This window comes from Cupriavidus sp. 01L45 (genome assembly GCF_056399885.1).
The window spans coordinates 1-53,426 of record NZ_JBFTSG010000001.1 but is presented as its reverse complement, the minus strand read 5'-3'; the positions used below and the strand labels follow the sequence as shown (position 1 = coordinate 53,426).

At 66.8% G+C, this 53,426-nt stretch carries 57 protein-coding genes and 1 tRNA gene (1 of these 58 running past the window's edge); 22 read left to right on the top strand and 36 right to left on the bottom strand.

The genetic code is table 11. The features are described from left to right. From ybgF to AC1DT6_RS00275, 4 genes are all read left to right on the top strand, one after another. Positions 1 to 254 carry the 3' portion of a tol-pal system protein YbgF gene (gene ybgF / locus AC1DT6_RS00290; protein ID WP_035863945.1) on the top strand. It extends 505 nt beyond the left edge of the window, so only the last 254 of its 759 coding nucleotides appear in the window; its start codon lies beyond the left edge, outside the window; its stop codon occupies positions 252 to 254. 139 nt (positions 255 to 393) lie between these two features. After that, positions 394 to 1,077: a 7-cyano-7-deazaguanine synthase QueC gene (gene queC / locus AC1DT6_RS00285; RefSeq protein ID WP_441624824.1), complete on the top strand. Its 684-nt coding sequence runs from the start codon at positions 394 to 396 to the stop codon at positions 1,075 to 1,077. Between the two features lie 83 nt (positions 1,078 to 1,160). After that, positions 1,161 to 2,276, top strand: coding sequence for a YeeE/YedE family protein (locus AC1DT6_RS00280; RefSeq protein WP_441624822.1), 1,116 nt, complete (start codon positions 1,161 to 1,163; stop codon positions 2,274 to 2,276). A gap of 71 nt (positions 2,277 to 2,347) precedes the next feature. Further along, positions 2,348 to 2,423: transfer RNA gene (locus AC1DT6_RS00275), tRNA-Lys, on the top strand. A gap of 109 nt (positions 2,424 to 2,532) precedes the next feature. Here AC1DT6_RS00275 and AC1DT6_RS00270 read toward each other — a convergent pair. From AC1DT6_RS00270 to AC1DT6_RS00250, 5 genes are all read right to left on the bottom strand, one after another. Then, positions 2,533 to 4,428 (bottom strand): S9 family peptidase, encoded by a 1,896-nt coding sequence (locus AC1DT6_RS00270; protein WP_441624820.1) that lies wholly within the window; start codon positions 4,426 to 4,428, stop codon positions 2,533 to 2,535. 46 nt (positions 4,429 to 4,474) lie between these two features. Further along, the gene (locus tag AC1DT6_RS00265) at positions 4,475 to 5,635 is read right to left on the bottom strand and encodes an AI-2E family transporter (RefSeq protein WP_441624818.1); all 1,161 of its coding nucleotides are present in this window, start codon (positions 5,633 to 5,635) and stop codon (positions 4,475 to 4,477) included. Positions 5,636 to 5,783: 148 nt separating this feature from the next. Then, positions 5,784 to 6,284: a DUF3318 domain-containing protein gene (locus AC1DT6_RS00260; protein ID WP_441624816.1), complete on the bottom strand. Its 501-nt coding sequence runs from the start codon at positions 6,282 to 6,284 to the stop codon at positions 5,784 to 5,786. Further along, the gene (locus AC1DT6_RS00255; protein WP_441624814.1) at positions 6,281 to 6,661 is read right to left on the bottom strand and encodes a phage holin family protein; all 381 of its coding nucleotides are present in this window, start codon (positions 6,659 to 6,661) and stop codon (positions 6,281 to 6,283) included. Before AC1DT6_RS00255 ends, AC1DT6_RS00260 begins: the two co-directional genes overlap by 4 nt. A 170-nt stretch (positions 6,662 to 6,831) precedes the next feature. Further along, the gene (locus AC1DT6_RS00250; RefSeq protein WP_324291756.1) at positions 6,832 to 7,149 is read right to left on the bottom strand and encodes an ElaB/YgaM/YqjD family protein; all 318 of its coding nucleotides are present in this window, start codon (positions 7,147 to 7,149) and stop codon (positions 6,832 to 6,834) included. A 229-nt stretch (positions 7,150 to 7,378) separates the two neighbouring features. Between AC1DT6_RS00250 and AC1DT6_RS00245 the strand changes: the two genes are divergently transcribed. After that, on the top strand, positions 7,379 to 8,017 hold the full coding sequence (locus AC1DT6_RS00245) for a peroxiredoxin (protein WP_441624812.1): 639 nt from the start codon (positions 7,379 to 7,381) through the stop codon (positions 8,015 to 8,017). A 162-nt stretch (positions 8,018 to 8,179) separates the two neighbouring features. On the opposite strand, the gene AC1DT6_RS00240 is transcribed toward AC1DT6_RS00245, so the two are convergent. Continuing rightward, on the bottom strand, positions 8,180 to 9,373 hold the full coding sequence (locus AC1DT6_RS00240) for an acyl-CoA dehydrogenase (protein WP_035863960.1): 1,194 nt from the start codon (positions 9,371 to 9,373) through the stop codon (positions 8,180 to 8,182). A gap of 212 nt (positions 9,374 to 9,585) precedes the next feature. Between AC1DT6_RS00240 and AC1DT6_RS00235 the strand changes: the two genes are divergently transcribed. Continuing rightward, positions 9,586 to 10,401, top strand: a complete 816-nt coding sequence (locus AC1DT6_RS00235; RefSeq protein WP_441624809.1) for an IclR family transcriptional regulator — start codon at positions 9,586 to 9,588, stop codon at positions 10,399 to 10,401. Between the two features lie 52 nt (positions 10,402 to 10,453). Here the strand turns inward: AC1DT6_RS00235 and kynA are convergent, their stop codons facing one another. From kynA to kynB, 3 genes are read right to left on the bottom strand one after another with little or no spacing between them, the layout of a single operon-like run. After that, positions 10,454 to 11,317, bottom strand: coding sequence for a tryptophan 2,3-dioxygenase (gene kynA / locus AC1DT6_RS00230; protein ID WP_441625010.1), 864 nt, complete (start codon positions 11,315 to 11,317; stop codon positions 10,454 to 10,456). 39 nt (positions 11,318 to 11,356) lie between these two features. Next, a complete protein-coding gene (kynU, locus tag AC1DT6_RS00225) occupies positions 11,357 to 12,613 on the bottom strand; it encodes a kynureninase (RefSeq protein WP_441624807.1) in 1,257 nt (418 codons plus the stop codon). A gap of 37 nt (positions 12,614 to 12,650) precedes the next feature. Further along, a complete protein-coding gene (gene kynB, locus AC1DT6_RS00220) occupies positions 12,651 to 13,307 on the bottom strand; it encodes an arylformamidase (protein WP_441624805.1) in 657 nt (218 codons plus the stop codon). Between the two features lie 163 nt (positions 13,308 to 13,470). Between kynB and AC1DT6_RS00215 the strand changes: the two genes are divergently transcribed. Beyond that, complete coding sequence (locus AC1DT6_RS00215; RefSeq protein ID WP_035863970.1) at positions 13,471 to 13,953, top strand: Lrp/AsnC family transcriptional regulator; 483 nt, start codon at positions 13,471 to 13,473, stop codon at positions 13,951 to 13,953. Positions 13,954 to 13,972: 19 nt separating this feature from the next. On the opposite strand, the gene AC1DT6_RS00210 is transcribed toward AC1DT6_RS00215, so the two are convergent. Both AC1DT6_RS00210 and AC1DT6_RS00205 read right to left on the bottom strand, forming a co-directional pair. Next, on the bottom strand, positions 13,973 to 14,419 hold the full coding sequence (locus AC1DT6_RS00210) for a MarR family winged helix-turn-helix transcriptional regulator (protein ID WP_441624803.1): 447 nt from the start codon (positions 14,417 to 14,419) through the stop codon (positions 13,973 to 13,975). Positions 14,420 to 14,447: 28 nt separating this feature from the next. Continuing rightward, positions 14,448 to 14,990 (bottom strand): flavin reductase family protein, encoded by a 543-nt coding sequence (locus AC1DT6_RS00205; protein ID WP_441625008.1) that lies wholly within the window; start codon positions 14,988 to 14,990, stop codon positions 14,448 to 14,450. Positions 14,991 to 15,158: 168 nt separating this feature from the next. Here AC1DT6_RS00205 and AC1DT6_RS00200 point away from each other — a divergent pair, with 168 nt between their 5' ends. From AC1DT6_RS00200 to AC1DT6_RS00185, 4 genes are all read left to right on the top strand, one after another. Then, entirely contained in the window at positions 15,159 to 16,247 is a 1,089-nt protein-coding gene (locus AC1DT6_RS00200; protein ID WP_441624801.1) for a 2,5-dihydroxypyridine 5,6-dioxygenase NicX family protein, read from the top strand. A 2-nt stretch (positions 16,248 to 16,249) separates the two neighbouring features. Further along, positions 16,250 to 17,071, top strand: coding sequence for an alpha/beta fold hydrolase (locus AC1DT6_RS00195; protein ID WP_441624799.1), 822 nt, complete (start codon positions 16,250 to 16,252; stop codon positions 17,069 to 17,071). Positions 17,072 to 17,154: 83 nt separating this feature from the next. Next, positions 17,155 to 18,399, top strand: a complete 1,245-nt coding sequence (locus AC1DT6_RS00190) for an acyl-CoA dehydrogenase family protein (RefSeq protein WP_441624797.1) — start codon at positions 17,155 to 17,157, stop codon at positions 18,397 to 18,399. Continuing rightward, positions 18,396 to 19,937 carry a class I adenylate-forming enzyme family protein gene (locus AC1DT6_RS00185; protein WP_441624796.1) on the top strand — a complete coding sequence of 514 codons (1,542 nt, stop codon included), beginning with the start codon at positions 18,396 to 18,398 and terminating at the stop codon, positions 19,935 to 19,937. The genes AC1DT6_RS00190 and AC1DT6_RS00185 overlap by 4 nt, the downstream gene beginning before the upstream one ends. A 24-nt stretch (positions 19,938 to 19,961) precedes the next feature. On the opposite strand, the gene AC1DT6_RS00180 is transcribed toward AC1DT6_RS00185, so the two are convergent. After that, positions 19,962 to 20,852, bottom strand: a complete 891-nt coding sequence (locus tag AC1DT6_RS00180) for a LysR family transcriptional regulator (RefSeq protein WP_441624794.1) — start codon at positions 20,850 to 20,852, stop codon at positions 19,962 to 19,964. A gap of 192 nt (positions 20,853 to 21,044) precedes the next feature. Between AC1DT6_RS00180 and AC1DT6_RS00175 the strand changes: the two genes are divergently transcribed. Both AC1DT6_RS00175 and msrA read left to right on the top strand, forming a co-directional pair. Continuing rightward, complete coding sequence (locus AC1DT6_RS00175) at positions 21,045 to 21,992, top strand: cyclase family protein (RefSeq protein ID WP_441625006.1); 948 nt, start codon at positions 21,045 to 21,047, stop codon at positions 21,990 to 21,992. 107 nt (positions 21,993 to 22,099) lie between these two features. Continuing rightward, a complete protein-coding gene (gene msrA, locus AC1DT6_RS00170) occupies positions 22,100 to 22,642 on the top strand; it encodes a peptide-methionine (S)-S-oxide reductase MsrA (protein ID WP_045236043.1) in 543 nt (180 codons plus the stop codon). 15 nt (positions 22,643 to 22,657) lie between these two features. Here msrA and AC1DT6_RS00165 read toward each other — a convergent pair whose 3' ends face one another. The 5 genes from AC1DT6_RS00165 to AC1DT6_RS00145 form a co-directional block, all read right to left on the bottom strand. Then, complete coding sequence (locus tag AC1DT6_RS00165) at positions 22,658 to 23,740, bottom strand: DUF72 domain-containing protein (protein ID WP_441624793.1); 1,083 nt, start codon at positions 23,738 to 23,740, stop codon at positions 22,658 to 22,660. A 6-nt stretch (positions 23,741 to 23,746) separates the two neighbouring features. Further along, positions 23,747 to 24,979: a class I SAM-dependent methyltransferase gene (locus AC1DT6_RS00160; protein ID WP_441624792.1), complete on the bottom strand. Its 1,233-nt coding sequence runs from the start codon at positions 24,977 to 24,979 to the stop codon at positions 23,747 to 23,749. Between the two features lie 162 nt (positions 24,980 to 25,141). Further along, entirely contained in the window at positions 25,142 to 25,780 is a 639-nt protein-coding gene (pdxH, locus tag AC1DT6_RS00155; RefSeq protein WP_441624790.1) for a pyridoxamine 5'-phosphate oxidase, read from the bottom strand. 136 nt (positions 25,781 to 25,916) lie between these two features. After that, positions 25,917 to 27,110, bottom strand: a complete 1,194-nt coding sequence (locus tag AC1DT6_RS00150) for an MFS transporter (RefSeq protein WP_441624788.1) — start codon at positions 27,108 to 27,110, stop codon at positions 25,917 to 25,919. A 283-nt stretch (positions 27,111 to 27,393) separates the two neighbouring features. Further along, on the bottom strand, positions 27,394 to 29,676 hold the full coding sequence (locus AC1DT6_RS00145) for an AsmA family protein (protein WP_441624786.1): 2,283 nt from the start codon (positions 29,674 to 29,676) through the stop codon (positions 27,394 to 27,396). Between the two features lie 188 nt (positions 29,677 to 29,864). On the opposite strand from AC1DT6_RS00145, the gene tcdA reads away from it, so the two are divergent. Next, a complete protein-coding gene (gene tcdA, locus AC1DT6_RS00140) occupies positions 29,865 to 30,752 on the top strand; it encodes a tRNA cyclic N6-threonylcarbamoyladenosine(37) synthase TcdA (protein ID WP_441624784.1) in 888 nt (295 codons plus the stop codon). Positions 30,753 to 30,761: 9 nt separating this feature from the next. On the opposite strand, the gene AC1DT6_RS00135 is transcribed toward tcdA, so the two are convergent. Next, positions 30,762 to 31,340: a P-loop nucleotide/nucleoside kinase family protein gene (locus AC1DT6_RS00135; protein ID WP_441624782.1), complete on the bottom strand. Its 579-nt coding sequence runs from the start codon at positions 31,338 to 31,340 to the stop codon at positions 30,762 to 30,764. A gap of 156 nt (positions 31,341 to 31,496) precedes the next feature. On the opposite strand from AC1DT6_RS00135, the gene AC1DT6_RS00130 reads away from it, so the two are divergent. Beyond that, on the top strand, positions 31,497 to 31,937 hold the full coding sequence (locus AC1DT6_RS00130) for a bacteriohemerythrin (protein WP_441624780.1): 441 nt from the start codon (positions 31,497 to 31,499) through the stop codon (positions 31,935 to 31,937). On the opposite strand, the gene AC1DT6_RS00125 is transcribed toward AC1DT6_RS00130, so the two are convergent. Both AC1DT6_RS00125 and trxA read right to left on the bottom strand, forming a co-directional pair. After that, positions 31,934 to 32,323: a cupin domain-containing protein gene (locus AC1DT6_RS00125; protein ID WP_045236051.1), complete on the bottom strand. Its 390-nt coding sequence runs from the start codon at positions 32,321 to 32,323 to the stop codon at positions 31,934 to 31,936. The genes AC1DT6_RS00130 and AC1DT6_RS00125 overlap by 4 nt on opposite strands. An 81-nt stretch (positions 32,324 to 32,404) precedes the next feature. Further along, positions 32,405 to 33,250, bottom strand: coding sequence for a thioredoxin (trxA, locus tag AC1DT6_RS00120; protein ID WP_441624778.1), 846 nt, complete (start codon positions 33,248 to 33,250; stop codon positions 32,405 to 32,407). A 247-nt stretch (positions 33,251 to 33,497) separates the two neighbouring features. Here trxA and AC1DT6_RS00115 point away from each other — a divergent pair, with 247 nt between their 5' ends. Beyond that, positions 33,498 to 35,216 (top strand): long-chain fatty acid--CoA ligase, encoded by a 1,719-nt coding sequence (locus AC1DT6_RS00115; RefSeq protein ID WP_441624776.1) that lies wholly within the window; start codon positions 33,498 to 33,500, stop codon positions 35,214 to 35,216. A 62-nt stretch (positions 35,217 to 35,278) separates the two neighbouring features. Here the strand turns inward: AC1DT6_RS00115 and AC1DT6_RS00110 are convergent, their stop codons facing one another. Further along, on the bottom strand, positions 35,279 to 36,079 hold the full coding sequence (locus AC1DT6_RS00110; protein WP_441624774.1) for an ankyrin repeat domain-containing protein: 801 nt from the start codon (positions 36,077 to 36,079) through the stop codon (positions 35,279 to 35,281). Positions 36,080 to 36,095: 16 nt separating this feature from the next. Further along, positions 36,096 to 36,800, bottom strand: a complete 705-nt coding sequence (locus AC1DT6_RS00105) for a gamma-glutamylcyclotransferase (protein ID WP_441624772.1) — start codon at positions 36,798 to 36,800, stop codon at positions 36,096 to 36,098. 208 nt (positions 36,801 to 37,008) lie between these two features. Here AC1DT6_RS00105 and AC1DT6_RS00100 point away from each other — a divergent pair, with 208 nt between their 5' ends. Continuing rightward, entirely contained in the window at positions 37,009 to 37,329 is a 321-nt protein-coding gene (locus AC1DT6_RS00100) for a hypothetical protein (RefSeq protein ID WP_035864014.1), read from the top strand. Between the two features lie 108 nt (positions 37,330 to 37,437). Here the strand turns inward: AC1DT6_RS00100 and AC1DT6_RS00095 are convergent, their stop codons facing one another. The 4 genes from AC1DT6_RS00095 to AC1DT6_RS00080 form a co-directional block, all read right to left on the bottom strand. Further along, positions 37,438 to 37,785, bottom strand: coding sequence for an FKBP-type peptidyl-prolyl cis-trans isomerase (locus AC1DT6_RS00095; RefSeq protein WP_035864016.1), 348 nt, complete (start codon positions 37,783 to 37,785; stop codon positions 37,438 to 37,440). Positions 37,786 to 37,918: 133 nt separating this feature from the next. Further along, entirely contained in the window at positions 37,919 to 38,467 is a 549-nt protein-coding gene (locus AC1DT6_RS00090) for a YaeQ family protein (RefSeq protein ID WP_441624769.1), read from the bottom strand. Between the two features lie 116 nt (positions 38,468 to 38,583). Next, positions 38,584 to 39,288 (bottom strand): alpha/beta hydrolase, encoded by a 705-nt coding sequence (locus AC1DT6_RS00085; protein WP_441624767.1) that lies wholly within the window; start codon positions 39,286 to 39,288, stop codon positions 38,584 to 38,586. A gap of 46 nt (positions 39,289 to 39,334) precedes the next feature. Next, positions 39,335 to 39,646 (bottom strand): hypothetical protein, encoded by a 312-nt coding sequence (locus AC1DT6_RS00080; RefSeq protein ID WP_441624765.1) that lies wholly within the window; start codon positions 39,644 to 39,646, stop codon positions 39,335 to 39,337. Here AC1DT6_RS00080 and AC1DT6_RS00075 point away from each other — a divergent pair. Beyond that, entirely contained in the window at positions 39,639 to 39,788 is a 150-nt protein-coding gene (locus tag AC1DT6_RS00075) for a hypothetical protein (RefSeq protein ID WP_441624763.1), read from the top strand. The genes AC1DT6_RS00080 and AC1DT6_RS00075 overlap by 8 nt on opposite strands. Positions 39,789 to 39,796: 8 nt before the next feature. Here AC1DT6_RS00075 and AC1DT6_RS00070 read toward each other — a convergent pair whose 3' ends face one another. The 4 genes from AC1DT6_RS00070 to AC1DT6_RS00055 all read right to left on the bottom strand — a co-directional run bounded on the left by AC1DT6_RS00070 (position 39,797) and on the right by AC1DT6_RS00055 (position 42,878). Next, on the bottom strand, positions 39,797 to 40,399 hold the full coding sequence (locus AC1DT6_RS00070) for a YceI family protein (RefSeq protein WP_441624761.1): 603 nt from the start codon (positions 40,397 to 40,399) through the stop codon (positions 39,797 to 39,799). 20 nt (positions 40,400 to 40,419) lie between these two features. Further along, positions 40,420 to 40,803, bottom strand: a complete 384-nt coding sequence (locus AC1DT6_RS00065; RefSeq protein WP_441624759.1) for an MAPEG family protein — start codon at positions 40,801 to 40,803, stop codon at positions 40,420 to 40,422. Positions 40,804 to 40,879: 76 nt separating this feature from the next. After that, positions 40,880 to 41,098, bottom strand: coding sequence for an RNA-binding S4 domain-containing protein (locus AC1DT6_RS00060; RefSeq protein ID WP_043348411.1), 219 nt, complete (start codon positions 41,096 to 41,098; stop codon positions 40,880 to 40,882). 4 nt (positions 41,099 to 41,102) lie between these two features. Then, entirely contained in the window at positions 41,103 to 42,878 is a 1,776-nt protein-coding gene (locus tag AC1DT6_RS00055) for a glutamine--tRNA ligase/YqeY domain fusion protein (RefSeq protein WP_441624756.1), read from the bottom strand. Positions 42,879 to 43,091: 213 nt separating this feature from the next. Here AC1DT6_RS00055 and AC1DT6_RS00050 point away from each other — a divergent pair, with 213 nt between their 5' ends. Beyond that, positions 43,092 to 44,543: a CoA transferase gene (locus AC1DT6_RS00050; protein ID WP_477102307.1), complete on the top strand. Its 1,452-nt coding sequence runs from the start codon at positions 43,092 to 43,094 to the stop codon at positions 44,541 to 44,543. A gap of 54 nt (positions 44,544 to 44,597) precedes the next feature. Here AC1DT6_RS00050 and AC1DT6_RS00045 read toward each other — a convergent pair whose 3' ends face one another. The 3 genes from AC1DT6_RS00045 to AC1DT6_RS00035 all read right to left on the bottom strand — a co-directional run bounded on the left by AC1DT6_RS00045 (position 44,598) and on the right by AC1DT6_RS00035 (position 46,830). Beyond that, positions 44,598 to 45,215, bottom strand: a complete 618-nt coding sequence (locus tag AC1DT6_RS00045) for an FMN-binding negative transcriptional regulator (RefSeq protein WP_441624752.1) — start codon at positions 45,213 to 45,215, stop codon at positions 44,598 to 44,600. Positions 45,216 to 45,224: 9 nt separating this feature from the next. Further along, positions 45,225 to 45,845, bottom strand: a complete 621-nt coding sequence (locus tag AC1DT6_RS00040) for a pyridoxamine 5'-phosphate oxidase family protein (RefSeq protein WP_441624750.1) — start codon at positions 45,843 to 45,845, stop codon at positions 45,225 to 45,227. Positions 45,846 to 45,969: 124 nt separating this feature from the next. Continuing rightward, positions 45,970 to 46,830 carry a PhzF family phenazine biosynthesis protein gene (locus AC1DT6_RS00035; protein WP_441624748.1) on the bottom strand — a complete coding sequence of 287 codons (861 nt, stop codon included), beginning with the start codon at positions 46,828 to 46,830 and terminating at the stop codon, positions 45,970 to 45,972. Between the two features lie 305 nt (positions 46,831 to 47,135). On the opposite strand from AC1DT6_RS00035, the gene AC1DT6_RS00030 reads away from it, so the two are divergent. Both AC1DT6_RS00030 and AC1DT6_RS00025 read left to right on the top strand, forming a co-directional pair. Then, on the top strand, positions 47,136 to 48,056 hold the full coding sequence (locus tag AC1DT6_RS00030) for a serine hydrolase domain-containing protein (RefSeq protein ID WP_441624746.1): 921 nt from the start codon (positions 47,136 to 47,138) through the stop codon (positions 48,054 to 48,056). Continuing rightward, positions 48,050 to 48,808 (top strand): hypothetical protein, encoded by a 759-nt coding sequence (locus AC1DT6_RS00025; protein ID WP_441624744.1) that lies wholly within the window; start codon positions 48,050 to 48,052, stop codon positions 48,806 to 48,808. The genes AC1DT6_RS00030 and AC1DT6_RS00025 overlap by 7 nt, the downstream gene beginning before the upstream one ends. An 87-nt stretch (positions 48,809 to 48,895) precedes the next feature. Here AC1DT6_RS00025 and ggt read toward each other — a convergent pair whose 3' ends face one another. Further along, the gene (gene ggt / locus AC1DT6_RS00020; RefSeq protein ID WP_441624742.1) at positions 48,896 to 50,521 is read right to left on the bottom strand and encodes a gamma-glutamyltransferase; all 1,626 of its coding nucleotides are present in this window, start codon (positions 50,519 to 50,521) and stop codon (positions 48,896 to 48,898) included. A 138-nt stretch (positions 50,522 to 50,659) separates the two neighbouring features. Beyond that, positions 50,660 to 51,637, bottom strand: a complete 978-nt coding sequence (locus AC1DT6_RS00015; RefSeq protein ID WP_441624740.1) for a Bug family tripartite tricarboxylate transporter substrate binding protein — start codon at positions 51,635 to 51,637, stop codon at positions 50,660 to 50,662. A gap of 223 nt (positions 51,638 to 51,860) precedes the next feature. Here AC1DT6_RS00015 and AC1DT6_RS00010 point away from each other — a divergent pair, with 223 nt between their 5' ends. Further along, positions 51,861 to 52,775 carry a LysR substrate-binding domain-containing protein gene (locus AC1DT6_RS00010; RefSeq protein WP_441624739.1) on the top strand — a complete coding sequence of 305 codons (915 nt, stop codon included), beginning with the start codon at positions 51,861 to 51,863 and terminating at the stop codon, positions 52,773 to 52,775. Between the two features lie 132 nt (positions 52,776 to 52,907). On the opposite strand, the gene AC1DT6_RS00005 is transcribed toward AC1DT6_RS00010, so the two are convergent. Further along, a partial coding sequence (locus AC1DT6_RS00005; RefSeq protein WP_477114412.1) for a tripartite tricarboxylate transporter permease occupies positions 52,908 to 53,426 on the bottom strand: 519 nt, incomplete at its 5' end.

Genomic DNA, 53,426 nt, shown 5'->3' with positions numbered 1-53,426 from the left:
TGGCGCAATACTGGCTAGGTAACTCGTTGTATGCGCAGCGGGATTACAGCCGTTCCACCACGGTGCTGCAAAACATGGTGCAGGCCTATCCGGATCACCCCAAGGTGCCGGATGCGCTGATCGCCATCGCCAACAACCAGATCGAATCGGGGCAGAAGCCCGCGGCCCGCAAGACCCTGGAGCAGGTGGTAGCCAAATACCCCGGCACCGAGGGCGCGCAGGCGGCGACCAATCGCCTCAAGACGCTGAAGTAAGCGCCGCGCTGGGCAGGGCGCCGGTGGCAGGCGAACGACGCAAGGCCCGCATCCGCGGGCCTTTTGTCGTGGTCGCGCTAAAATGCGCGATTCGCCTTGAATTTTGCGTGGCGCCGCCAGGCGCCGCCCCCCCGCCATCATGAAAAAACGCGCTATCGTCCTGCTTTCCGGCGGCCTGGACTCCGCCACCGTCCTTGCCATGGCCAATGCGCAGGATTTCGAGACCTATGCGCTGTCGATGCGCTATGGCCAGCGCCATTCCTCGGAACTGGAGGCAGCCAAGCGCGTGGCGGCGGCCCTGGGCGCGGTGCGCCACGAGATCATCGACCTCGACCTGCGCCGCTTCGGCGGCTCGGCGCTGACCGACGATAGCCTGGACGTGCCCACCGACGGCGCGGTCGGCGGGATTCCGGTCACCTATGTGCCGGCCCGCAATACCATCATGCTTTCGCTGGCCCTGGGCTGGGCCGAGGCCGTTGGCGGCCGCGACCTGTTCTTCGGCGCCAACGCGGTCGATTACTCAGGCTATCCGGATTGCCGGCCCGAGTATGTTTCTGCCTACGAGACGCTTGCCAACCTGGCCACCAAGGCCGGCGTGGAAGGCGAGCGCATCCGCGTGCACGCGCCCATCATCGACATGACCAAGGGCGAGATCATCCGCGCCGGCGTCGGGCTCGGGGTGGACTACGGCATGACGGTGTCGTGCTACAAGGCCGACGACGACGGCCGCGCCTGCGGGGTGTGCGACTCCTGCCGCATCCGCCGCGCGGGTTTCGAGGCCGCAGGCGTGCCCGATCCCACCCGCTACCAGGGCGCCGCCTGACGGTTGCGCAAGAAGAGCGCGCGTCCGCGCGCGCTCAACCCTGACGCCGCACACACCCGTTCCGATTCCCCCGCCGGACTCTCATGCCCGATATCGATCTCGCAGCGCTCAGCCGTACCATACTGGCGAGCACCTTCATCCTGACCTTCCTGTTTGGGGTGGTGCTCCAGCGCACGCACTTCTGCACCATGGGCGCGGTCTCCGACATCGTCAACATGGGCGACTGGAGCCGCATGCGCATGTGGGGCCTCGCCATCGGCGTGGCCATGATCGGCACCGCCGGGCTGGCGGCGGGCGGTTACATCGATCCCGCCAAGACCATCTATGCCGCAAGCAAGCTCAGCTGGCTTTCCGCGCTGGTGGGCGGGCTGATGTTCGGCTTCGGCATGGTGCTGGCCTCGGGCTGCGGCAGCAAGACCCTGGTGCGCATCGGCGCGGGCAACCTGAAATCGCTGGTGGTATTCGTCTTCCTCGGGCTGTCCGCCTATATGACGTTGCGCGGCCTGTTCGGCGTGATTCGCGTGAATACCGTCGATGCGGTGGCGCTCACGCTGTCCACCACGCAGGACCTGCCCTCCGTGCTGGCGCATGCCAGCGGCATGGCGCGTGGCACCCTGCAGCTTGGCATCGGGCTGGTGCTGGGCGGCGCGCTGGTTATCTGGGCGCTGGCCGGACGTGGCTTCCGAACTTTCGATAACCTGCTGGGCGGCATTGCGGTGGGGCTCATCATCGTGGCGATGTGGTACGTCTCGGGGCATATTGGCTATGTGTCCGAAGATCCCAACACGCTCGAAGAGCTGTTCGTGGGCACCAATAGCGGCCGCATGGAAAGCCTGAGCTTCGTCGCTCCGTATGCCTATACGCTGGACTGGCTGATGATGTTCAGTGACAAGAGCAAGGTGTTGACCATTGGCATCGTCAGCGTGTTCGGCGTGGTGGCCGGGGCCGCCGCCTATGCGCTGGTCACGCGCACCTTCCGCTGGGAAGGCTTTGGCAGCGCCGAGGACGTTGGCAACCATCTGGTGGGCGGCATCCTGATGGGCGCGGGCGGCGTGACCGCCCTGGGCTGCACGATCGGCCAGGGCTTGTCGGGCGTATCGACGCTGGCAATCGGCTCGTTTATTGCGCTGGCCGGCATCCTGGCCGGCTCGGTGCTGGGCTTCCGCTACCAGATATGGCGCCTTGAGCGCATGATCTAGCACGAACGTTTAACGCGCTAAGGTTGACATTAGGGCCAGGATATTCCTATAATCGCGGCTTCAGTTTTTCCGGGTCGTTAGCTCAGTCGGTAGAGCAGCGGACTTTTAATCCGTTGGTCGCGTGTTCGAGTCACGCACGACCCACCAGCATTGCGAAAAGGCGTAGCGGGCAACCGCTACGCCTTTTTTGTTTTGGGTCCTGGCCGGGGAAAACGGCTGGGCAGGGAACAAAAGCCTGCCCCCTGGCCAGCAGCAATCAGCCTTGCCTTGCCAGATGCCTGGCCAGAAACGCTTCCATCGCCTCATAGAAGTCGAAGCGGTTCTCCTCGTTGTGAAAGCCGTGGCCTTCGTTTTCCTTGAGCAGGTACTCCACATCGATGCCACGCGCTCGCAGCGCCTCGACAATCTGGTCGCTTTCGGCTTGCTTGACGCGCGGATCGTTGGCGCCCTGGGCCACCAGCAGCGGCGTGCGGATCCGGTCCGCGAAGAACACCGGCGAGGCATCGTGCATGGCCTGGCGGTCGGTTTCGTCGTTGGGATTGCCAATCATCTCGTACAGCATGTCGAGCATCGGCGTCCAGTACGCGGGAATCGTCTCCAGCAGCGTGAACAGGTTCGATACGCCGACATAGTCGATGGCGGCGGCATAACGGTCCGGCGTGAAGGCGACGCCGGCAAGCGTCGCATACCCGCCATAGCTGCCGCCGAAGATCGCCATGCGCTTCGGATCCACGATGCCCTGCGCGACGAGCCAGTCGACGCCGTCGTCGATGTCGCACTGCATCGTCTTGCCCCATTGCTTGAAGCTCGCTTCCCAGAACTTGCGGCCGTAGCCGGTCGAGCCGCGGAAGTTGATCTGCAGCACCGCGTAGCCGCGGTTCGCCAGCAACTGCACCTCGGGGTTGAAGCCCCAGTCGTCACGCGTCCAGGGGCCACCGTGCGGGTTGACAACGAGCGGCAGGCCCTGGGGCGCGGGCTCGCCAGCAGCGGCTACCGGCAGCGTCAGGTAGCCATGGATCTGCAGGCCGTCGCGCGAGGTGAACCGGATCGGCCGCATGCCGGCCATGTCGGCTTCATCGAGCCACGGCAGCACCTTGCCTAGCGTGACCAGCTTGCGCGTGCCGCTGTCGTACAGGTAGCGGGTGCCGGCGGTCCTGTCGCTCGACGCGGAGACGATCATGCGGGTCTCGTCGCGCGTGAGGCTGGTGATGTGGTGCTCGTAGCCCGGCAGCTGCCGTTCCAGGTCCGCATGGATCTGCCCGGCGTGCGCGTCAAAGAAATGGCGGTGCGTCTTCCAGTCCGTGTACCAGGCGGCGCTCAGCACACGGCGGTGACGCGAGTAGCTCAGGCCGCCGACGTCGACTTCATCGTGCTCGAAGACCAGCCGGCCTTCCTGTGCCGTCTGCGGATCGAATTCGAAGATCGCCAGCTTGTCGCGTCCGCGATTGGATTGCACATACAACTGCTTGTTGTCGAAGGTGAAGAACAGCGGCGCGACCGTCTCGCGGAAATCGGTGGTCAGGATCGGGCGGAAGGGCTGGTCCTCGGTATCGCGATAGAGCAGGGTGGTATTCACGCCGTCGCTGGCGGTCGCCACGCGCAGGCGGCCGGCATGATCGGTGCCCCAGCTCATCACATTGCCGGGGTTCTCGGCGATCTGCACCGACTCGCCGGTCACGACATCGACGCGCAGCACATCGAAGACCTGCGGCTCGCGCTTGTTGTGCGACAGCAGGATATGGCGCTCGTCGTCCTCGAGATCGTCGACGATCTCGGCCCGTACGCCGGGGTACGGCGTCAGGTCGACCGGGTCGCCGCCGTCGATCGGCACCGACAGCACGTGGAAGTTCTCGTCGCCGCCAAAGTCTTTCACGTAGAGGATGTGCGCATTGCCTTTCCAGGCGTGGAAGGGCAGGTCACGCTCGGTTTCGCGGGTCAGCGGCCGGGCTTCGCCCAGCAGGTTGCCGTCGGTGTCGATGGCCTGCACGAAAATATTCTGGCGGCCCTGATGCCTGGCCAGGAACGACAGGTGACGTCCATCCGGAGAGATCGAGAACTGGGAGCGGTCCGGCTTGCGAAACAGTTCGCGCACGCTGTAGTGCTTTACCTTCGCGGGTGCCTGCGCACCGGATGAATCGTGGTTTTGACGCAATGCTCACTCCTTGGTGTGTTTGGGGCCGGCAAATACAGCGGCGGGCTCAATCCGTGTGGGCCGCCTCGGGGTGTGTGTCGCCGCGGGCGCCGGCTGGGCCTTCCGGCGGTGCCGGTGGCGTGGAATCCTTGTCCTGGGCCGCATCGCGGCGCTCGATTTCGTCGCGCGTCGAGGTGGACAGGTCCCAACTGGCGATAAACAGCGCGGCGATCAGCGGACCGATGACGAAGCCATTCAGCCCGAACAGCGCCATGCCGCCCAGCGTGGAGATCAGCACCACCCAGTCGGGCATGCGGGTGTCCTTGCCGACCAGGATGGGGCGCAGGACGTTATCCACCGCGCCGATCACCACCGCGCAGAAGCCGATCAGGATCGAGCCTTTGCCCACGTCGCCGGTCAGCAGGAAGTAGATGGCCACCGGCCCCCAGATCAGGGCGGCGCCCACGGCCGGCAGCAGCGACAGGAAGGCCATCAGCACGCCCCATAGCAGCGAGCCCTGGATGCCGAGTATCCAGAAGATCAGGCCGCCCAGCGCGCCTTGCACCGCGGCGACAGCGATATTGCCCTTGACCGTGGCACGGGCCACGGTGGTGAACTTGCGCAGCAGGTGCTGTTTGTGCGGCTCGCTCAGGGGAATGGCCTGCATGATCAGCCGTGAAATCTGCGGACCATCGCGCAGCAAGAAGAACAGCAGGTACAGCATCACGCCGAAGCTGACCACGAACTGGAAGGTGTTCTGTCCGATACTCAGCGCCTGCGTGGCGATGATCTGGCTGGCCTGGGCGGCGCCATTGGTGAGCTTTTGCTGCAAGTCGCCGATATCGAGGAGCCCGAAGCGGTCCAGCACCCGTCCCACCGAAGGTGGCAGCGCGTGCACGGCCTGCTGGAAGTAGGCGCCGAAATTGAGTTGCCCCGACCTGATCTGCTGGTAGACCGTGCCGCCTTCCCGGAGCAGGGCGCCAGTGACGAAGATCAGCGGCAGCACCACGATCAGCATGCACAGCGTCAAGGTGGTCAGCGACGCCAGGTTGCGCCGGCCGCCCATGCGGCGGGTCAGCCAGTTGTTGGGCGGCGTGAAGATGATGGCCAGGATGGTGCCCCAGAACACCGCGCCAAAGAAGGGCCAGAGGACGAAGCAAAAGGCTACCGAGACTACTGCCAGCAGCAGATAGAACGCCTTCTGCTGCATATCCGATCGATGGGTCATTGCGCTGTCCCTTGGGTCAGGTTGGCATCGCGGGGGCGCCGCACGGGCTGCCGCTGGTCGCCAAGGCGCATCGCGCCCGCCACGGGCAAGCGCGCGCTCGAAAGGCAAGGCCAGCGTGTGCCATGGCCTTGCGTCGGGGGTTGCGGTACTAGCGTACCAGCGGGTCGCGAAATCCGGTGTCGACGGTTTCGACGGTGTCGGGCGGAGCCCGCCGGGCAGCTTCCGCGCTGCCCTTCTGCCAGGTTTGATAAACCCAGTAGCCGGCACCTGCCAGGATGCCGAACTTGGAGGCCTTCCACGTCCAGCGCAGCACCGGCGTCTTGCGCAGCAACGGCAGTGCCAGGGACACGGCCGAGCTGAGCAGCGGATATTCCTTGGCCAGGCCCAGCAGCTTGAGCCAGGAAGCAGGCCGGGTCATGCGCGGCAGCCAGGTGCTGAAACGGCCGAACCGGGTTGCGCTGCCCCGTACATGGTGAAGCGCCTGGGCGCAGTCGTAGCGTTCCAGCGCGGCGCGCGTGATCAGAAGTTCCTTGCGGATGGCGAGCGGCAAGCGCACCTCGCGCGAGAAACGCACCGGGCGCTGATGTTCCCGGTGCGGGGTGCCGGCCACGTTCTCCGTGGGCTGGTCTGGCTTGTTCGGGTGGCTCATCGGCGCAGGATCTCCCGGTCTTTGTCGATCTCGGCCAGCGTGGCTTCGAACAGGGGCGGGGCATTGCGCGCCAGGTGACGGGCGAATGCGAGGCAGGCTGCGCAGGCGGTCAGGTAACACGCAACCAGCACGCAGAGGGCTTGCCAGCGGTAAGTGTCCCAGAACAGGATGGCGATCAGCACGGTCAGCGTCACCAGGGCCAGGCCGAAGAACACCAGGCCGAAACAGGCCAGCAAGGCCATCTTAATCAGCCGCGCGCGTTCTTCCGCGAGTTCTACGCTGGCAAGTTCGAGGCGCGTCTGCACCATCGCCACCAATGATCCTGCCAGGCTGCGCAGGGCATCCATAAATTTGGGGGAGGAGGTGGGGTCGCTCATGCAATTCCGGCGAAGGCGTGCAGCGGCAATGCGCTGCACCAGCTACAGACGGGAAGCCCCGCCAGCGGTGTCGGACCACTGGCGGGGCGTTGCCCTGCACCGCCTCGCGACCTACGGAGGACTGGGTGCGGGGCATTCGGGTTCATACGCGAGGCTTGTGGCCTTGCGAATTACTTGCGGTTCAGCAGCAGGCCGATCAGCAGGCCAACACCGGCAGCCACGCCGACGGCGCGCCACGGGTGGTCGTGTACATAGTCATCGGTGGCGCGTGCGGCCGCCTTGCTCTTGGTGACTACGGCGTCCTGCAGGTCCTGGGCCTTTTCCTTGGCTTGCTTCAGCAGGCCCATGCCGCGCTCGCGCAGTTCGGCAGCTTTCTCGCCGGTGGTCGAGGCCGCTTGCTTAAGCAGTTCTTCGGCATCGGACAAAACGGTCTTGACATCGCTCATCAGTTTCTCCTGTTTGCGGGCGGTGGTTTCGGATTGTGACATTTTGCCTTCCTCGCACGTTCTCGGGCAGCTTCTCACCCTCTTTACTAGCATATGCGGGGAACCGCCGTGGTTTCAACACCACGAGTCCGACACCGTGTGTGGGACATTGACGCAGACAAAGGTCCTAAGACAAAAAGGTGATTTTGTAGTGACTTTATATTCGTTTGGGTTGGATCGCAATCTCACTACACTGGTTCAACCCGAATTTGCCCCCTTTGAGGACACCCTTATGACACTACGTCTTGGCGACATCGCACCGGATTTCGAGCAGGATTCCAGTGAAGGCCCGATTCGCTTTCATCCATGGCTTGGCGACAGCTGGGGCGTTCTGTTTTCGCACCCGGCCGACTTCACGCCGGTCTGCACGACCGAGCTGGGTTTGACGGCGAAGCTAAAGGACGATTTTGCCAAGCGCAATGTCAGGGCGATCGCGCTGTCGGTCGATCCGGTCGAGTCCCATCGCGAGTGGATCAAGGACATCGACGAGACCCAGGGTACCACGGTCAATTTCCCCATCCTCGCCGATGGCGACCGCAAGGTTTCCCAGCTCTACGACATGATCCACCCCAATGCGAACGAGACCCTGACGGTACGTTCGCTGTTCGTGATCGATCCGAAGAAGAAGGTGCGCCTGATCATCACCTACCCCGCCAGCACAGGGCGCAATTTCAACGAGATCCTGCGCGTGATCGATTCGCTGCAGCTCACCGACAGCCATAGCGTTGCCACGCCGGGTAACTGGCAGGACGGCGACGACGTGGTGATTGTGCCCTCGCTGAAGGACGAGGAGGTGATAAAGCAGAAATTTCCGAAGGGTTACAAGGCCGTGCGGCCTTACCTGCGGCTGACGCCGCAACCCAACAAGTAAGCGGCTGGCCGGGGCGCACCGCGCCCCGCCGGCCGACCCGTGTTGTACAACGATGGGCTCGCCCGTCGTCTCTCCTTGGTAGTGTGCTTGGCCCGGCTTCGCAGCCGGGCCTTTTTAATTTTCTGCGGGAGAACGGGCGGCCCGGCTTCCGGGCCCGGGAATTTAGAAGAAGGCCTGGATGCCGGTCTGGGCGCGGCCCAGGATCAGTGCGTGGATGTCATGGGTGCCTTCGTAAGTGTTGACCACTTCGAGGTTGACCACGTGACGGATCACGCCGAACTCGTCCGAGATGCCGTTGCCGCCGAGCATGTCGCGCGCGACGCGGGCGATGTCCAGCGATTTGCCGCAGGAGTTGCGCTTCATGATCGAGGTGATTTCCACCGCGGCGGTGCCTTCGTCCTTCATGCGGCCCAGGCGCAGGCAGCCTTGCAGGCCCAGCGTGATCTCGGTCTGCATGTCGGCCAGCTTCTTCTGGATCAACTGGTTGGCCGCCAGGGGACGGCCGAACTGCTTGCGGTCCAGCGTGTACTGTCGCGCGGTGTGCCAGCAGAATTCGGCGGCGCCCAGGGCGCCCCAGGCGATGCCGTAGCGGGCCGAGTTCAGGCAGGTGAAGGGGCCCTTCAGGCCGGATACGCCCGGCATCAGGTTCTCTTCCGGCACGAACACCTGGTCCATGACGATTTCACCGGTGATCGAGGTGCGCAGGCCGACCTTGCCGTGGATGGCCGGAGCCGACAGGCCCTTCCAGCCCTTTTCCAGGATAAAGCCGCGGATGGCTTCCTTGCCGTCGTCGCCGACCAGCTTGCCCCACACCACGAACACATCGGCGATCGGCGAGTTGGTGATCCACATCTTGGCGCCGGAGAGTTCATAGCCGCCCGCCACCTTCTTGGCGCGCGTGACCATGGAGCCCGGGTCGGAGCCGTGGTTGGGTTCGGTCAGGCCGAAACAGCCGATCCACTCGCCGGTGGCCAGCTTGGGCAGGTATTTCTGCTTTTGCGCCTCGCTGCCGAACTCGTGGATCGGCACCATCACCAGCGACGATTGCACGCTCATCATCGAACGGTAGCCCGAATCCACCCGCTCCACTTCGCGCGCGATCAGGCCGTAGGCCACGTAGTTCAGGCCGGGGCCGCCGTATTCCTCGGGAATGGTGGGGCCGAGCAGGCCAAGTTCGCCCATCTCGCGGAAGATCTCGATGTCGGTCTTCTCGTTGCGGAACGATTGCAGTACGCGCGGTGCGAGCTTGTCCTGGCAATAGGCCAGTGCGGCATCGCGCACCATGCGCTCGTCGGCGCTCAGCTGGTCGTCCAGCAAGAGGGGGTCGGCCCAGTGGAATTCGGCGTTGGCAGCCATATTACGTCTCCTTCGATAGTGCAGGTCGGTGCAGGTCGGGATGGGCAGCCGCGCGGGCCGGCCCTGAATTCATGAATTATCGGCGCATTCCGCGCTCTGCCGAGGACTCTTTTAGTTCCGCATTGCGGAACCTTGTTCCGATGATGTAGTATATCGCAATGCGCGGTCCGTGCAATAGGCGCGCGCCTTCATCCCACCCGCGGAGACTTCCTTTGGCCACCGAATCGCAAGCCACGCCCGCAGCAGATGTCGTCAGCGCCACACCGCGCGAAAGCGATCCCAATTTCGTCACCGCGCTGGCGCGCGGCCTTGAGTTGCTGCGTTGTTTCCGCACCGGCGAATCGATGCTCGGCAACCAGGATTTCGTGCGCCGCACCGGCTTCCCCAAGGCAACCGTGAGCCGGCTGGCCGGCACGCTGGTGCAACTGGGCTACCTGCGCTACGACGATAGCCTGGGCAAGTACGCGCTCGACGCCGGCGTGCTGGCGCTGGGATATTCTTACCTCTCCGCTTCCAACGTAGTCACGCTGGCGCGCCCGCACATGCTGGCGTTTGCCCAGGCTTACGGGGTATCCGTCTCGCTGGGCAAGCGGGAGCGGCTGGAGGTGATCTATCTTGAATCGATCCGGAACGATGCGGGTGTGATGCTCGGGCTGGGGGTAGGGTCGCGCCTGTCGCTGGTGTCGAGCTCGATGGGGCGCGCCTACCTGGCGGCCTTGCCGGCGGCCAAGCGCGAGCGGGTGCTGGCGGAGTTTGCCCAGGCCTATCCGGAGCAGTGGAAAACGCAGGAGGCGGCGATGCGTGCCACGGTGGCGGAGGCCGCGACCCTGGGTTACGCGGCGTCATTCCGCGACTGGCATCCTGCCATCCACGCGTGCGCGGTGGCGTTCCGGCCAGTGGGGGAGAAGGAGTTGCACATGCTCAGTTGCAGCGCGTCCTATGGCTCGGTCGAGGAGGCGGTATTCCACGACAAGCTGGCGCCGGCCTTGCGCGCGCTGGCGGCGCGGCTGTCGGACCCGGCGCTCTGAGCGCTCGGGGGGCGGCGGTACCGGCCTGGCCGGCACCGCCTTGCGGTCGCGCCTACAGATCCGTGCGCAGCTTCCACAATTCGGGGAACAGCACCACGTCGAGCATCTTGCGCAGGTAGCTGACGCCCTCTGTGCCGCCGGTGCCGCGCTTGAAGCCGATCACGCGCTCCACGGTCGTGACATGGCGGAAGCGCCACTGCCGGAAGGCGTCTTCCAGGTCGACGAACTTCTCGCCCAGTTCATACAGTTCCCAGTGCGCCTCCGGCTGGCGATAGACTTCCAGCCACGCGGCTTCCACCGAGGCGTTTTCGCCGGCCGGCAGGGTCCAGTCGCGCTCGATGCAGGTCGCATCGATGGCAAAGCCGCGCCGTGCCATCAGGCGGATCGCCTCGTCATACAGCGATGGCGTGCGCAGTGCTTCCTCCACCAGGGCCAGGTGTTCGGGCTGGTGTGCATGCGGGCGCAGCATGGCGGCGTTCTTGTTGCCGAGGATGAATTCGATTTCGCGGTACTGGAAGGACTGGAAGCCGGACGACATCCCGAGGTAGGGACGCATCGCCGAGTATTCCGGCGGCGTCATGGTGGCCAGCACATTCCACGCCTGCACCAGTTGCTCCATGATGCGCGACACCCGCGTGAGCATCTTGAAGGCTGGCGGCAACTGGTCCTGGCGCACGCATTCGCGCGCGGCGCGCAACTCGTGCAGCGCCAGCTTCATCCATAGCTCGCTGGTCTGGTGCTGCACGATAAACAGCATCTCGTTGTGCTCGGGCGAGAGCGGATGCTGGGCGTTGAGAATCTTGTCCAGCGCCAGGTAATCGCCGTAGCTCATCTCCTTGGCGAAATCCATCTGGGCGTCGTGCCAGTTGGCGTCGTCGCCGGCGGTCTCTTTTGCACCCAGGCCCGTACCCGACATCGGGCATCCTTTGTTGCTATTCATGTTGCGTGCTCCTGCTCAGGTCACTTGGCCACGGGTCTGGTGACGCTCGGCCTTGTAGCTGCCGCTGTCCAGCACGTCGCGCATGATCTCGACCGCATCCCACACTTCCGTGAAGCTGGTGTACAGCGGGGTGAAGCCGAAGCGCGCGACACGCGGCTCGCGGTAGTCGCCGATGACGCCGCGTTCGATCAGGGCTTGCACCAGCCCGAAGCCGTCCGGATGGGCAAAGCTGACATGGCTGCCGCGGCGCGTGTGAGCGCGGGGGGTGACCAGTTCGAGCGGGTGATGGCCGCAGCGTGCCTCCACCAGCGCGATAAAGAGATCGGTCAGCTGCAGCGACTTGGCGCGCAGCGACTGCATGTCGGTCTGGGCAAAGATATCCAGGCCGCATTCGACCATGGCCAGCGAGGTGATGGGCTGGGTGCCGCACAGGAAGCGGGCCACGCCCTCGCGGGGGCGATAGCCGGGTTCCATCGCGAACGGCGCGGCATGGCCCCACCAGCCGGACAGCGGTTGCCAGAAGGCGTCGCGCAGTGCCGGCGCGACCCACAGGAAGGCGGGTGAGCCCGGGCCGCCATTCAGATATTTGTAGGTGCAGCCAACCGCATAATCGGCCTTGGACGCGTTCAGCGCCACCGGCACCGCGCCGGCTGAATGGGCCAGGTCCCACACGGTGAGCACGCCGCGGGCGTGCGCCATCTCAGTGAGGCCTGCCATATCCAGCATTTCGCCCGTCTTGTAGTTGACGTGGGTCAGCATCAGCACGGCGGTGTCGGCGTCGACCGCCGCATCGATTTCCTCGGGGGCGTTCACCAGGCGCAGCGAGTAACCCTGCTGAAGCAGGTCGGCCAGCCCTTGGGCGATGTAGAGGTCGGTGGGGAAATTGCTTGCCTCCGAGACGATGACCTTGCGCTTCGGGTCGCGCGTCTGCTGCACGCGCAGCGCGGCCGCCAGCACCTTGAACAGGTTGATCGACGTGGTATCTGTGACGACGATTTCATCCTCGCCGGCGCCCACCAGCGGTGCCAGCATATTGCCCAGGCGTTGCGGCAGCTCGAACCAGCCGGCGGTGTTCCAGCTGCGGATCAGGCCCGTGCCCCACTCCTCGCTTACCACTTCGGCGGCACGTGCCGCGGCGCTGCGCGGGCGGGCGCCCAGCGAGTTGCCGTCGAGGTAGATCACGCCGTCCGGCAGTGCGAACTGTTCGCGCAGGCTGCGCAGCGGGTCCTGCTGGTCAAGGGCGAGGCATTGCTCGCGGGTCATTGCAGTCATGGGTGAGAGGTTTCCTGGAGGGGGCGGTTCGGTGGGTTCAGGTCAGGCTGCGCAGCACGGCGCGTACCGGGCTCGCATCGAGTCCGGCAAAGCGCAGGGGCAGCGCGATCAGTTCGTAGTCGGCTTCCGGCACCGCGTCGAGCACCAGTCCTTCAAGGATGGCGAGACGATGGCGGCGCACCATGTTGTGCGCGTCCATGGTCTTGGATTCCTGCGGGTCCAGCGAAGGCGTATCGATGCCGACCAGCGTGACGCCATGCGCGGCCAGCAGCGTGATGGTCTCTGGCGCCACCGCGCAGAAGCCGGGATCCCACTGCGCCAGCGGAGCTTGCCGGTAAGTGCGCAGCAGCACACGCGGCGGCACGCCCGCGAGGGCATGCCCGATATGGTGCGGTTCGACCAGCGGGCTGGCGCCGATGCAATGGATCACCCGGCAAAGACCGAGATAGGGCGCCAGGTCCACTTCACCGATGGGCGCGCCGTCCGCGGCGTAGTGCAGCGGTGCGTCGGCATGCGCGCCGGTGTGCGGCGACAGCGTGATGCGCCCGACATTGACCGGGCAGTGCGCGTCCATCTGCCAGGCGGCTTGCTGCTGGAAAGGCGTGTCTCCGGGCCACACAGGCGTGTCGGGCGAGAGCGGCGGGCTGATGTCCCACAGCTGGCGCTGGATGTCGGGGGCGGGGCGGTTTGTCATTGGGTGGCTGATGCCGGGGGCCGGCGTTCCGGTGCTCTACGTGGAGCGGATGACGGCATGATAGTCAATATTCCGGGCAAGAGGCTTGCTTATTGACCGGGTTGGCGGTGCATATTTCGCATAGAATTTCATGAATGAATAAAGCCATGGAAGAATCTGCGAAATGAACCTCGATCCCATCGATTTGCGCATCCTGACCTGCCTGCAGGAGAACGGGCGCATCAGCAACCAGGACCTGGCCGACCGCGTGGCGCTGTCGCCCTCAGCCTGCTTGCGGCGGGTCCGGCTGCTGGAGGAGAGCGGGGTGATCGGCGGCTACCGTGCCTGGTTCGATGCCGAAATGCTCGGCCTGGAGCTGGAAGCGATCGTGCAGGTGTCCATGCGCCCCGAAACGGAGGGATGGCACGACACGTTCAACGCGGCGGTGCAGGCCTGGCCCGAAGTGGTGTCGGCCTACATCATCACCGGCGACAGCAATTACATCCTGAAGGTGCAGGCGCGCAATCTCAAGCATTACTCGGATTTCATCGTCAACCGGCTCTATCGCACGCCCGGCGTGATGGATATCCGTTCGAACATCGTGCTGCAGAGGATCAAGACCGACGGGTCGCCGCTGGCGGTGATCAAGGGCGATCCGTCGTCCTGAGCCGCCGCCCTGGCGCCAATCAGCGCGGCGTGCGCAGCGCGATCAGCCGGCGCAGGGTGTCCTTGAGCTGATCGCCTTGCTGCGGGCCGAAGTCGTCCAGCACCTGCTGCTCGTGCGCGGCGGCTTGCTCGAGCAGTGCGCGGGCGCGGGCGCGGCCGCGCGGGGTGATCGAGACCAGCGCATGCCGGCGGTCGTCCGCGCCGTTGCGGCGCGCGACAAGGCCGCTGGCGGCCATGCGGTCGATCAGCTTGGTCAGGGTGGGTTGCTTGGTCAGCGTGATGTCGGCCAGGGTGCCGATGGTGCAATCCGGCCGGTCGGCCAGCGTGGCGAGCACGCGCCATTCGGGCACGGAGAAGCCCGCCGCTTCCACCTGCCGGTGGAATTCTCCGGACACAAGGTAGCTGGCCCGCGCCAGCAGATAAGGCAGGTAGCCGTCGACAAAAGCGGGCTTGGGCGAATCCGTCATGGCTGCGATGGCCTTGTGCGCCTGCGTTTCAGTCCGTCAGCGGGCGGGTGGTGGCAAAGCGGCCGTCGTGGAACACCAGCGGGTTGCCCGCGTTGTCGTGCACGCCGCAACGTTCCACCTCGCCCACGAAGATGACGTGGTCGCCCTCGTCGTAGCGGCTGCGGTTGTGGCATTCGAACCAGGCCAGCGCATTGGCCAGGATCGGCAGGCCGGTCTCGGAGAGGCGGTAGTCGACACCGGCGAAGCGGTCGCCCTTGAGCGTGGCGAAGCGCTGGCACAGATCAAGTTGCGATGCCGACAGCACATTGATGATGTAGTGCGAACCGTCGCGGAACATCGGCAGGCTGTTGGCGCGCGTGGCCATGCTCCACAGTACCAGCGGCGGATCGAGCGAGACCGAGTTGAACGAACTGGCGGTGATGCCCACGAACGGCGCACTCGGCGGCGAGCCAGGGCCCGCGCGGGTGGTGATGACCGTCACGCCGGTGGCGAACTGGGACAGCGCGCGCCGGAAGTGCAGCGTATCGAAATCGGGAGAGGCGGCCTTGCCGGAGGCCTCAGGCATGCCCATCGTGCGGGCTCCACTGGGATCCATGAAATTTCATATATTATTTGCGCCAGCGACAAGAATCACAAGCACAAGCTAATGCGCCCGGCGGCGGCATCGGTGGGCAGACCCACCAAGACTGCCGCCGGGACCATGCCAAGACCACGGCAGGATCGCACCAGGAGGAGACAAATGCTCATCGAGCAAATCGAGCACCGCTGGCTGGCGGCTTTTCGGCGCACCCTTGAACTGTGCGCCCTGACCGCCCAGGAAGTGGTTGGGATTGTAACGGAGTCCCAATCCCGACGCGTCAATGTGGAGTTGGCTGAACTGGCCGTGCAATCGCTCGGCGCCACGCCGGTGCGCCTCCGGGTACCGTCCCCGGCGCTTCAGGCGCCAGCGCCGGTGCGTTCCACCGGGGCCAGCGATGCCCTGCAGCAGTTGGCACCCGTGGTAGCCGCCTTGCAGCGCTGCCACCTGGTGATCGATTGCACCGTGGAGGGCCTGCTCCATGCGCCCGAACTGCCCCTGATCCTGAAAGGCGCCGACGGCATCATGCCGCGCCTGTTGATGGTCAGCAACGAACACCCCGAAATCCTGGAGCGCTGCCTGCCCGATCCCGCGCTGGAGGGCAGCGTGCGCGCCGCGATGAAGCGGCTGCGCGGCGCGCGCGAGATGCGCGTGCACTCGGCGGCAGGCACCGAGTTGCGCGTCGGCCTGGCAAGCGCGCGCGTGGGCGGTGTCTGGGGCTACTGCAACAAGCCGGGCCAGGTCGCGCACTGGCCGGGCGGCCTTTGCCTGGCATTCCCCGCCGGCGGGCAGGTCAACGGCACCCTGGTGCTGGCGCCAGGCGATGTCAACCTGACCTTCAAGACCTACCTGCGCGACACCATCGTCTGCCATATCGAGGATGACTACATGGTCGGCATCGAAGGGCAGGGCATGGACGCCGACATGATGCGCGGCTACTACGCAGCCTGGGCTGACCGCGAAGGCACGCGCGATGCCTATGCGGTCTCGCATGTGGGCTGGGGCCTGAACCCGCAGGCCCGCTGGGATGCCATGACCTTCTATGACAAGCGCGACTGCAACGGGACAGAGTTGCGCGCCTTCGCCGGCAACTTCCTCTATTCCACCGGCGCCAACGAGGTGGCCGGCCGCCATACGCTGGGCCACTTCGACCTGCCGCTGCGCAACTGCACGATCACGCTCGACGGCGCGGGCGAGGTCGACGAGGGCCGGCTTGCCGGTCCAAGCCCATCCACCAAGGCGGATGCCTGAGCATGAACGCAAACACGAATCTCCAGATTCTCCCCAATGGCGTTGCCGTGGTCGCACAGGGCACAGGGCCGGTAGCCGTCTTGATGCTGCATGGCATCGGCGGCGGCAAGGCAGCGTGGCCGGCACAACTCGATGCGCTGTCGCAGGCGGGTTATCGCGCGGTAGCGTGGGACATGCCAGGCTATGGCGATAGCGCCCTGATCGCGCCTTACGATTTTGCCGGGCTGGCGCAAGCCTTGCAGCCGGTACTCCAGGCCGAGCGCGATGCCGGCAGGCGCGTCGTGCTGCTGGGCCACAGCATGGGCGGCATGGTGGCGCAGGAAGCTTACGCAGCCATGCCCGGCCTGATCGACGGCATGGTGCTGTCCGGTACCTCGCCCGCGTTCGGCAAGGCCGACGGGCAGTGGCAGCGCGATTTCGTTGCAGCGCGCACGGCACCGCTCGATGCCGGCAAGACGATGGCGCAGATGGCGGCCGGACTGGTGCGCGCCATGGTCGCGCCGGATGCCGATGCGCAAGCGGTGGCGTTCGCGGCCAGCGTGATGGCAGCGGTGCCGCCAGACACCTATCGCGCCGCGCTCCAGGCGCTGGTGCGTTTCGACCGGCGCGAAATGCTCGCGCGCATCGGCGTGCCGGTGCTGGCGCTGGCGGGCGAGCACGATGCCAATGCGGCACCGGCCGTGATGGAGCGCATGGCGCAGAAGATCGCCGGCGCCGAGTACCTATGCCTGCCGGGCGTGGGGCACCTGGCCTGCATGGAGCGGCCGGTGGATTTCAATGCCGCCGTGCTGGGCTTCCTCGGCCGGCATTTCCCCGCGCGCTGAATACGGCGCCGCCAGTCAGCGAGCACAGAAAAATACCAACGAGGCATCGCCGCGTGCAAGCGGCGCCCCGGGAGACAACAGACATGCCACTGGACTTCATCCCTGCCGTCGGCAGCGCCGATTTCACCGAAACGCAGGCGCGCCTGCTGACACTGGCCAACCGGCTGGGCCGCGAACGCTTTGCCCCGCGCGCGGCGCAGTGGGACCGCGAGGCCAGCTTCCCCTTTGCCAACTACGACGACCTGCGCGAAGCCGGGCTGCTGGCCTTGTGCGTGCCGCGCGAGTTCGGCGGCGAGGGCGCGGACTTTGCCACCTATTGCATGGTGGGCGCGGAGATCGGCCGCTTCTGCGGCGCCACCGCGCTGACCTACAACATGCATATCTGCTCCACCATGTGGACCGGCATGTTGGCCGACGGCATCGCCATGACGCCTGAGCAGCGTGCCGAACATGAGGCGCGGCGGGAACTGCATTTCGCCCGCGTGGTCAGGGACGGCGCGATCTATGCCCAGCCCTTCTCCGAAGGCTCGGCGGCTGCCGCCGGGCGCGCGCCGTTCGGCACCAGCGCGCGCAAGGTGGAAGGCGGCTGGGTGCTCAACGGCCGCAAGATCTTCGCCTCGCTGTCGGGCGCGGCCGACTACTACGGCATCCTCTGCACGGAGGAGTGCGCGGACCATTCGCCCGATATGCGCGACACGCTCTATATCGCGGTGCCGGGCAATGCCGAAGGCCTTACCGTGACCGGCGAGTGGGACCCGATGGGCATGCGCGGCACGGTGTCGCGCACGCTGCTGCTCAAGGATGTGTTCGTCGCCGACCAGGAGCAGCTGATGCCGCGCGGCGTCTACTACAAGGCTGCGCAGACCTGGCCGGCGATGTTCTTCACGCTCTCGCCCACCTATCTCGGCGTGGCGCAGGCCGCCTACGATTTCACCGTGCAGTACCTGCGCGGCGAAGTGCCGGGCCAGCCGCCGGTGAAGCGCCGCATGTATCCCACCAAGCAGATCGCGGTGGCGCAGATGCGTATCCAGCTAGAGAGCATGCGCTCGATCTTCTGGCGCGTGATTCACGAAGCCTGCGCCAGTCCGTCCAAGGATGCGCGCATGCGCCTGTACGCCGCCCACTACACGGTGATGGAAGGCGCCAACGATATCGCCCGGCTGGCGATCCGCACCTGCGGCGGCCAGTCCATGCTTAAGGACCTGCCGCTGGAGCGCCTCTATCGCGATTCGCGCTGCGGCGCGCTGATGCTGCCCTGGACCGCGGAGTTGATCATGGACCGCATGGGCCGCGAGGCGCTCTACGAAGCGGGTGAGCGCGACGAATGAGCGAGCGTGCCGACCGGCTCTTCGCCGGCACCCCGGATCCGGGCGCCTTGCTGCGCGCGCTGCATGCGCACGTGAGCGTCGCACCGCAGCGTCCGGCGCTGCATAGCCAGGGCCGCACCATCAGCTATGGCAGGCTGTGGCGGCGCGTGGAGCGCGCATGCGCCCACCTGGCCGGCACCTGGGGCGTGCGGCCGGGCGATCGTGTGGCCACGCTGTGCCTGAACCACGATTTGCAACTCGCGCTGCTGTTCGCGTGCGCCAGGCTCGGGGCCATCTTCGTGCCGCTGAATTTTCGCCTGGCAGTGCCGGAGTTGAGCGCTATCGCCGCGCATGCGGGCATTCGCATGCTGTTCCACGACGCTCCGCACGCGCAGACCGCGGCGGAGGTGGCGGCAGCTGCCATGCACGCGCCCATCGACAGCCTGATCGACCGGCCGGCAGCGCTGGACACGCGGCTGCCGCAGCCATCGCAGCCGCCCGGGCAGGCACCGCTGCTGCTGGTCTACACCTCCGGCTCCACGGGCCAGCCCAAGGGCGCGCTGCATACGCAGGCTGGCCTGCTGGCCAACGCCCGCGCGAGCTGGTGGGCGCACGGCATGACGCAGGACGACCATATCTTGTCGGCGCTGCCGCTGTTCCATGTTGGCGGCCTTTGCATCCAGACCTTGCCGGCGCTGCTGGCCGGGGCGCAGGTGACGCTGCACCAGCGCTTCGCGCCGGATGCCTGGCTCGCTGCACTGGCGCAGACGCGAGCCACGTTGGCGCTGATGGTGCCGGCCACGCTGCGCGCGGTGCTCGAGCATCCCGGCTGGCCGCGGGCGGATCTATCCTCGCTGCGCGGCGTGATGGCGGGCTCTTCGCCCATTCCCCGCGCGTACATCGATGCCTTTCACGCGCGCGGCGTTCCGCTGGGGCAGGTCTACGGCGCTACTGAAACGGGACCGGTGTCGGTCGTCCTGCGCCTGGACCAGGCCATGGCGCGGCCGGGCTACGCAGGCTGGCCGCAGCCGGAGGTGCGGGTGCGGCTGGCCGGCGCGGATGGCACCGAGGTGGCCGATGGCGAAGTCGGCGAACTCTGGCTGGCCGGCGCCAACCTGATGCAGGGCTACTGGCGGCAGCCGGACCATCCGGACTTCCATGACGGCTGGTTCCACTCCGGCGATCTAGCCCATCGAAATGCCGACGGCTGTATCGAAGTGGTCGGGCGCAGCAAGGACATGATCATCTCCGGCGGCGAGAACATCTATCCGGCCGAGATCGAGAATGTGCTGCTGGGCCTGCCCGGCGTGCAGGACTGCGCGGTGGTTGGCCTGCCCGATCCGCGCTGGGGCGAAGTGCCGGTCGCGGTCGTGGTGCCGGCCGCGGGGGCGGACCGCGCCGCGCTGGCGCAAGAGGCGCTGCGCGAAACGCTGGCCTTGTCCATTGCGCGCTTCAAGCTGCCGCGGCGGGTGGTGCTGCTCGACAGCCTGCCCAAGAGCGCGCTAGGCAAGGTACTCAAGCCGCAATTGCGGGCCATGCTGGCCATGCCGTCTGGCTGACGCGCGCCAGGCCGCGCGCGCCTGCTATTGACCCCGCAAGGCCTCCGCCAGGAAGTCCATGAATATGCCGACCTTGCGTTGCAGATGGCGATGGCTCGCATAAAGCGCGTAGATGCTGCGTCCGGCCAGCGCATGCTCAGGCAGCACCCTGATCAGCTCGCCGCGCGCCAGCAACGGCAGCGCGATGAACGAAGGCAGCGCGCCGATGCCCATCCCGGCCAGCAGCATGTCGCTGAGCAGCAGGCTGTTGTTCGCCGAGAAGCGGGCCGGTACTTCGATGCTGGTGGTTCCCAGCGGCCCCTCCAGGTGCCAGCTGCCCGGATAGTCGGCCAACTGGTAGGCAAGGCAATCGTGGCCGCGCAGGTCCTCGACGCTGCGCGGCGTGCCGCGGGCTGCCAGGTAGCCGGGTGCGGCGCAGATGAACTGCTCGACCTCGCCCAGCCGCCTTGCGATCAGGGACGAGTCCGTCAACGCGGAGCGGATGCGCAGCGACACGTCGAAACCCTCCGACACCACGTCCAGCAGCCGGTCGTCCAGGGTCAGCTCGACCTGCAGCTGCGGGTAGCGCGTCATGAATGCCACCAGGATTGGCGAAAGCACCTTGAGGCCGAATGAGAGCGGCGCATTCACGCGCAGGCGGCCGCTGATCTCCTCCTTGCCCGCCGCCGTGGCCCGCTCCAGCGCATCCAGCTCGTCGAGCAGGCGGCAGCATTCGGCAAAGTAGGCGCGGCCGGTTTCCGACAGGCTCATGCGCCGCGTGGTGCGCAGGATCAGCAGCGCGCCCAGGCGCGCCTCCAGTTGACGCACCTGCTTGCTGACCGCCGCGGTCGATTGCCCGAGATCGGCGGCGGCCTGGCTGAAGCTGTCGCGCTCCACGACCCGGCGGAAGGTGCGCATGGCCGCAAGCAAATCCATATATTTTCCCTTGGGTTGAATATGTTTGTCTGAATGCGCAGATTATCTACCGAAGAATGCCTAATAGGATGGCGACATGGCTTCCACGTGGCCGTGGAAAGCGCCAACCTTTCAGGAGTTCCCATGTCGCAATCCATCCCGTCCCATCCCGCCCGCGCCGCCGGGCGCCGGTTCGCCAGGTTTTCCCTGTCGATGTTGTTAGCCGTGCTGAGCGGTGCCGCCGCCGCGGCGCCTCAGGTAGGCGTCAGCCCCTGGGGCCCCAAGGATGAGATAGGCCGGCTCAACCTGATCACCCCGGCCTCGCACGCGGCCATCATGGCGCGCGTCTCGGGCGCGCAGGCCTACGATCTGGCGGTCGACTACTTCATCGGCATGCCGAGCTGGCAGGCGGCCGGCGACCCGCCGTACCAGATGTGGATGACCCATACCCCGCACGGCAACCTGGTGGCCGACTCCATGCAGGTGGGCGAGGCGATGAACCGGCATGTCAGCTACAGCGGGTCGGCAGTTTCCATGTACGCGCACATGGGCACGCATATCGACGCGCTCAATCACTTCGGCCTGAACGGCAAGATCTGGAACGGCTATTCCGCCGCCGAGCACCTGGGCGATCGCGGCTGGAAAGTCACCGGCGCGGAGAAGCTGCCGCCGATCGTCGCCCGCGGCGTGCTGATCGACGTAGCCGCGGCCAAGGGACTGGATATGCTGCCCGACAACTACCGGGTGACCCGGCAGGACCTGCGCGACGCGCTGGCCATGCAAGGCACAGGGCTGCAGAAAGGCGACGTGGTGCTGATCCGCACGGGGCGCATGCAACATTATGAAAATGCCCAGGCGTACATGGCCAACCCGCCGGGCCTTGGCCTGGATGCGGCCAGGTTTCTCGTGGAAGAGGGCGGCGCCATGGTGGTCGGCGCCGATAACCTGAGCTTCGAGACCTTCCCGGCGGAAGTGCCCGACAACTACATCCCGGTGCACACCTATCTGCTGGCGCAGCAGGGCGCACCGATTATCGAACTGGTGAACCTGGAGGCGTTGTCGCGCGACCGCGTCTACCAGTTCGCCTTTATCGGCGCATCGCTGAAGTTCCGCGGCGCCGATGCCGCGCCCATCCGGCCGGTCGCCTTGCCCATCAAATAGCGTCGGCAAGACTCCGGCGCGGTCACCCGGTCCGGCGAGCCATACTTCGGCGGCGGGCATGGAGCCGAACGAGTATGCTAGCTATTGTCACGAGCCGGAGAATCAAGATGGACAACGAGCGGGAAATTGCCACCCTGGGGGGCGGTTGCTTCTGGTGCCTGGAGGCGGTGTACCAGCAAGTCAAGGGCGTGCGCGCCGTGGAGTCGGGTTACACCGGCGGGCACGTGAACCATCCGACCTACGAGCAGGTTTGCGACGGCGACACGGGACACGCCGAAGTGGTGCGCGTGAGCTTCGACCCTTCGGTGATCAAGTATCGCGAGATCCTTGAGATCTTCTTTGCCATCCACGATCCCACCACGCTGAACCGGCAGGGCAACGACGTGGGCACGCAGTACCGCTCAGCCATCTTCACCCACACCGAGCCGCAACGTGCCATGGCTGAGTACGTGATGCGCGAGGTGACCGCGCAGAAGCTCTACGACGCGCCGCTGGTGACGCAGATCGAGCCCGCGCAGCCGTACTGGCGCGCCGAGGAAAGTCACCAGAACTACTACCAGAATCACCCGAACCAGGGCTATTGCTCCTTCGTGATCTCGCCCAAGCTGGCCAAGTTCCGGCAAAAGTTCGCCCACCTCCTGAATCGCTGAGGTGCTGGCCGGCGGCTAGCTGCCGGCCAGCCGTTCGGCAATCGCTTCGGCCAGGCGCAGGCAGGTCAGCGGCGCGGAGCCTTCGGCCTTGTTGCTGACGATCACGTAGGCGGGCTGGCCCGCCCGCAGCGTGCGTACCACCTGCTCCGCGATCACCGCGCGGGTATGCGGGTCTTCGTCGATCAGCCGGTCGAACGGCGCGTAGCGGGATTCGGCCTGCTCGTAGGCAAAGCCGGCATGCAGCATCCAGCGCAACACCAGGGGACCGGGCTCACCTTCGTCCATCAGCGCCTGCGCCGGCAATTGCCGTTCCGCGGGCGGCATGCGCTCGCGCGCCGACAGGCAAAAACGTACGCCGCGTGCGCGCAGCAACTTGATAAAGCGGGGCGTGAGCAGGCTGGCGTCGCGCAGTTCCACCGCGTAGCAGGCGTGCGGCGTGGCGCCGGGGTCGAGTGGCGGCAGGGCGCCGAGGAAGGCGTCGAGCCGCGACAGGAAGCCGGCACTGTCCGCGGCCATCGCGCCCAGCGGCGAGAGCTGGAACAGCAAAGGCCCGCATTTGGTGCCGAGGCCCGCGGTGGCGGGCGCCACGAAATCCCGCGCGGCGATCGAGGCATCCAGGAAGCTGGCATTGGCGAGCCGGCCCGCACCCTCGGACGTGCGCAGCCACGGATCGCAGACACTCGCCGGAGCCTTGACCAGGAAGCGGAAATGTGCCGGCACCTGGGCCGCGTAGGCCACGTGGTCGGCCAGCGGAATCGGTGCATAGAAGCCGCGATCGATGCCGGCGGCCCGCAGCAAGGGATGCTGGGAGTAGGCGGCCAGCCCCTTGCGCGAGAGCAGGCTGTCGCTGTATTCGCCCTGGTAGACCAGCCCGTTCCAGCCCCCATAGGACCATGACGACGTGCCGAGATGCAGGCCGGCCGGCAGGCGCTCCGCCAGCGCCAGCAGGGCAGGGTCCGGCTGCGGCGCCTGCACGATCTTGCCGCGCGCGGGTTTGGTGGCAGGCGTTGCCGGGTTCGCCCTGGCACTGGTTGCGGTAGTGCCGTGAGCGGGCGGCGCCGCTGGCTCCGGCAGGCCGCCGAACAGGTCTTCAGTCAAGTAGCTTCAGTCAAGCGATTTGTCGTAGATATAGCGACGCGACCAGGGCAAGCTCTGCGACGGCAGGCCGGCCTTGTGGCAAACCACCTGGTAGATCGACATCTTCTCGGTGTCGAAGGCATGCCCGCATCCTGCCAGGTAGATGCGCCAGATGCGGTACTTCTTTTCGCCCACCATGGCGCGGATGGTATCACCCTGGGCTTCGAAGTTATCCGCCCAGTGGCGCAGCGTGCGCGTGTAGTGGCCGCGAATCAGTTCGACATCGGTGGCCTCCAGGCCCCCGCGCTGCAGCGTGTTGAGCACCATGCCGATGTGCGGCAGCTCGCCCTGCGGGAAGACGTAGCGATCCATGAACTCGGAGCCGTCCATGGGCGTGGCGCCGCTGTCGGGATCGGGCGACGTGATGCCATGGTTCATGGCGTAGCCGTCGTCGGCCAGCAGATCGCGCATGCGGCTGAAGTAAGCGGTCAGGTTGTTCTTGCCCACATGCTCGAACATGCCGACGCTGGTGATGCGGTCAAAGGTGCCGGCGGTATCGCGGTAATCCTGCAGGCGGATCTCGATGCGGTCCGACAGCCCTGCCTGCCTGACGCGTTCGGTGGCCAGGTCGAACTGGTTCTGCGACAGCGTGATGCCCACGCAGCGCGCGCCGAACTTATCCGCCGCGCGCATCACCAGCGCGCCCCAGCCGCAGCCGATGTCGAGCAGCGTCTGGCCTGGCTGCAGCCGGATCTTGGTCAGGATGTGGTCGATCTTCTTGCGCTGCGCGGTGGCGAGATCTTCGTTGCCATGCTCGAAATAGGCGCAGGAATAGACCATGCCCGGATCGAGCCAGAGCCGGTAGAACTCATTGGAAACGTCGTAGTGGTACTGGATGGAGGCTTTATCGGCTGCCTTGGTGTGCGCGAAGTGCCGTGCCACCCGCGCCAGCGCGCCGCCGGCCTGTGCGCTGGCGGCCGCCGAGAAACGGTACGCCACGGCGATGATGTCGCTCAGCTTGCCGTCGAGATCGATTTTCTCCTGCACATAGGCTTCGCCGAGATTATCCAGGCTGGGCGTCAGCAGCAGGGGTAGCGCGCCCGCCTCGCGTACCGTGAGCGTCACCGCCGGCTGCTCGAAGCGGCCGAGCGGATACTCGTTGCCGTTCCACAGGCGCAGCCTGACAGGGAGATTGGCCCGATCGCGCAGATCGGCGATCCAGTGGTCCAGTTGCTTGTCCAGTGCTTGCTTGAAAAACATGCGGCCTCCCTCCTGACAGGTTGCGGCACACTCCTCGAACTCACAGCAGCGGGCAGGCGGGGCCTGCTCGTGGCGGCCGCCGCCTCCCGGTGGCGACCTTTATCCACTTTACGACAAATCTTAATATTGTGCAGTGCGCGGCCTTGGCGGCCGGCACCGCGTTCAGGGCGACAGGCGCACGATCTGCCAGGCACCATCCGCCTGCAGCCGGTAGGCGATCCGGTCGTGCAGGCGCGAAGGCCGCCCCTGCCAGAACTCGATCCGGGTCGGCACCACGCGATAGCCACCCCAGTGCGCCGGGCGCGGCGGGTTATCGCCGAACTTGGCGCGGAAATCCGCTTCGCGCTGCTCCAGTATCGTGCGGTCCGCTACCTCGCGGCTTTGCTCCGAGGCCCACGCGCCGAGGCGCGAGCCAAGTGGCCGTGTTGCGTAATAGGCATCGCTCTCGGTTTCGGTAACTTTTTCAACGCGACCTTCCACGCGTACCTGGCGCTCCAGTTGCACCCAGTGGAACAGCAGCGCCGCGCGTGGGTTGGCGGCAATGTCCAGGCCTTTGCGGCTTTCGTAGTTGGTGAAGAAGGTGAAGCCCATTGCGTCCATGCCCTTGAGAAGCACGATGCGTGCCGAGGGCTGGCCGTCGGCGTCGACGGTGGCCAGCGTCATGGCATTGGGCTCGGGGAGTTTGGCGTGGATGGCTTCATCGAACCAGCGCTGGAACTGGCTGATGGGATCGGACGCCACATCGGATTCGGACAGCGATCCGAGTACGTAGGTGCGGCGGAGGTCGGCGAGTTGGGTCATGTCGGATCAGGTATCGAGTCAGCAGGCCGCGCGCGGGCAGGCGCCCTGCGCGTGCGGCCTGTCTGCTTTGAGTATAGCGAAAGCGAAGCAAGCCGCATTTGCGCGCGCGCAAGTCGCCGGCGAGGCCGCTTGCGCTTCAGGCCGGCGGCGGAGGCAGCTTGCGGGCCTGGCCGCGCGAGTAGTAGCCCGCCACACCCATCGCGCCGGCCATCGACAGGAAGATCGGCAACATGCCAAGCGCCGTGCCGACCACGCCGAACGTCAGCGGCCACACTACCTGGCTGGTATTGAGCACGGCCGAGCGCAGGCCCAGCGCCTCGCCGGCGCGCCCGGTGGGCGAGGCCGTATGCAGGATGTTCATGACGTTGGGCTGGGCGCTGCCCAGCGCCAGCCCGAGCAGGAAGGCCAGGCAGCACATCAGCCAGAACGCGGTGACGAAGGGATAGATCAGGTAGGCCACCGCGCCGACCAGCAATGCAACGCGAATCACCTTCCATTCGGACAGCCGGCGCGACACCAGCGGCATCGCCACGCGGATGGCAAAGGTGGCAATGGCAAAGGCGCCCAGCACCCAGCCGATCGACGAGGGCGAGAGGCCGACCCGGGTGCCCTGGATGGGAATCAGGAAGGCGTGCAGGTCCCAGGCCGCGGACAGGACCGCGCTGGCGATAAAGACCGCGCGCAGTTCCGGATGCGCGAGCAGGCTCAGCGTGGAGTTGCGCGTGCCGTCCACGATCGCGCCGCGCGCGGCCCGCCCGCCCTGTGCCGGCAGCCGTCCGCGCACCAGGTGCAAGCCAAGCACGCCGATTGCCGCTACCGCCACCAGCACGAAGAAGGCCGGGCGGTAGCCTGCGTGTTCGATCACGTAGCCCATCACGACCGGGCCCAGCGTGCCGGAGAACGACAAGCCCAGCGCGTGCAGCGTGTAATTGCGCAGCCGAGTGGCATCGGTGGAAATCTGCCCGATCAGCAACTGCATGGCAACCTGCACCAGCATGAAGCCAACGCCGATCAGCGCGCAGGAGAGATAGAGCGCGGCAATGTCCGGCCACACCGCCGGCAGCAGCGTTCCCGCAGCCACCATCAGCGAGCCCGCCGTCATCGGCTTGCGCGGCCCGATCTCGTCGATGCGTTTGCCGGCGTGGATGGCGAGCAGCATCGGCAGCAGCGCATACAGCGACATCAGGATGCCGAGCGTGACGGTCGAGGCTTTGAGCGAGAGGGCGAACAGCGACACCACCACGCGGCTGGCATTGAAGGCCACGTGGTTGCACACCGTTAGCGCGATCAGGCAACTGATCGGCGGGACGGTGGCGTGTAGCGGCGTCATGCTGGGGCGGGGGCTGGAAGGAAATCGGAAAAAACAAGTGCGGCCGAAACCGCACCCAAGAAGGACTCCAACGCCGGAATCAATCCGCCGCCGGACATCCGCTTCGTGCCATGTATTGAAGACTTTGTTGTAAATGGCTGTTTAATTATGCGAGCGGCGTGGGCGATATACAACGACAGACTGTGCTTATGCACCAAAGTGTTGCGAAATTGCGTCGCGGAATATGCTCGTCAGTGGGCGCGTGTCGCCGACAGGCAACGCCGGGCCGGCAGCCCGGCACGGCTTAGCCGCCCTGGTACAGGGAAGTCTCTGGCGTAGCGCGCTGAGGTGGGCTGGGGCGCGCCGCACCCGCTGGCCGGGCGGGCGCGGCCCGTGCGTCGGGCGAGGGCGGGGGCCCGGCGCTCTGGCCGGTCTTGCCTGTGCTGCCTGTGCCCGGCTCCTGATAGGCCTGGCCGGGCGGCGGCGCGGTGGGGCGCTTGCGGATTTCCGCCAGCAGCCTGCCGCATTGGCTGCTCTCGTCGGCGGTGGAAAGGTCGATCAGCGGCAGGATGGCGGCGCCAACCGGCGCCACCAGCGCCAGCGCCACCACGCCGCCGGCGCGCAAGGCAAGCACGCCGATGTCCGGGCTGACCGATGGCTTCTTCAGCGTGCCGCCCACGTAGAGCGGCGAACGCAGCGAAAAAATGCGCAGGCCCTTGGACTCGGGCCGGACGGTGAGCGCAAGCCGCTCGCTGGCGAGGTCGACGCCGCCGCTGGTCTCGATCACCGCGTCCTGGGTGTCGAGGACGAAGGTGCGCGCGCGGGCCACCCCCTTGGTGAAAGTGAAATCGCTGACGCCGCAGTTGATCTGCACCGGCTTGTCGCCGAACAGCTGGCGGATCACCACGCTGCCCACGTTCAGGCCCATTGCCTCCAGCAGGAACTTGCTGACGGTGCCGTTCTCCACCAGCAGCTTGGCTTCGCCATTGGACGTGCCCAGCAGCGTGGCCACCGAGTTGCCGGTGGCGCTCAGTCTGGCGCTGCCGTTGAGCTCGCCGATGCTGGCGCGCATTGTCTCGAACTTCGGGAACAGTTGCTTGAGCTGGAGATGGCGCGCCTTCATGTCGATGGTGGCGGCCAGCGGCTCGCGCTTGCCGTCGAGTTGCAGCGACGACGTCAGGTTGCCGCCCGCCACGCCGAAATTCAGCGGGTCGAGCGTGAGCACGCCATCGTCGAGCTTGAGATGGGTGACGAGGTCGGTGATCGGCAGGTCGGTGGTGCGGATGATGCGGTTGCCCGTGAACTTCACGTCGGCGTCGATGCTGTCCCAGCGCTCCGTGCGGAATGGCGCTACCGGCAGGGCCTTGTCAGCCGGCTGGCGCACCGTGCTGTCCGAGGCAGCCTGCCCGGGCTTGGCGTCGGCGCCGATCAGCGGAGCCAGGTCTTCGAAGCGCAACTGGTTCGATTCCAGCTCGCCGGATAGCAGGGCGCGCGGCTGGCGCTGGGTGTACGTGAGCGAGCCGTTCAGGTCGCTGCCGCCGACGCGGCCGGTGAACTTGTCGTAGCGGTATTCCGATGCGCCCTTGCGCAGTGTGGCAACGAGCCGGCCGCGGGTTTCGTAGGGCGGGGTGCTCGGCAGCACGATGCCGGTCAGCGGGTAGAGCTTGGCCATATTGTCGCCCGACAGTTGCAGGTGCATGTCCAGCGCACCGAGGTGGGCAGGGTTGGTCAGCGTGCCCTCCACCACCGCGCGCGTATTGCCGACCCGGACATCGGCCTGCAGGGGAAAGGGCACGTTGGCGTCGCGCAGGCTCAGTACGGTACCGGCCTTGCCGCTGGCGTTGATGGTGGTCTCGTTGTAGCGGCCCGTGGCCTTCCAGCGGATGCCGTAGCGCGGACCGCCGGCGCTGCTTGCACTGCCGGCGTGGCCGGATGCGCCGATGGCACTGGCGGCCCCCGTGCCGGCCGCGCCGGACGCCGGCGGCGCGATCAGCGCGCCGTCGCGGGTCTTCTCATAGAGGGCCGCGTCGCCGATGGTGTCCAGGCGTGCCTGCAGTTCGATCTTCATCGCCTTGTCGGTCAGGGCGAGATCGCCGCGCGCCAGCGCCACTTCGCCGATATCCAGCCGCCACTGCGAAGGCGTTTTGCTTGCGGGGGTGGCGAAGGTCCAGTTGTTGCGCTGGTCCGCCAGCCGCTCCAGCCAGACTACGGGACTGTCTACGACGATGGTGGGAATCGCGATCTGATGGGAGAGCAGCGGCACCGGGCGCAGCACGAAGATCAGTTCGCGCACGGTGGCGAAGTTGGGCTCGCGGGCCCACTCCGGATTGCCAATGGTGATATCGCGCGCGGAAAGGCGCGGCCAGGGCACCCAGGTATGCCAGCCGGTTTCGCCCTCGGCGCCACGCCAGGTCAGGGTAAGGTCGCCGTTGACGGCGAAAGGCCGGCCGATGGCCTCCGAGACCTTCTGGTTAAGCCATGGCTTGAGGCGGTTCCAGTCGAAGGTCAGAATCACCACGACGAGCGCAGCGATGAGCACCAGCGGTGTCAGTACACTCCAGAGAATGGCCTTGCGGCGCACGGGCATGGGGTCGGTTTCCTGATTGGCGCGGGCAGCCGCGCGCTGTCTGCGAGACAATGCGGCGGTCGAACCACGGCTGTGGGTATTGTATAGTTGCGCGCCCCGTTCTCCTGTCGGCGCTTGGCTGACAAGGTGCCTCAATGCGCGCTTTTCCCCCCAGTCTCTCTTCAAAACCAGCAAGCTTCGAGCAAGAAATGAGCAACCTCGTCCCGGAAACCTCCGTCCCGCCGGAACTGGCGCAACTGCCGCCGGCCCTTACCCACGAGAGCCCGGAGGACGACGACTACCACCGCCGTTTCGGCGGCGTGGCGCGCCTGTATGGCGCGGAGGGCCTGGCGCGGCTGGAGGCGGCGAACGTCTGCGTGGTCGGCATCGGCGGGGTGGGCAGCTGGGCGGCCGAGGCGCTGGCGCGCAACGCGGTCGGCCGCGTCACGCTGATCGATCTCGACCATATCGCGCTATCCAATACCAACCGCCAGATCCACGCGCTGGGCGATGCCTATGGGCGCGCCAAGGTGCAGGCCATGGCCGAGCGCATGGTGCAGATCAACCCGCGCTGCCAGGTCATGCAGGTTGACGATTTCGTTACCCCGGACAATGTCGTGGAACTGCTTGGCGGGTACGACTACATCATCGACGCGATCGACTCGGTCAAGGTCAAGATTGCCATGCTGGGCTGGGCGCGCCGCGAGGGCCGGCGCATCATTACCTGCGGCGGTGCCGGCGGCCAGCTCGACCCGACCCGTATCCGCGTCGTCGATTTCTCACGCACCGTCCAGGACCCGCTGCTGGCCAAGGTGCGTTCCAGCCTGCGCAAGGACTGGGGCTGGCCGCGCAATCCCAAGAGAAAGTTCGGCATCGACGCGGTCTACTCGGACGAGCCCTTGCGCTATCCCGAGCCCGAACAGCAGTCCTGCGAAATCGACGAGGCCCCGGAAGGCGCGCCGGCCGCGCCAACCGCGCCGCCAGCCGGCCCGCAGGGACTGGCCTGCGCCGGCTTTGGCTCCTCGGTGGCGGTGACCGCGGTGTTCGGGATGGTGGCGGCTTCGAGTGTGCTGGCCGCCCTCACGGCGCCTGACTGAGGTCTCGCGTCACGCCGCAAGGCGCGCCAGCAGGGCGGCCAGTTCGGCCTCGCCAGGCGCGGTGTTGTCGAAGTAGGTCAGTTCGGGGTACTGCTCCGGTGCGGGCATGAAGCGCCGCGTGCGGTAGTCGTCCCAGTGCGCCAGCTTGTAGGCGTCGTTGGGGTTGCCGCGCCGCACGATGCGGGCGCGGGCCTCGTCTTCCGGCAGGTGCACCCACAGCGTGCGCACCCTGGTGCCGGCGGGCACGCGCAGCCAGTCGGCGTCGTGCAGCAGATGGTCGCGCACCTCGCGCGATAGCGGACCCACGACGATCACACTGATGCCCAGCGCGAGATTCTCGCGCGCGGTATCGAGCAGGCCGTGGTATTCGGCATTGCGCAGGTGCTTGAGGTAGGTGGGGCTGTCGCGGTCGTTCGGGTCGCCGGTCAAGGCGCCCATCGCCGCGGCGCTGTAGGCGCCATAAAGCGTGTCCTTGTCGAGCAGGCAGAAGGGCTCGCCGGTGGCCTGCATCAGCGGGCCGATCAGGCGGTGGGCCAGTGTGGTCTTGCCGGTGCCGGCATGGCCGCAGAAGAAGAGCAGTCGGGGCATGGGAAGCCAGGGGGCAGCCTGGTGAGAGGAAAGAACCAGCCGTCAGCATAACCCGCGGGCGCGTGCTGCCCCCGCCGCGCAGCGATTTGTCCTGGATCAGCCCCGCCCTGCGTGGATTCGGTATCCTTGCGGTTTGCGCGCTTTTGTCCTCTCGATATGACCGATTCCTCCTCCCCAAGCACCGCCACCCTGGCCTCCGACCTGCTGCTGGGCGAGCCGGTGACCGACGCCACCCACGCCGAATTCGTGCAACTGCTGGATGCCGCCACGCGCGCGGACGATGCCCGTTTCCTGGCGGCGCTGGACGAGTGGATCGATCACACCCGCCATCATTTCGGACAGGAGGAAGCGTGGATGGAGGCGATGGCCTTCGGCCCGCAGCATTGCCATCGCGGCGAGCACCAGCAGGTGCTGGCGGTGGCTGGCGCGGTACGCGAGAAAGTGGCGCAGGGAGACCTGGCGCTCGGCCGGCGCCTGCTGTCGGAACTACCGGGCTGGTTCGACCAGCATGTGAAGGGCATGGACGCGATGATGGTCAGCCACATGCGCGAGAACGGCTTCACGCTGATCGAGGCACCGTCCGGGCAGGTGGCCTAGTCTGCCTTGGCAGCCGCGCGGTCCAGCACGACAAAGTGCTTGCGCACCGCTTCCAGCACCTCGAACAGGCCGGTGAAGCCTGCCGGGATCACGCAGGCGTCGCCGGGGCCGAATTCGCGGGCATTGCCCGCGTCGTCGCTGATGCGCAGGCGTCCGCTGATGACATGGAAGAATTCCTCTTTGCCCGCCGGGAAGGCAATGCGCCAGGCGCCTGGCTCGCAAGCCCAGATACCGCAGTCGAAATCCCCCTGGCTGGCGCTGTAGTGCGTCCAGGTGGTGCGGTCCGGGTTGCCGGCGACCAGCCGGTCGGGGCGCGGCCGGTCGTGGCTGGGCAGCGGTTCGGGGGCGGTCTGGAAATCGGTCAGGCGGGGCGGGGAAGCAGTCACGGCGAGAACAGGATCAAGGCGAACAGGGGCGGCAGGGCCAGGTAAGGCGGCGGGCCCGGCCCGCCGCACGCACCCGGCAGTTTAATTGAGCGCCGAGGCCAGCAGCCGGCGCCAGCGCGCAACCGCTTCGGGCTGGTCGCTCATCAGCGTGAATACCGACAGCATTGCCGTGCGCCCGATATCGTCCTCGAAGGTGCGGTCCGTCCGCACGATGGCCAGCAGCTGTTCCAGCGCTTTCTCGTATTGCCGATGTGCGATCAGCGCGCGGGCCAGGTCCAGCCGCGCCCGCAGGTCGCCGGGCGCGGCGGCGACGCGGGCCTCCAGCGTGGCTGCGTCGGGCAGGTCGGAGACGCCGCGCATGGCCTCGATCCGGGTGCGCAATGCCGCGTAACCGTCCTCCTGGGCCGCGCCCGGCGACAGCATGCCGAACTCCGCCTGGGCCTGGTCCAGGGCGTCCTCGTCAAGCAGGAAGCCGATGTACTCGAGGCGAGCCGCGTCAAAGCCGGGATCGAATGCCAGCGCCGCCTGGAAGGCTGACCTGGCGGCGTCGCGGTCGCCCACGGCGGCATGGTCGAGCGCTGCGCGCAGGGCCACCTGGCCCGGATCGGGCATCACGCGGGCAATAAACTCACGCAGGCCGGACTCGGGCAGCACGCCGGTGAACTGGTCGGCCGCCTTGCCGTCGGCAAATGCCACCACGTGTGGAATGCTGCGCACGCCGAAATGTGCCGCCAGTTCCTGGTTTTCATCCACGTTCACCTTGGCCAGCCGCCATTTGCCGGCGGCTTCCCCTTCGAGCTTTTCCAGCATCGGCCCGAGGGTGCGGCAAGGACCGCACCAGGGCGCCCAGAAATCCACCAGCACCGGGATGTGGCGCGACGTCTCGATCACGTCCGTCTCGAAATTCTGCAGGGTTACGTCACTCATGGCTTAGTCTCGAAAGTGGCACACCCGCGGCGGGGCCGCGAGGGAAAACGCGCAATGACGCGCCTTGCGCGCCGACCTCCCGCATTTTGGGGCGGGACTCGCCGATTGCAACCGTGGCCCATCGAAGCAACGATGGGCAAGGGTAAGCGATGGATTGAAAATAGAACGGTCGTTCGGTTATATTCCTTGATTCATTGCTTCACTTGCATTCCAAGACCAGGTCGGACAGACCGCACAGGAGACCCTTATGCAGACCACCCAGCCCGCGCGCCCGCATTTCCAGTTCTGGCCCAAGCGCGCGCCCACCGAGATCGTGCTGCCGGAGACCTCGCTCTGGTACAACCTGGTGGTCTCCGCGCAGCGCTACCCCGACAAGGCAGCCATCCGGTATTTCGGTAACGCCATCACGTTCCGGGCGCTGGAAGCCCAGGCCAGCGCAGTGGCGGGCTGGCTGCAGCAAAAGGCGGGCGTGAAGAAGGGCGACCGGGTGCTGCTCTACATGCAGAACTGTCCGCAATTCATCATTGCCTACTACGCGATCCTGCGCGCTGACGCCGTGGTCGTGCCGGTGAACCCGATGAACCGTACCGAGGAATTCAAGCATTACATCAGCGATGCGCAGGCTACCGTGGCGATCTGCAGCGCGGATCTCGCCGGCGGGGCCGAGCAGGCCAACGCCGAGCTGCCGGCCGGTGAGCGCCTGCAGCATCTGCTGGTCACGCAATACAGCGATGCGCTGCCGGCCAGCTATGAAAACCCGGAAGACGCCCCGGCGGCCTGGCTGACCACCCAGCATCCGCTGCCCGCCGGCGCTACGCCGTGGGCCGAAGCGCTCGCCGCGCAACTGGTGCCCGGACCGCATACCGCCGGCCCGGACGACATGGCGGTGATGCCCTATACCTCGGGCACCACCGGTTTCCCCAAGGGTTGCATCCATACCCACCGGTCCGTCATGCATAACGTGGTCGGGGGTGGCATCTGGAGCGGCAGCGGCGCGGAGTCGACGATCCTGTCGGTGCTGCCGCTGTTCCACGTGACCGGCATGCAGTACGGCATGAACGGCCCGATCTATAGCGGCGCCACCGTGGTCATGCTGCCGCGCTGGGACCGTGAAGTCGCGGGCCGGCTGATCTCGCGCTACCAGGTCACGCACTGGACCAACATCCCGACCATGGTCATCGACTTCCTGGGCAGCCCGAATCTCGACCAGTTCGACCTGTCGAGCCTGCGCTATATCGGCGGCGGCGGCGCGGCGATGCCGCAGGCGGTGGCCGAGCGCCTGAAGCAGCAGTTCGGCCTGAACTACATTGAAGGCTACGGGTTGTCCGAGACCATGGCCCCGACCCACAGCAACCCGGGCGACCGGCCCAAGCTGCAGTGCCTCGGCGTGCCAAGCTTCAATACCGACGCGCGCGTGATCGACCCGGTCACGCTCAAGGAGGTGGCGGTCAATGAGGTCGGCGAGATCATCGTGTGCGGCCCGCAGGTGTTCAAGGGCTACTGGCGCAAGCCGGATGCCACGCGCGATGCCTTTATCGAATTCGAGGGCAAGACCTTCTTCCGCACCGGCGACCTGGGCCGCATGGACGAGGAGGGCTACTACTTCCTCACCGACCGGCTCAAGCGCATGATCAATGCGTCGGGCTTCAAGGTGTGGCCGGCCGAGGTCGAGAACCTGCTGTACAAGCATCCCGATGTGCAGGAGGCCTGCATCATCGGCACGCGCGACGCCTACCGCGGTGAAACGGTGAAGGCGGTGGTGGTGCTAAAGACGCATGCCAGGGGCAAGACCACGCCCGAGGACATCATCGAGTGGGCCAAGGAGAATATGGCGGCCTACAAGTACCCGCGCGTGGTGGAGTTCGTCGACGCGCTGCCCAAGTCGGGCACCGGCAAGGTGATGTGGCGCGCGTTGCAGGAAAGCGAGAATGCTCGCAACGCGGGATCCCAGCCGGCTGCGGCCTGACCCCATGGCGCTACGCCTCGGGCACGCCCCGGGGGCAAACCGGCGCGGCGTGCGCGGGTACATCAGTGCCCGCGCACGCGCACCAGCATCTTCACCATGCTCTTGTAGCTGCGCTCGCGCGCGTGGCGGGTCGGCGAGGTGCCGTCGCGGTCGGGAAGGTTGGCGTCCGCGCCAGCGTCGAGCAGCAACTGCACCGTGTCTTCATAGCGCGCGCTGCCATCGCCCATGACGATGGTTTCCAGCAGGGCGGTCCAGCCCTGGCGGTTGACATGGTCGACCGCGACGCCAGCCTTCAGCAACACCTTCACCACTTCGGTATTGCCATGCTCGCAGGCCACGATCAGGGCGGTGCTGTCGTTGATGTCGGTGCTGGTGAGGTCGGCGCCATGCGTGAGCGCCAGCTGTACCATTTCAAGCTGCCCGGTGGCCGCGGCCAGCAGGAAGGGGCTGTTGGATTCGATGTCCTTGCGGTTGACGTCGGCGCCAGCCGCCACCAGCGCCTTCGCCACTTCGGTGTGCCGGCTATAGACCGCCACCAGCAGGGCGCTGCGGCCGCGTTCGTCGGTGGCCTGGGCCGAAGCGCCGGCCGCCAGCAAGCGCTTGACCAGTTCGAGGTCGCCCAGCGTCGCTGCCGCGATCAGGTTGCGGTCGAGCCCGCCCACGCTATCGTGCGCGGTGGTGGCGGAGCCGGCGCCTTGCGCGTGCGAGCGCGGCGAGGCCTGGGCCGGGCCGCCGCCGGCGGGGCGCGCCGCCAGGCTCGTTCCGCCGGGGCCGGCCAGCAGCGCACCGCCCATTAGCAGGCCGGTCAGTCCCAACACTTCGGCAAGCACCAGTCGGCGGGGGCGGGCGGAAGTGCGCGGCATCCTGGTGGCTCCCGGATCAGGCGGTTTCGCTGACAGCCTGTGCGGCCGTGGCATCCGTATCCTGCAGCCGGCGCCATAACCGGCCAAGGTAGGGATCGTCGACGCCGTTGGTGGCAAGGCCCAGCAGCGTCTGCTGCAGATATTCGCGCGCCGGCCCGTAGAGGCCGCAGGCGTGACGCAGGCGCGCGACCACGCTGTCGTCGGGCAGGCGCCCGGCATAGGCCTCATGCGAGCGGTTCATCACGAAGGCCAGCGCGCGCTGCGGCGGGCAACCGTTCATCTTTATGTTGAGCCAGCGCGGATGATAGGCGCCGGTGAGCATCTCGCGGCGCCACAGCAGGCGGAACTCCTGCTCGATCATGTGATGGGGGATGCGGAAGACGACGCCCTGGCAAGAACCGCCACGGTCCAGGCCGAGCACCAGGCCGGGGTTGTCCCAGGTGCCGCGATTGATGCGCGAATACAGGTAGAAGCCGCGATGGTACCCGTGCACGCTGGCCAGCCGGCGGTCCGTGTGAATCACCATCGGGTTCCAGATCAGCGAGCCGTAGCCGAACACCCAGACATCGCCTGCCAGCCCGGGCGTATCCGGCCGCTGGTCCAGCGTAGCGCGTAGCGAGCGTTCGAAAGCTTCTTCGGGAAGTAGCGAGGAAGCCACCGGCGTGCTGCAAAGTGAATCACGCAGCCGATCCGTTTCGAGATCTTGTCGGGTGATGGCCATGGTGCAAGCATAATCCAAAGCCGCGCGGCAGGCGGCAGGGAAACCACATGGCGTGCAGAAATCTCTGCAAGCTCCGGCTGGTTGTATGCGATAGACAACGGTCATGCCGAGATTCGGCAGGTACCCTTGGCCGGCCAATCTGCCAGGGCGAGGTGGCGGTACCGGCCGCTATGTCTTTACAATGTGGCATCAACCAGGAGATCAGGCTATGGCGCGCACGCTCACGGTAGTTTTCGGTACCGGCAAGGAATTTGGCTTCACGATTGGCGACGCCGAGCTGGCGGCGGTTACCGAGGACGCTGGCTGGCGCTGGTTCGACCGCGAATATGCCGAACTCGATTGCCAGGCTTCCAGCCCGGTGGGCAAGGTGCTGGTGATCGACAAGATCCTGAGCGTGGCCAAGTTCTCCGGCGAGCAGCGTTTCGCCAGCGATGCCGCCTGGGCCCAGGACTATGCGCGCCATGCCGCGCGCCTGCTGGACCGTGACAAGGTGCGGGTCGACGTGAGCAGCGCGGCGATCAGTTTCTGAACGCACGGGCCGGAATGCAAGAGGGGCGCCCGCGGGCGCCCCTCTTGCTTGTGCCCATCCGCGCGGGATGGGATGCCGGTGAGCGCCGCCGGGGCGGCGCCAAGGCGATCAGACCGCCAGCAGTTCCACTTCGAACAGCAGCGTGGCGTTCGGCGGAATCACGCCGCCCGCGCCGCGCGCGCCGTAGCCCAGATCGGCCGGGATCACCAGGCGGCGCGTGCCGCCCACCTTCATGCCTTGCACGCCTTCATCCCAGCCGCGGATGACGTGGCCGGCGCCCAGCGGGAACACGAACGGGTCGTTGCGGTCCTTGCTCGAATCGAACTTGCGGCCAGCCTGGCCGTTCTCATAGAGCCAGCCGGTGTAATGCACCGTGACATGCTTGCCTGCCGTGGCTTCGGCGCCTTCGCCGGTGACGGTGTCTTCATATTGCAGGCCGGAGGGAGTGGTATTCATGGATGGCTTCCTTGTGCTGTATCAGCGAGGGTCACGGGTTCGGTGAGGCCGGCGGCATGCCGGCCGCACCGGGCGGATGGGTAATTCTGAACCTGGTAATGCTGGTAACGCGAAAACCGCTCGGGAGCCGGGCTTAGCCCTGGGGCTGTTGCAGGACCTCGAGCGTAATGCGGACGTTGTGGTCGTCGTCGCTGACCCAGATCTCGCTGTCCTGGATCGTTACGGACAACCGCATGGCGCGCTGGGCCAGGGCGGCGAGTGCTTCCACCGCCTCGGCCGGCACATTGTAGATGGTCACGTTGCGCAGCTTGCCGGCCTTGCCGGCCATGCCTTTCCACCATTCGCGCGCGCTCGCGCCATTGTAGGTGAACACGGTGACGCGATCGGCGCGCGCGGCGGCGCGCTTCAGGCGCGACTCGTCCGGCTGGCCCAGCTCGATCCAATGCGCGATCTCGCCGGTCAGGGTCTTTTCCCACAGGTCCGGCTCGTCGGGCTCGTCCAGGCCGCGGGTGAAGATCAACGTCTCGCTGGCTTCGCAGGCAAAGGCCAGCAGCCGCACCATCATGCGCGCATCGTTCTCGGACGGATGCTTCGCGATGGTCAGGGCGTGGCTGCCGTAGTAGGGCCGGTCCATGTCGGAGACGGACAGTTCGGCCTTGTAGATGGTGGATTTAAGTGCCATGAAGGAAGCGGGAGCGGCAAATGCTGCGAGAAGCGAAAGGCCGCATCATACGTGAATCGGACGCGGCGTTCGCAACGACACCGTACCGGGTGCCTGCCATGCCGCCTGGAGTGGGCTCAGGCGCCCACGGCGCCCAGCGCGATCGCGCTCAGACTGGCGGCGAAGCCGGGCTGGTTTTGCCAGGCTTCGCCCAGCAAGTGGCCGGTGCCGGGCAGGTCGATCACCTCCACCCGTTCGGCCAGGCCGGCACGGGCGGCAAGCGCGTCGGCAATGCCCGCGGGGATGACTTTGTCTTCGGCACCGCGTACCAGGGTCAGGCGGCCGCGGAATTGCGCGATCCGTTCAAAGGCGAGCGAGGCGCGCCAGCTGCCGGGCGTGCGCAGTACGGTGGTAAAGGCTGGGCCGAAGGGCAGTTCGAAAGCGGCGGGGTCATAGGCGGCGCCCACCAGTGTCAGCAGCCGGTCGATCCGGTTGCGCGGATCGGCGGCCAGCCGCACGGCGATTTCGCCGCTCATGCTGATGCCGATCAAGGCGCGGGGACCAGCGCCATCCAGATGGGCCAGCGCCGCCTCGGCTTCGCGCTGGCGCTTGGCCAGCGAGTTGGGCGTGCGCGCCGAGCTTTCGCCGTGGCCGGAAAAATCGAAGGCGATGCTGCCCACGCCCTGGGCGGCGAGCGCTTGCCGCAACGCCAGCCAGCGCGCGCGGTGGCTGGTGCCGGCGCCGTGCAGCAGCAGGCAGTTCGCGCCGTTGCCGGTGTCGATGCGGTCGGCGGCCAGTGTCTCGGTGCCGGTTTCGATGTCAAAGCGCTGGGGTGTGCTCATGGATGGCCTGGCGCGAACATTGGCGCCGCGATGGGCGCCGCTCGCTTTAGCGGGACTTTCGGTAATCGCTCAGGTAGTAGCGCAGCAGCGCCGAGGCCAGGTTCAGGCAGAGAAAGGCGATTGCCACCACCATGGCGTGGCCGGCGGGACTGTCGATCTGCCCCGACAGCGCGAGCCCTGCCAGCCAGCCTCCCACCGGCAGGATCAGCAACGGCACCAGCAGCGCGCGGCGGCCATAAGTGCGCAACGCCCAGGCGGGAAAGCGGCGCAGGAATGCCATCGGGATGCTGCACATCAGGCAGGCGCCCGCAGCCGCCAACGACGCCGCCACCACATCCCCAACTTGAATCGTGATCATTGTTTTCGGGTTTCCCGTTCAGGCGGAAACCGGGAAAAATGGCCCCGCCGGAAAAATGCAAACCGCTGATTTTACAGAAGAAACCGGCTCTTCAGGCGTCGCCGGGTCGACATCTGGCGGTGTTGTGGAAAACTATATGTGATGCTTGTGTTACTTGGGTGCCGACGCGGCCGGCATGGCTTCCACCGAAATCGTCAGGACCACACTATCGCTCACGTCGGGCAGGAAGCGCGTCATGCCAAAGGCGCTGCGCGACAGTACCGCGCGGAAGTCGCCGCCGCAAACGTGGCGCTTGATGCCAAACAGCGAGATGTCGCCACAGCTGAAGCGCTCGGCTTCCAGCCGCAGCGGTTGCGTGACGCCGTGCAGGCTCAGTTCGCCCTCCACGGCCACCAGCCGGCCGCCGTCCTGCACGAAGCGGTTGGCGCGCAGCCGGACCACCGGGAAGTTCTGCGCATCGAGGAACTGGGCCGAGCGCAGGATGCCGTCCAGCGTGCGGTTGCCGGAATCGACGGAGTCGGCGTCGACCGTAAAATCGATGGCGCCGCTGCCGCTGGTTTCGTCATAGCTGATGCGGCCATCGATCTTGCCGAATCGCCCGCGTACCGAGGTCCGCTCGAAATGGCTGGCGGCGAAGTACACCGCGGTATGGGTCGGGTCCACCGCGTAGCTGGCCGGCTCGGCCCGCGCCGTGCCGGCCAGGGCCGGCGCCAGCAGGCAGAGCGCGCAAAGGATGGCAGGCAGGTAGCGCATGATCGCTCTCCCCGGTGTTCTCAGTGCACCAGCACCGGCAGCAGGAAGATGCCAATCGCCGACAGGAAGCCGATGGTCCAGCACAGCGTGCGCAAGGTGGCGCGATCAGCCAGGTAGCACACCGTGTACAGGATGCGCGCGGCGACAAAGACCAGCGCCAGCTCGTCGATGCGCGCGGCAGGCGCCTGCAGGTGGGTGGCGCACAGCACCGCCGCGGCGAATAAGGGGAAGGCCTCGAAATGGTTGCGGTGCGCCATGTCGGCGCGCCGGGCGCGTCCGGCCTGTTTTTCCAGCCAGCCGCGCGGATCGTGGTTGTCGAAGGCGTTTCCGCTCGCCTTGGCGATGCCAACCGTCACCACGGGCAGGATGCCTGCCACCAGCACACACCAGAATGCGATCGGCATTGTCATTTCCTTTGCTTGGAAGCACGCGCCCGATGGCCGGCTGGCCGGCCGCCGGGCATACCGGCGGCCGGGGCGGTCAGGCCGCCACTACCCGGATCTTCACGCCGGCCACGCTGACCACCTGGCCGGCGCGGATCTTGGCGGTCTTGCGCGATTCCACCGCGCCGTCGACCGACACTTCGCCGGCCGCCACCAGCGCCTTGCCGGCGCCGCCGCTGTCGCACACGCCGGCCACCTTGAGCAGGTCGTTCAGGGCGATATGCTCGCCCTCGAGCGGGAAGGTTACGGTTTGCATGGGCTTACTTCCCCCAGCTGTCGCGCAGGCCGACGATGCGGTTGAAGACCGGCTTGCCCGGCGTCGAATCGACCCGGTCGGCCACGAAGTAGCCCTGGCGCTCGAACTGGAAGCGGTCTTCCGCGGCGGCTTGCTGCAGGCCGGGTTCCAGGTAGGCGGTGACGATCTTCTTGGAGTCCGGGTTCAGCGCGTCGAGGAAGTTCTTGCCGCCGGCATCCGGGTTGGGGTCGTTGAAGAGACGGTCGTACAGCCGCACCTCGGTTTCATAGGCATGCGCCACGCTGACCCAGTGGATATTGCCCTTGACCTTGACGCTGTCCGCGCCCGGCGTGCCGCTCTTGGTCTCGGGCAGGTAGTTGGCGTGCACGGCGATCACCTTGCCGTCGGCGTCGCGGTCCACGCCCGTGCATTCGATCACATAGCCGTAGCGCAGGCGCACCTTGCTGCCGGGGGTGCCGTCCTTGGGCGCGAACAGGCGGAAGTAGCCCTTGGGCGGCGCTTCGCTGAAATCGTCGCGCTCGATCCACAGTTCGCGCGACAGCGGGAACACGCGCAGGCCCAGCTCCGGCTTCTTGGGATGCACGGGCGCCGAGCAGTCTTCGCTCTGGCCTTCGGGGTAGTTGTCGATGATCAGCTTGAGCGGGTCCAGCACCGCCGCGCCACGCGCCGCGCGCGCATCGAGGTCGTCGCGCACGGCGCCTTCCAGCGTGCTCATGTCGATCCAGCTATCGGACTTGGCCACGCCGATGCGATCGCAGAACAACTGGATCGATTCCGGCGTAAAGCCGCGCCGGCGCACGCCCACGATGGTGGGCATGCGCGGATCGTCCCAGCCGTCCACGCGGTTTTCAACGACCAGTTGCAGCAGCTTGCGCTTGCTGGTGATGGCGTAGGTCAGGTTCAGGCGGGCGAATTCATACTGGTGCGGCAGCGGATCGCTGAACACGCCGCATTCGCGCAGCTGGGCCAGCACCCAGTCATACAGCGGGCGGTTGTTCTCGAACTCCAGCGTGCACAGCGAGTGCGTGATGTTCTCCAGCGCGTCCGAGATGCAGTGCGTGAAGTCGTACATCGGGTAGATGCACCACTTGTCGCCCGTGCGGTGGTGATGCGCGTGGCGGATCCGGTAGATCACCGGGTCGCGCATCACGATATTGGGCGCGTTCATGTCGATCTTGGCGCGCAGCACGTGCTCGCCGTCGGCGTACTTGTCGTCGCGCATGTCGCGGAACAGCCGCAGGTTTTCCTCGACGCTGCGGTCGCGGAACGGCGAGGGCGTGCCCGGGCGGGAGAAGTCGCCGCGGTTGGCGGCGATCTGCTCGGCGCTCTGGCTGTCCACGTAGGCCACGCCGCGCTCGATCAGCTTTTCGGCGAAGGCGTAGAGCTGGTCGAAGTAGTCGCTGGCGTAATACAGGTGGGGCTGCTGGCTGCCGTCCTTGGCGGTGCTGTCCCAGCTGAAGCCGAGCCAGTGCACCGCGTCGATGATGGAGTCGACGTATTCGGTATCTTCCTTGACCGGGTTGGTGTCGTCGAAGCGCAAGTGGCAGCGGCCACCGTAGTCGCGCGCCATGCCGAAGTTCACGCAGATGCTCTTGGCGTGGCCGATGTGCAGGTAGCCGTTGGGCTCCGGCGGGAAGCGGGTGATGACGGGGGGCAACGGCTCGCCCTGGGCATCCTGGCGGCCGGCGTAGGTGCCGGCGGTGAGGTCCTGGTCGATGATGCTGCGCAGGAAATTGGATGCGGCGGGCGTGTTGTCGTTGGCTTTGGGGTCGTTGCTCATGGTGGCGCCGGTGGGCGGTTAAGTCAGGGGCGGGGCGGCGGCCGGCGTCTGGCGCGCAGCCCGCCGCGCTGCTCGATTGCATGGCGGAATGCCGGATCGGGTGATTTTACCGTGCCGGCGGCCAGAGTCGTGCAATCTCCGCGCGGCAGCGCAAAAACAGCCGCCGCGGCCTAGGATGGAGGGAGCGCATCCGTCCCCTGGAGCATCGCCGCCATGCCGACTTCAACCCCGACTCCAACCCTTGCCCCTGCCTCCCGCCCGACCCCGGCCGAAGCCGTGGCCGGACTCTGGCAGGCCGCCGGGATGCCCGCCGCAGCGCTGGGCCGGCTGCAACTCACCGGCACCGACCCGGTGCTGCCGTCGTCCTTTGCCGTGGGCACCGCCGCTCAGGCCAGCCTGGGCGCCGCGGCGCTCGCCGCCGCCACGCTGTGGCAACAGCGCAGCGGACGCTGGCAGGATGTTGCCATCGACATGCGTCACGCCCTGGCCGAATTCCGCAGCGAGCGCTACCTGCGCGTGGAGGGCGGCCCGGCGGCGGAGATGTGGAACAAGATCGCCGGCGCCTACCGTTGCGGCGACGGGCGCTGGGTGCGCCTGCACACCAACTTCCCGCATCACCGCGACGGCGTGCTGCGCATCTTGGGCTGCGCCCATGAGCGGGCCGCCGTGGAAGCCGCCCTGCAACGGTGGGAGGCCGAGGCCTTCGAGGCTGCCGCCTCCGAAGCCGGCCTGGTGGTGGCCGCCATGCGCAGCTTCGAGGAGTGGGACCAGCATCCGCAGGGGCAGGCGCTGCGCGGCCTGCCGCCGTTTACCCTGGAGCGGATCGGCGAGGCGCTCCCGGAGCCGCTGCCGACGCTGCCCGCTGCCGGCGCGCGCCCGCTGTCGGGTGTCCGCGCGCTCGATTTCACGCGCATCATCGCCGGCCCGGTGGCCGGGCGTACCCTGGCCGCGCATGGCGCGGACGTACTGCTGGTCACCTCCGCCCACCTGCCTGCCATCGAACCGTTGGTGATCGACACCGGGCGCGGCAAGCGTGCCTGCCAGCTAGACCTGCGCGATGCCGACGATAAGCGTGCCTTGCACAAACTGTTGCACGGCACCGATGTGCTGGTCCAGGGCTACCGGCCGCATGGCCTCGCCGAACTGGGCGTGGGGCCGGAGGCGGCGGCCCGGGCGCGGCCGGGCATTGTCTATGTGACGTTGAGTGCCTACGGGCACGTCGGGCCGTGGGCCGGCAAGCGCGGCTTCGATTCCCTGGTGCAGACCGCCACCGGCTTCAACCATGCGGAAGCGCAGGCAGCCGGCAGCGACGAACCGCGTCCGCTGCCGGCCCAGGTGCTGGATCATGCCGCCGGCTACCTGATGGCGCTCGGCGCCATGGCTGCGCTGCACCGGCGCGCCGTCGAGGGCGGCAGCTGGCATGTGCGGGTATCGCTGGCGCAGGTTGGCCAGTGGCTGCGTGGCCTGGGGCGGGTGGAAGGGGGATTGCAGGTGCCGGACCAGCGGCTTGAGGATGTGGCCGACCTGATGGCGACATTGCCGTCGGGCTTCGGCGAACTGAGCGTGGTGTCGCATGCGGGCCGCCTGTCGGAGACCCCCGCGTACTGGGCGCTGCCTTCGGTGCCGCTGGGCACGCATGCGCCGGAGTGGCTGCCGCGCGCCTGAGCGGCGCGCGGGCGGGGGGGGGGCAGCTGTTGCGTTGCAGCCGGCTTTAGCGTTTCAGGCGCCCGTCATGCGCGCCATCCACGCTGCCATGTCGCGCTCGATCGGGCTGCCTTCCTGCTGGGCGGCGAGAATGCGGGCGCGGTCGGCCGCGGGGCGGTTCTGGCTGAGCTTGAACTTGGCTTCGACTCGCGTCGGCACGATGCGCAGGCCGACAATCGCACCCAGCATCTTCTGCTGGAAATCCTCCGGCAGCTCCCGCCATTGCGCGGCGTAGCCGGGCTCGTTCTGCGCGATCAGGCGCTTGAGCAGCGCATCCTTGGCATCGGCGTCGTGAAGCGTGGCGATTTCCGCGTACACATGCACGGCGACGTAGTTCCAGGTCGGCACCGACAGCTTCTGCTCGTACAGCGCCGGCGAGACATAGCCGTGCGGGCCCTGGAACACCAGGAGCGCGCGCGGCGTCTGCTCCAGCCAGCGCCAGTGCGGGTTGGCGCGCGCCATATGGCCTTCGATCCGCCAGGCGTCGCCGCTGCGTTCCGCCACCACCGGCAGATGGGTGGCGAACGGCAGCCCGTCGGCGTCATTGCCGATCAGGGTGGCGAAAGGGTAGCGGCGCATGACTTCGTCGATGGCGTCGCTTTCGGTGCTGGCAAAGTGGGCTGGCGTGTACATGGGCTCGACTCAATACAGGGTTTGCTTCATCCGGGCGGGCTGCGACGCGTCGTACGCGACGCCGTCGAAGGGATTCCGGCTCACGGCGGCCAGGATGGTGCCGTTGCTCGGCAGGCTGCTGCGCGCCACCTGTGTCTGCGGGTCCCACAACCTGGATCGCACCAGCGCGCGGGCGCACTGGAAGAACACCGACTGGATCGAGATCACCAGCACGGTAGCCGGCGCCTTGCCATCCACCATGCAGCGCGCGATCAGCGTCGGGTCGACCGAGACATGGGCGGTGCCGGCCACCCGGATGGTCTCGTCCACGCCGGGAATCAGGAACAGCAGGCCCACGCGCGGGTCCGCGATGATGTTGCGCAGGCTGTCGAGGCGGTTGTTGCCGCGCCGGTCCGGCAGCAGCAAGGTGCGCTCGTCGAGCACCTGGACAAAGCCGGGCGCGTCGCCGCGCGGCGAGCACTCGGCATACTCCCCGCCCACCGTGGAGAGCAGGCAGAGCGGGGCGGCCTCGACAAAGGCGCGGTAGTGCGGATGCAGGTAATCGACTTCCTTGGCGAGCGAGGCCTCGCTGGCCTGGGCGTAGTGGGCTTCCAGTTCGGCCAGCGTGGTCAGGGCGTGCGGCGTGGTCATGTCGGTGGGCGCGTGCGGGTTGCGCGTCAGGGCTGATGGGCGGGGCGGATCTCACTGTAACGCAGCTGCGCGTGGTTTGTCGCGCTTGCCCGCCCCGCGCCACCATGCACGATTGGGCTGCGTGTTACAGGTTGATGGTGCCGCGGCCCAGTTCGATCACGCGTCCGCCCACGCGGATGGCCTGCCCGGCGGTCACTTCCAGCCGCAGCGTGCACGGCCGGTCGACCGCCTCGCCCTGCGCGATCTGGTATCCGGCCGGTAGCGCGTGGCCGCTGGCGATCAGCCAGCCGCCCAGGTTGGCGCAGGCCGATCCGGTACCCGGGTCCTCGGCCACGCCACCGCCCTGCTTGGTGAAGAAATAGCGCGCCACCACCTGTTCCGGCCGCGTCGGATCGAAGGCAAAGACGTAGGCGGTCTTGCGGCCCAGGCTGCTCTGCGGCCAGGACGCCAGCCGCGCGCTGTCGGGCTGCGCGCGGCGCACGGCGTCGACATGCTTCACAGGTACCAGCAACTGGTCGGCGCCGGTGTCGACCCACATCGGCGAAGCCAGCAGGTCGGACTCGGCAAGGCCGAGCAGGGAGGCCATTTCCGCATCCGGCAGGCCGGCCGGTGCCGTCTTCGGCTGGCCCGCATGCGGCGCAGTGAAGGTCCACACATCGCCCTGCGCGGTCACCGGAACCACGCCCGCCTTGAATTCGAGCGTGAGCGCGTCGCCGGTAGCGGCCAGGTCGCGCACCACATGTGCCGTGCCCAGCGTGGGATGGCCGGCAAAGCGCATCTCATAGCCCGGCGTGAAAATCCGGACCTGGGCGCTGGCTTGCCCGGAGGGCAGGATGAAGGTGGTCTCGGACAAGTTGAACTGCAGCGCCAGGGCTTGCATGGTGGCGTCGTCGAGCCCGCGCGCATCCTCGAATACGCACAGGGGATTGCCGCCGAAAGTGGATTCGGCGAAGACGTTGAGCAGGCGGTAAGCGTAGGCGGTCATGGCTGTTCGGGCTGGAAGTGGAAGGGGCCAGTGTAAATCGCCACCCGGCGTACGCCATGCACAGTCGAAGGGATGGCTGGCAGGCCAGTTGCTGACAGTTGGCCTGGGTGCGGGACCGGCAGGGCCCGATCCATGCGAGGCCGGCGTCCGTGCGGCCGGTTCCGGCATGACCGGATTTCCGGCGAATCCGGAAGAACCTAGGGGTATTCGCTGCTAAATGCGAATACTGGCTGACGGTATAGTAGCGGCGCCGGTGGCTTGTCTCGGTCCGGCCAATCCAGCATGAAGGCCACCGGAGGATGCCCATGGCGAGCAAGACGGACTTGTTTGGTGGCTTGGCCACGACGTTGAGCGTATGGATCGCGGCGGCGGCCGGGCTTGCCTGTCTCTCATCGGCGGTCGCGGCCCCTCTCTCCTTCGCATCGTCTCCCGCCGAAATCGCAACGACCGTGCTCGAGGATGAACCCGGTACCGTGGCGGTGGGCATCTGGCGGGACAAACAGGATCGCTACGCCGTACAACGTCGTCGCGTGGGCGCGGCCAGTGAGATCGTGGAGGGCGGCGATCCGGAAGCACAGCCGTTATTCGAGATCGGCTCCATCAGCAAGTTGTTCACGGGCCTGCTGCTCGCACAGGCGGTCGAGCGCGGCGACCTGTCGCTGGACGACAACCTCGGCAAACTTCTGCAGGGCCACGCTGCGCTGAAGCCGGAGACCGCCGCCATCACGCTGCGCCAGCTCGTGACGCACAGCGCCTGTCTGCCCCGCGAGCCGCAGGATTTTCCCGGCTACGGGACCGAAAACCCGTTCTCCCGGCATGACCGCCGGAAGCTGCTTGCCGGTCTTTCCGGGCTGACGCTGGAACACGCGCCGCCCTGCGGCGCGGCGTACAGCAATCTGGGGATGGGCTTGCTCGGGCAACTGCTTGCCGACCGGTACGGCAAGCCTTGGGATGTGCTTGTGCGCGAGAACATCACCGGACCGCTGGGCATGCGCAGCACGTTCCAGTTCCCGGGGCCGCAGGCCAAGGCGCTCGCGCCCGCCTATAGCCACGAAGAGACCCGGGCGCCATGGGACTTCGATGCATTGTCGGGCGCCGGCGCGCTGCGCTCGACGGCCCCGGACCTGCTCATCTTCGCGCGCGCCATGATGGCAGGCAGCGCCGGGCCGCTCGGTCCGGCGGCGGAACGGGCGCTCATGGCGAGGAGATCGGCTACGCTGTGCTGATCCGCGGGCCGGCCGGCCATCGCACGTATTACCACGACGGACTGACAGGGGGCTATCGCGCCTTGCTGGCCTTCGCGCCGGACACGCAGGAAGCGGCCGCCGTGCTGGTGAGCAATACCCATGCGCCTTCATACAAGGTCCTGCTGGGCATCACCGCCAGCCGCTACCCCACCATGCCGGCGGCGCCCGCGCTCGCGCCTGGCGTGCTGGCGGAGTACGGCGGGATCTACCAGGTCGACAAGAGCAATTACGTCACTATGGTGCCGCAGGATGGCACGCTGTACCGGCGCGCCACGGGCGGGGGGTTCCGCCCGCTATCGCCGGCCGGGCACGACACCTTTGTCGACACCGAGGTCGGCGTGCAGTATGTGTTCCGGCGCGAAGCCGGCGAGATCGTTGGGTTGGACTATTCGCTAGGCGGCGCCGGCTATTCCGCGCTGCGCACGAAAGCGGCCGCGCCGGCGATTGCCGTCGTGCCGCTCGACAGGCAACAGGAATACGTCGGCCGCTATCGTAGCCAGCGGCTGATTCGCACGGACCTGATCTTTGATATCCGGGCCGAAAACGGGCAGCTCGGTGTGCGATCCGGAAACTGGCTGCGCAGGCCGGTGTTCCCGGTGGCAGCGCAGGCCGACCGCTTCGTCTACGAGAACGGACTTGCCCAACTCCAGTTCGAGCGCGATGCGGCGGGGCAGGTCACGGGCGTTGTCCTCTACGAGAGCGGTGTGATTCGCCTGCGCCGGATGCCTTGAGGCCGATGGCGTGCCCCGGGACGCCAACCGCCAAAAAAAAAGCGCCCACGTTGCCGCGGGCGCTCTCCCAGTACTGCTATCGGGAAGTCAGAAACCTACTGCCTGTCCATCGCGCCGGCTGTCGCTGGCGGCCACGTAGCCATGCTCGGCGTCTTCCGACAGGCGCCAGATGAACTGTCCCGAGCCGAAATCCATGTAGGGATCGTCGACCGACTTGAGCTGGTGGCCGCGTGCCTTGAGGCCCGCCACCACGGCCGGATCCATGGTGGATTCGATGTCCAGCGTGAAATCCCGGTTGACCTTCCAGCGCGGCGCGCAGCAGGCGGCCTGCGGCTGCTGGTTGTAGTCCACCATCCGCACCACGGTCTGCAGGTGGCCCTGCGGCTGCATGTCGCCGCCCATCACGCCGAAGCTCATCACCGGCTGGCCGTCCCTGGTGAGGAAGGCAGGGATGATGGTGTGGAAGGGGCGCTTGCCGCCAGCCACCACGTTGGCGGACTTCGGGTCCATCGAGAAGCCCACGCCGCGGTTCTGCAGGCTGATGCCGGTGCCGGGCACGACCACGCCTGAGCCGAAGCCCATGTAGTTCGACTGGATGAACGAGATCATCATGCCGTTCTCGTCGGCTGCGGTCAGGTAGATGGTGCCGCCGACCTTGGGCATGCCGAAATCGAAATGCGTGGCGCGATCCATGTCGATCAGCCTGGCGCGCGACTTCAGGTAGTCGTCGTCGAGCATTGCCTCGGGCGTGACTTCCATGCTGGCCGGGTCGGCCACATAGCGGTAGAGGTCGGCAAAGGCCAGCTTCATCGCCTCGATCTGCAGATGCTGGGACTCGACCGAATCCACCGGCAGCGAGGCCATGTCGAACTGGTTGAGGATGCCGAGCGCCACCTGCGCGGCAATGCCCTGTCCATTCGGCGGAATCTCGTGCAGTTCATAGCCGCGGTAGGACTTGCTGATCGGCTTGACCCATTCCGGCTTGTAGTTGCGCAGGTCGTCGGCCGTCATGGCGCCGCCGCATTCCTTGCTGAAGGCAGCGATCTTCGCGGCGATCTCGCCTTCGTAGTAATCGCGGCCATTGGTGTCGCCAATCTTGCGCAGTGTCTCGGCGGCGGCCTTGAGCGTGAATTTCTCGCCCACCTTGGGGGCGCGGCCATTCGGCATGAAGGCCTCGGCATAGCCGGGCTGGTCCTTCAGTTCGGGCACGGCGGCGGCCCACTTGTGCGCCACCACCGGTGGCACGGCGTAGCCGCGCTCGGCGATCTCGATGGCGGGTTCCATCAGTTCGGCGAAGGGCAGCTTGCCGAAGCGCTCATGCAGCGCGGCCCAGCCGGCGATCACGCCGGGCACGGTGACGGCGTCCCAGCCGCGCACGGGGCGGTTGGCGATGCCATTGGCGTCCGTGCCGTACTTGTTCTTGAAATACTCGGGGCTCCACGCCGCCGGGGCTACGCCCGAGGCGTTCAGGCCATGCATTTCCTTGCCGTCCCACAGGATGGCGAAGGCGTCGCTGCCCAGGCCGCACGAGACCGGTTCGACAATGGTGATCGCCGCCGCTGCCGCGATGGCCGCGTCCACCGCGTTGCCGCCCTTGAGCAGCATGCGCAGGCCGGCCTGCGCTGCCAGCGGGTGGGAGGTGGATACCACGTTGCGCGCGAACAGCGGAATGCGCACGGAAGGGTAGGGATTGGTCCAGTTGAAGTTCTGCATGCTTGCCTCGGTTCGGTTCGCTGTCCTGGCGGGGGGGCCGTGCCTGTCGGCTCGCCAGGATTCGCGCTTGTATTGGCGCCCGCCTCCCGCATCGGCGGGACGGGGCGTACGGCGGAAGTCGCTGTGACTCCGGCGCCGTTATTCCACGGTGATCTTGCGGTCCTTGATCAGCTTACCCCAGCGCGCGCTGTCCTTCTTCACCATGGCGGCGAACTGCGCCGGCGTGCCGCCGACGGGTTCGGCGCCCAGCTTGCCGAGGCGTTCCTTCACGTCCGGCGACTGGATCGCCTTGTTGAATTCCGCATTGAGGCGGTTCACCAGTTCGGCCGGCATTTGCTTGGGGCCGTAGATGCCGAACCAGGTATCGGACTCGAAGCCCGGCAGGCCGGACTCGCTGACGGTGGGGATCTCGGGTGCCAGCGGCGAGCGCTTCAGGCTGGTCACGGCCAGTGCCTTGAGCTTGCCGTCCTTCACATGCGGCAGGCCGGAGACGATGCTGTCGAACAGGATCTGCACCTTGTTGGAGATCAGGTCGGGCACGGCCAGCGCGGTACCGCGATACGGGATGTGCGTGATGAATACGCCGGCCTGCGCCTTGAAGGCCTCGGCGGTCAGGTGCACCACGGTGCCGTTGCCGCTGGACGCGTAGTTCAGTTCACCCGGATGCTTCTTGGCGTAGTCGATCAGTTCCTTGACGTTCTTTACCGGCAGGCTGTTCGGCACCACCAGCACGTTGGTGGCGATGGCCACCTGGCTGATCGGCGTGAAGTCGGTCTCGGTGTTGTACGGCAGGCGGGGGTTGATGTACGGCCCGATCGAGTGCGTGCTGGTGGTGGCGATCAGCAGCGTGTAGCCGTCGGCCGGGGCCTTGGCGGCCATGTCCGAGCCGATCGCGCCACCCGCGCCGGGACGGTTGTCGACCACGATCTGCTGGCCCATGTTGGTGCCCACTTTCTGCGCGATGGCGCGGGCCAGCAGATCGGTGGCGCCGCTGGCCGGGAACGGCACGATCAGGCGGATCGGCTTGTTCGGATAGGTGTCGGCGAGTGCCGGGACGGCGCTCAGCGCGAGGCCGGTGGCGAGGCTCGTGCCAAACAGGCGCAGCCAGTGTTTCATGGTGATCTCCGGATCTGGAAGCAAGGCAGTGCGGGCCGGTGCCGGCCTTCGGGCAACGCACCGCGCGCAGGCCGAGGCTGGTGGCGCCAGGCCCGCGTTGATGGTGCTGCGCATCATTATTCCGTGCAGGGCATCATAATGAAAGCTAATATTTCTTTCTTGTGTCTCAATGTTTTCTTAAGTATCGGCATGGCCGGTCTGCCTCATTTCGCGAGCCCTTCCCATGAGCACCATCCGTTTCCTGCGCACTTTCGTTGCCGTGGCCGACCACGGTTCCTTTGCCGCTGCCTCCGAGCGGGTGGCGCTGACGCAGGCCGCGGTCAGCTTGCAGATGCGCGCGCTGGAGATTGAGCTGCGCCGCGAGCTGTTCGACCGGGGTGGCAGGGTGGTGGCGCTCAATGCCGGCGGCCGCGAGCTGTTGCCGCAGGCGCGGCGCATGCTCGCGCTCTATGACGAGATGCGCTTGCCGCCTGAAGCGCCGGACGCGATGGCCGGCGCGGTGGCGGTGGGGGCGGTGGTCTCGGTGATGGGCGGGCTGTCGCATGTGGTGGCGCGCATGAAGCGCGAACATCCGGCGCTGGACGTGCGCCTGGTTGGCGCCAAGTCGATCGAACTGGCGGCCCAGGTGGAAGCGGGCGAGCTTGACGCGGCAATGCTGGTGGAGGGGACTGGCCGGCTGGCCGGCACCCTGGCGTGGACGCCGCTCTACCAGGAGCCGCTGGTGGCGATTGCAGGGCGTGACAGCCCGGGGGCGAACGCGCGCGAGGCGCTGGCGGCCAACCCCTTCCTGCGATTCGACCGCGGCCAGCGCACCGGCTTGCTGGTGGAGCGGGCGCTGCGCCGCGCGCACCTGCGCGTCAACGAGTTCCTGGAACTGAACTCGATCGAGGCGCTGGTCGAACTGGTGCGCCAGCAGGTGGGCGTGACCGTGGTGCCGCTCTTGCAGCGCGCGCGCTGGCGGGAGGACGAGGCCTTGCGCATCCTGCCCCTGGAAGTGGGCGGCGCCCCGGTGATGCGTACCATCGGCATGCTGGAGCGGCGCGACCATGCGCGCCGGCATGTCGCGGCGGCGGTGCGGGAGGCTTGCGCGGGATTGTTCGATGCCCCGGGCGGCGATGGCGTGGCGGCGCAGCCGTGAGGCGAAGCAGCGCACTTCTCGTGGCCATGGAAGCGAAGCAGGCATAAAAAAAGGTGCCTGGCGGCACCTTGAGGGTCTTGCTGGCACGGTCGCTCGCGGCCGGCACGTTGGCTGGCCGCGGGACTTGCTGGATTATTCTTCCTGGAACGCTTCTTCGCGCTTGTTCTTGATCGACGGCAGCGCCACGATCAGCACCAGCACGGCGGCGGCGATCAGCAGGCCGAGCGACAGCGGACGGGTCACGAACACCGTGAACTCGCCACGCGACAGCAGCAGGGAGCGGCGGAAGTTCTCTTCCATCATCGGTCCCAGCACGAAGCCCAGCAGCAGCGGAGCCGGCTCGCATTTCAGCTTGATGAACAGGTAGCCGATCACGCCGAAGGCCGCGGTCTGGAACACGTCGAAGGTGGTGTTCTGGACCGAATACACGCCGATGCAGCAGAAGGTCAGGATGGCCGGGTACAGGTAGCGGTAAGGCACCTTGAGCAGCTTGACCCAGATCCCGATCAGCGGCAGGTTCAGGATGATCAGCATGAAGTTGCCGATCCACATCGAGGCGATCAGGCCCCAGAACAGCGCGGGGTTGCTGGTCATGACCTGCGGGCCCGGCTGGATGTTGTGGATGGTCATCGCACCCACCATCAGCGCCAT

Excerpts from the sequence above, each read along its gene's own strand:
- queC (WP_441624824.1), top strand. The coding sequence starts at position 394 with ATGAAAAAACGCGCTATCGTCCTGCTTTCCGGCGGCCTGGACTCCGCC.
- AC1DT6_RS00280 (WP_441624822.1), top strand. The coding sequence starts at position 1,161 with ATGCCCGATATCGATCTCGCAGCGCTCAGCCGTACCATACTGGCGAGC.
- AC1DT6_RS00265 (WP_441624818.1), bottom strand. The coding sequence starts at position 5,635 with ATGACCCATCGATCGGATATGCAGCAGAAGGCGTTCTATCTGCTGCTG.
- AC1DT6_RS00260 (WP_441624816.1), bottom strand. The coding sequence starts at position 6,284 with ATGAGCCACCCGAACAAGCCAGACCAGCCCACGGAGAACGTGGCCGGC.
- AC1DT6_RS00255 (WP_441624814.1), bottom strand. The coding sequence starts at position 6,661 with ATGAGCGACCCCACCTCCTCCCCCAAATTTATGGATGCCCTGCGCAGC.
- AC1DT6_RS00250 (WP_324291756.1), bottom strand. The coding sequence starts at position 7,149 with ATGTCACAATCCGAAACCACCGCCCGCAAACAGGAGAAACTGATGAGC.
- AC1DT6_RS00245 (WP_441624812.1), top strand. The coding sequence starts at position 7,379 with ATGACACTACGTCTTGGCGACATCGCACCGGATTTCGAGCAGGATTCC.
- AC1DT6_RS00240 (WP_035863960.1), bottom strand. The coding sequence starts at position 9,373 with ATGGCTGCCAACGCCGAATTCCACTGGGCCGACCCCCTCTTGCTGGAC.
- kynA (WP_441625010.1), bottom strand. The coding sequence starts at position 11,317 with ATGTCGGGTACGGGCCTGGGTGCAAAAGAGACCGCCGGCGACGACGCC.
- kynU (WP_441624807.1), bottom strand. The coding sequence starts at position 12,613 with ATGACTGCAATGACCCGCGAGCAATGCCTCGCCCTTGACCAGCAGGAC.
- kynB (WP_441624805.1), bottom strand. The coding sequence starts at position 13,307 with ATGACAAACCGCCCCGCCCCCGACATCCAGCGCCAGCTGTGGGACATC.
- AC1DT6_RS00215 (WP_035863970.1), top strand. The coding sequence starts at position 13,471 with ATGAACCTCGATCCCATCGATTTGCGCATCCTGACCTGCCTGCAGGAG.
- AC1DT6_RS00210 (WP_441624803.1), bottom strand. The coding sequence starts at position 14,419 with ATGACGGATTCGCCCAAGCCCGCTTTTGTCGACGGCTACCTGCCTTAT.
- AC1DT6_RS00205 (WP_441625008.1), bottom strand. The coding sequence starts at position 14,990 with ATGGGCATGCCTGAGGCCTCCGGCAAGGCCGCCTCTCCCGATTTCGAT.
- AC1DT6_RS00200 (WP_441624801.1), top strand. The coding sequence starts at position 15,159 with ATGCTCATCGAGCAAATCGAGCACCGCTGGCTGGCGGCTTTTCGGCGC.
- AC1DT6_RS00195 (WP_441624799.1), top strand. The coding sequence starts at position 16,250 with ATGAACGCAAACACGAATCTCCAGATTCTCCCCAATGGCGTTGCCGTG.
- AC1DT6_RS00190 (WP_441624797.1), top strand. The coding sequence starts at position 17,155 with ATGCCACTGGACTTCATCCCTGCCGTCGGCAGCGCCGATTTCACCGAA.
- AC1DT6_RS00185 (WP_441624796.1), top strand. The coding sequence starts at position 18,396 with ATGAGCGAGCGTGCCGACCGGCTCTTCGCCGGCACCCCGGATCCGGGC.
- AC1DT6_RS00180 (WP_441624794.1), bottom strand. The coding sequence starts at position 20,852 with ATGGATTTGCTTGCGGCCATGCGCACCTTCCGCCGGGTCGTGGAGCGC.
- AC1DT6_RS00175 (WP_441625006.1), top strand. The coding sequence starts at position 21,045 with ATGTTGTTAGCCGTGCTGAGCGGTGCCGCCGCCGCGGCGCCTCAGGTA.
- msrA (WP_045236043.1), top strand. The coding sequence starts at position 22,100 with ATGGACAACGAGCGGGAAATTGCCACCCTGGGGGGCGGTTGCTTCTGG.
- AC1DT6_RS00160 (WP_441624792.1), bottom strand. The coding sequence starts at position 24,979 with ATGTTTTTCAAGCAAGCACTGGACAAGCAACTGGACCACTGGATCGCC.
- pdxH (WP_441624790.1), bottom strand. The coding sequence starts at position 25,780 with ATGACCCAACTCGCCGACCTCCGCCGCACCTACGTACTCGGATCGCTG.
- AC1DT6_RS00150 (WP_441624788.1), bottom strand. The coding sequence starts at position 27,110 with ATGACGCCGCTACACGCCACCGTCCCGCCGATCAGTTGCCTGATCGCG.
- AC1DT6_RS00145 (WP_441624786.1), bottom strand. The coding sequence starts at position 29,676 with ATGCCCGTGCGCCGCAAGGCCATTCTCTGGAGTGTACTGACACCGCTG.
- tcdA (WP_441624784.1), top strand. The coding sequence starts at position 29,865 with ATGAGCAACCTCGTCCCGGAAACCTCCGTCCCGCCGGAACTGGCGCAA.
- AC1DT6_RS00135 (WP_441624782.1), bottom strand. The coding sequence starts at position 31,340 with ATGCCCCGACTGCTCTTCTTCTGCGGCCATGCCGGCACCGGCAAGACC.
- AC1DT6_RS00130 (WP_441624780.1), top strand. The coding sequence starts at position 31,497 with ATGACCGATTCCTCCTCCCCAAGCACCGCCACCCTGGCCTCCGACCTG.
- trxA (WP_441624778.1), bottom strand. The coding sequence starts at position 33,250 with ATGAGTGACGTAACCCTGCAGAATTTCGAGACGGACGTGATCGAGACG.
- AC1DT6_RS00115 (WP_441624776.1), top strand. The coding sequence starts at position 33,498 with ATGCAGACCACCCAGCCCGCGCGCCCGCATTTCCAGTTCTGGCCCAAG.
- AC1DT6_RS00110 (WP_441624774.1), bottom strand. The coding sequence starts at position 36,079 with ATGCCGCGCACTTCCGCCCGCCCCCGCCGACTGGTGCTTGCCGAAGTG.
- AC1DT6_RS00105 (WP_441624772.1), bottom strand. The coding sequence starts at position 36,800 with ATGGCCATCACCCGACAAGATCTCGAAACGGATCGGCTGCGTGATTCA.
- AC1DT6_RS00100 (WP_035864014.1), top strand. The coding sequence starts at position 37,009 with ATGGCGCGCACGCTCACGGTAGTTTTCGGTACCGGCAAGGAATTTGGC.
- AC1DT6_RS00095 (WP_035864016.1), bottom strand. The coding sequence starts at position 37,785 with ATGAATACCACTCCCTCCGGCCTGCAATATGAAGACACCGTCACCGGC.
- AC1DT6_RS00090 (WP_441624769.1), bottom strand. The coding sequence starts at position 38,467 with ATGGCACTTAAATCCACCATCTACAAGGCCGAACTGTCCGTCTCCGAC.
- AC1DT6_RS00085 (WP_441624767.1), bottom strand. The coding sequence starts at position 39,288 with ATGAGCACACCCCAGCGCTTTGACATCGAAACCGGCACCGAGACACTG.
- AC1DT6_RS00080 (WP_441624765.1), bottom strand. The coding sequence starts at position 39,646 with ATGATCACGATTCAAGTTGGGGATGTGGTGGCGGCGTCGTTGGCGGCT.
- AC1DT6_RS00070 (WP_441624761.1), bottom strand. The coding sequence starts at position 40,399 with ATGCGCTACCTGCCTGCCATCCTTTGCGCGCTCTGCCTGCTGGCGCCG.
- AC1DT6_RS00065 (WP_441624759.1), bottom strand. The coding sequence starts at position 40,803 with ATGCCGATCGCATTCTGGTGTGTGCTGGTGGCAGGCATCCTGCCCGTG.
- AC1DT6_RS00060 (WP_043348411.1), bottom strand. The coding sequence starts at position 41,098 with ATGCAAACCGTAACCTTCCCGCTCGAGGGCGAGCATATCGCCCTGAAC.
- AC1DT6_RS00055 (WP_441624756.1), bottom strand. The coding sequence starts at position 42,878 with ATGAGCAACGACCCCAAAGCCAACGACAACACGCCCGCCGCATCCAAT.
- AC1DT6_RS00050 (WP_477102307.1), top strand. The coding sequence starts at position 43,092 with ATGCCGACTTCAACCCCGACTCCAACCCTTGCCCCTGCCTCCCGCCCG.
- AC1DT6_RS00045 (WP_441624752.1), bottom strand. The coding sequence starts at position 45,215 with ATGTACACGCCAGCCCACTTTGCCAGCACCGAAAGCGACGCCATCGAC.
- AC1DT6_RS00040 (WP_441624750.1), bottom strand. The coding sequence starts at position 45,845 with ATGACCACGCCGCACGCCCTGACCACGCTGGCCGAACTGGAAGCCCAC.
- AC1DT6_RS00035 (WP_441624748.1), bottom strand. The coding sequence starts at position 46,830 with ATGACCGCCTACGCTTACCGCCTGCTCAACGTCTTCGCCGAATCCACT.
- AC1DT6_RS00030 (WP_441624746.1), top strand. The coding sequence starts at position 47,136 with ATGGCGAGCAAGACGGACTTGTTTGGTGGCTTGGCCACGACGTTGAGC.
- ggt (WP_441624742.1), bottom strand. The coding sequence starts at position 50,521 with ATGCAGAACTTCAACTGGACCAATCCCTACCCTTCCGTGCGCATTCCG.
- AC1DT6_RS00015 (WP_441624740.1), bottom strand. The coding sequence starts at position 51,637 with ATGAAACACTGGCTGCGCCTGTTTGGCACGAGCCTCGCCACCGGCCTC.
- AC1DT6_RS00010 (WP_441624739.1), top strand. The coding sequence starts at position 51,861 with ATGAGCACCATCCGTTTCCTGCGCACTTTCGTTGCCGTGGCCGACCAC.